A 57,671-nucleotide genomic window follows, 5' to 3' on the forward strand; every position below is an offset into this window, starting at 1 on the left:
CCCAGATGATATCACGTCCAGCATACCCTGCCTGACTTAGATAATACACTAATTCTTTTTCTTTTAATGTTAGATCGTCCCATCCAGGTACTTGATATCTCAATACTTCGATATCTCCAAACTGATCCACACTGTAATCAAACTTTTCTGTTGTAGTCACTTCGCTTGCTCCTTTTTCTGCCTCTTTCTTGTCTCCACATGATAATAACATAGCGGAAGCCAATACGATACAGGCCATTGTATTTAATTTCATATTGTAGTTTTTTACCGTCTTTTGACAAATATATAAAATATTGCACTGAACGACTCTACTAATTCTTATTCAAAATTAGGAATCTAAAAAATTATCTCTTACTTCTTTAGATAATCATCTACAAAATGAGTCTCTGAATTAGGATTTTCAAATTTATCTTGATTGTATTCTTTTGATTTATTTTTAGGAATGGTTAAAGACTTCCACTCTTCATTGCGTATCATCTTTCCGATAAATACGATCTGCCCTATATGGTAAGGGTAATGTGCTAACTGTCGATATAAAGCTTCTGCTACCGTATGGTCTTGGTTTCTGATTTTTACTACTGTATTAATGTTCTCTTCATTAATACTATCTATGGTACTGAAGAGAACATTCCATGCCTTGTCCCAATTCGTTATAAGTTCATGTCTGTCATAAATCCCATCTGTGAACTCATCATCTCTGTTTCTCCATGGCTTCTCTCCATCTTCTGTAAAAAAGTTAGTAAAACGAGAAAGCAGATTACCCGTAATATGACGCATTAACATCGCTATAGAGTTACTCTCTACATTGACCTTTTGATTTAATTCATCTTGGGATAGAACTAAAACTGTTTTATCTACGATCATTCTATAGTACTCGAATTGCTTGCGAATACCTGCTAATTCTTGTATAGTCATAATATAAATTGTATTGAGTTAGTATTTTTTGTTATAGTCAATATTTGACCATTTGCAATTTAAAGTTTATAGACCATACCATTCGTTTATGAGCAAAAAAAATAACCCGAAGGTTATTTTTTCTTTACTAAGGGATGATTTAACCCCTTAACATTATTGTTAATTACATCGTATGTCTTTAGATGTTTAAAAAGCTCTGTCAAGTTTCTAAAACCATAGTCTCTCGCATCAAAACTTGGATTAAGCTTACGAAGGTTACCTCCTACTGTAGCGATATAAGCTTCTACCTCTTCATCTACAGACATATCGAACGCTTTATCTATCAGTCTATACTCTTTCTTAGTCAATGATTTAGTATCGTCATCATCTGTGGCTTCTACTTTTTTAGCATTGCCATTCGCTTCTTTGACTGCTGTAGTTGCTTTAGGCATTAAGGTCTCACAATAAGTAAATATCTCACATGACTGAACGAAAGCATTCGGAGTCTTCTTCTCTCCTACTCCCATCACGAAAATACCTTCTTCTCTGATACGCTTAGCTAAACCAGTATAGTCACTGTCACTAGATACGATACAGAATCCATCTACCATCTTAGCATGCAGAATATCCATAGCATCTATGATGAGTGAACTATCGGTAGAGTTCTTTCCACTAGTATAATTAAACTTCTGTATAGGCGAAAATGACAAGTCATTCAGTAATTCCTTCCAGCTATTCATTTGCGGTGTTGTCCAATCTCCATAAATACGACGGACAGTCACCTTCCCATATTTAGAAACTTCTTCTAAAATCTTATCCAACAACTTAGCTTGAGCATTGTCCCCATCCACTAAGATTGCAATGTTGTTATTTTGTTTTTCCATCATATTTTCCTTTTCGAAAGCTCTAAAATACAAAAAATAGAACTACGTAAAGGGTATTGATGTCCAAAACATCTGTTAATAATTGATTTCTTTAATCAATTAATCTAAAAGTTCCTGTTACGAACTGACTTTCACGTTTCTGATCAGCTCCGTTATAAGACCAAAAAGCAGTTACTTCTCCTGTCTTCGTATTGATGATTTGACTAACTGTAAAGCCATCTTGTTCTATCCAGCTCAGAAAGTGTAAGTCCTCGCCAAGTGCTTTGTAGCTCATTTTCTCATCGCCTTCATTTACTGCTCCATTCTCACCTACTGTGCTCCAATGCAAGGTATCTGTACTCGTGTACTCAATAGTAGCTTTCATCTCTGGGAACTGTATTTCTGCTTTATGCCCAATTAAGGTACTAGTGTGGCTAGCACTAGTACTTTCTGCTATTTCTGATGAAGTAGATTCTTTCTCTGTCTTTGACTGACATGCTCCTACTGACAACGCTATTGCCAATGAAGCTATTATTATTTTGTTGTTCATTGTTCTATAATTTTAAAGCAAAATTAAATTGCTCTAAGATCAAAAACATTGAACTAGTTCAATAATTATTATTTTTTCTTACTGCGTATTTTACTCAAAAACTCTTGGGAAATACCTAGATAAGAAGCTATCTGAATATTAGTTAGACGCTGTACCAAGGACGGATAACGCTTACAAAAGTCTTCATACTCTGCAGTAGCATCCATCGACAACTTATTTACAATACGTCGCTGAAGAGCGATACACTCCTGCTGAGTCATTCTTCTATATATCTTTTCTAAGACAGGTATTTCATCATAGAGCGCTTCTTTGCGTTCTTTCTTTATGAGTAATACTTCGCTATCTTCTAAAGCTTGTATAAATATCTTCGATGGTTGTTCATAATTATAACTTTCTAGATCTGCTAACCACCAATCTTCTATAGAAAAATGTATGATGTGTTCTTCTCCTTTTTCGTCCAAACAGTATTCTTTAAAACATCCTTGTACTACAAAGGCTTCGAAGTCACATACAGCACCTGCTGTTAATAGATAGTCTTTCTTCTTTACATAAACAGTCTGAAAAGAAGAAAGTATTAATTCCTTCTCTTGTTGTGTTAATGTAACGCCTTTGCGTTCAAAATTATCTATTAATGAGGCTTTATTCATATTATTTATTTTTGAATCCATTTACCTTCTTTAGGCGCTTCGTAAGCTTTCATCTTTTCTAAAAGCTCTTCTACCTCATCAGCTACCACAATCATATCTTTATTAATCTCTTTTAAGAACCCCATAACTACCATCGTATCTATCATTTCTAATAGAGGATTATAGAATCCATCTATGTTTAATAAGGCTATAGGCTTTTTGTGTAATCCTAATTGAGCCCATGTTAGCATTTCAAAGAATTCTTCTAAGGTACCATATCCACCAGGCATTGTGATTACACCATCAGATAATTCGTCCATTTTAGCTTTGCGTTCATGCATAGTTTCAACCATAATTAACTCTGTTAATCCCTTATGGCCTAACTCTACATCTGCCAAAAAACTAGGTAATACACCGATAACTTCACCATTCCCCTTAAGAACACCATCAGCTACCGCTCCCATTAATCCCACTTTAGCGCCTCCGTATACAAGCCCGATATGATGTTTAGCTAATTGTTCTCCTAATGTAAAAGCTTGTTCATAATAAATATCCTTAGTACCTGAACTAGAACCACAAAACACTGTATATCTCATTTATAATAATTTTAAATAGTAAAATAAAAAACTGAATATCAATAAATTACAAATAAAAATAAAAATTTTATATAAAATCAAACATTTTTTGTTGTAACATTTTACTCAAAAGTATGACTATTATATAAACCTTAATCAATTATTAGAAATAAACTTAACGAAAGAACTATTATGAAATTCAAATTAAGTGTTATCCTTTTCCTTACCATGGTTTGCTCTATTTATGCGCAACAAAAAGGAAAAATCACAGGAGCGATTTTTGACAAATCAATTAATCAATCCGTTCCTTATGCAACTGTCTCTATTAAAGATGGAGAGACTATTGTAACAGGTGCTATGTCTGATGACAATGGAAAATTCGAATTAACTGTTCCTCAAAAAAAATATACTTTAGAAGTACAGTTTATCGGTTACCAAACATATACTAAAGAATTTGAGTTAACTGAGGCTACTTATAACTTTGGTACGATTAACTTAACTCCTGAAGCGACAACTTTAGAAGGAGTTAATATTATCGCTGAATCATCTACAATAGAACAAAAGATAGATAGAAAAGTAATCAATGTAGGTAAAGACTTAACTACTGCTGGTGCTACTGCTGGTGAGATTATGAATAATATTCCTTCTGTAAATGTAGATAAAGATGGTAAGATATCTCTAAGAGGAAATGAGAATGTACGTATCCTTATCGATGGGCGTCCTACTAATATGTCTTCTGAACAGGTATTAAAACAAATTCCTTCTACTTCTATTAAGAGCATTGAGTTAATCACTAACCCAAGTGCTAAGTATAATCCTGAAGGAATGTCAGGTATTATCAATATCGTGTTACACAAAAATACAATGGACGGCTTTAATGGTTCTGTAGACACAGGAGTTACATTTGCTCATACTGTTAAGAATACTAACTCTATCAATGCTAACTATAGACAAGGGAAGTTAAACTTCTTCGCTAATGGTAGCTACTCGTATGGAAAATATAAAAATGACGGAGATATGCTACGTACGGATATTATGTCTCCTACAGAGATTCGTATGAATAATAAGAACAAGAACTACTTCTATAAAGTAGGTATGGATTATTATATCAACGATAACAATACATTGTCATTCTATACTAACCAAAGTACAAATGATAGAACAACAGATATGGATAACGCGACTACATATCCTAAGAACTTATTCGAAGATATCTTCCAAAAAACTGTTTATGATGGAGATAATAGATATAGTGCGTATAACTTAGCTTATAAACATCTATTTGAGAAAAAAGGTCATACTTTAGATATCGAAGGAAACTTTAGTCGTAACAAATCTACGAATGACGGAGATTACAATACGATTATAGGTAAAAATCCTAACCAAGTTTATCAAGATAGAAACAATGATAAAAGTGATTTAACAACAATCAACATTGATTATGTGAATCCTTTAAACGATCATACTAAACTAGAAGTAGGAGCTGAAGCTAGAATCTCTAGAGCGGATAACAACTTTGATTCTAATAATCCTTTGATTCCTGAGAAGAATAAAAAGATTAACAATGAATACAACCAAGATATCTTCTCTGCTTATGTAACTTTTGGTCAAACTTATGGTAAGTTTAACTACCAAGTAGGAACAAGATTAGAAAGCTATAAAGTAGAATCTAAATTAGGAGGAACAACTACTTTTAAAGATGATTACGTTACCTTATATCCGTCTGTATACTTAGGGTATTCTATGACAGATAATGATATGTTCAACTTAAGTTATAGTAGACGTGTAGATAGACCTAGTATTTCTCAGACTAACCCTGTTAGACAATTCTCTACTCCATTAATGACAATGGTAGGTAATCCTGAATTAAAACCACAGTTTACGAACTCTGTAGAATTAAATTACACAAGAATGTTTAATAACAAAAGTAGTGTGACTGCTGGAGTGTACTATAGAAAGATCAATAAAGAAATCAACCACGTTATCTACGATGACCCAGACAATGATAATCCAAATGCTTTATTAATGACTTTTGATAACTATAAGTCTAATGATGCTTATGGATTTGAACTTTCTGCTAATATCAAATTAACTCCATGGTGGGATATGCAACCTGGTATTGATTTCTCTAGTATTAAACAGACTGGTTTTGTATCTCAGTTAAACAGTACGACAAATCAAATGGATTTTATCGAACGCGATATTACTGCTAGTGCATTCAATGCTCGTTTAAACAGTAACTTCAAAGCGACTAAAAACTTAAGATTTAACTTATTCGGATTCTATAGAGGTCCCGTAGATGGTATCACAATGGACTCTAAAGAGATGTATAAAATAGATGCTGGAGTTAGATACTCTTTACTTGAAAACAAATTAAGTATCAGTGCAAGATTCAATGATATCTTCAATACTATGAAGTTCAAATACAGTTCTCAGTACCCTTATGCTTCTAATGGACAATTTACATGGGAAAGTAGATCAGTTTACATCGGAGTAAACTATATGTTCGGAGGAGGAAAAGGACGTGCATTACAAAGAAAGAACAGAGATTCGAATACAAAAGAAAGTGGAGGTGCTGGAGGATTATTCTAAAAAGCTCCCCTACCAACCAATCAACAACAACTTTTTTCAATTATTGCTAAAAAAGCTGTTACCTTAAATGGTAACAGCTTTTTACTTTTAATATCTATCTGTGCTTCTCTAAGAACTGTAATACACTAAACATTGCTTTATTTCTAACTTCTTTTTTCGAGAGAAATAAGTCATGCATTCCATCCTCTATTACAGCTTTCTCTACACGATGTCCTATCTTACTACCTATCTTCTCAATATCTTTTACATTTAGGACAATATCCGATGTCATAGAAGTAGCAGTCCATTTTGAAGTACTTCCAGACTTATCGCTATACATTAGTAGAATAGGAAAGTCTTCATGCAATACTACCTCCTGAATTAACTCCTGTGTATGTTGCACTGCTAATATCCAACTATAGTATACAGCAAAAGGATTTATTGGTTTCCATTCCTTATTGTACTCCCATTCTCCTTCTTCATCTTTATGCAATGTCTTACCATATAACTCAGGCATCTGCTCTGCATTAGCAAAGATATCCTTACTAACTTTACTCCTAGCGACACTACCCATAAAAGGCTTTACATAGAAAGGCACATTAAAGTCAAAGAAAGGAGAATTTAATATTAGTCCTGATAACCTTTCTTTTAACAACCCAAACATAGCATAATACGTTGCTAATAGTCCCCCAATACTATGCCCTAATAAAAATAGTTGGGTATCTCTCTTTTCCTTTAGAATATACTCTATTCCATAATCGATATCAGGAAAGTACTCTCGCATCGACTTACAATAATTCGGATGCTGATGAGGCAATAACGAACGACCATACTTACGCAAATCTATTGCATAGAAGTTTACTCCATGCTCATTAAAATAATCCATCAAGTGTATCTGAAAGAAGTAATCACAAAATCCGTGTATATACAGAATAGTCTGCTTATACTCTTTCTTATTTCCTCTTGACTCTATTAATGTGGTGATTACCTTCCCTTCATAATCATTCTCAAAGGGATGTTGATGTGTTATATATTTATCAAATGTCAAATGTAAATTCATAGTATCCTTAGTTAAAGTTTACTTATCCTTCATTACTCACTTTATTTGATGTCTACACATGCTATAATAAAGGAGAGAACAAACGAATAAAACTGTTTTTAAGACGTTGTTTCCAAGATCTCTTATTCCACCTGTGTAACTCTAGTTTAATAGAATCTCTACAGTCTCTATCAAACATTGTTTTCATTTTACGTGCAAACGCTTCATCATAAACCACAACATTCACCTCGAAATTCAAATCAAAGCTACGATGATCTAAATTACATGTACCTATAGAACTCACTCCTGCATCTGTAACAAAGGTCTTCGCGTGGATAAATCCTTTCTTATATAAATAAATCTCTACACCAAACTCTAATAACTCTTGAAAATAAGACTCCGAAGCCCATTTCACGATATTAGAATCTGTAATTCCAGGCAGTATCATTCTAACGCGCTTACCACTTAATGCAGCCATTTTAATAGCTAGTTGTAATGATTCGTCAGGTATATAATATGGCGTAGTGATGCAGATCTCTTTTTCAGCAGTTTGTATCGCTTTTAAGACACTATATAGAATAGAAGGTACATCTGAGTCAGGTCCAGACGAAATAACCTGTAACGGCACTCCTATCTCATCATTATCATGAATAGGGAAATACTTCTCATCAAAGGCTAAGTCTTGCTTACTACAGAAATTCCAATCTGCCAAAAAGATATATTGTAACCCATAAGCTCCCGAACCTTTTATTCTAATATGCGTATCCCTCCAAAAATACTGATTAGAATCTTTCTTACGGTTATCGTAGCGATCAGAGATATTTATCCCTCCTGTATAAGCTATCGTTCCATCTATCACCACTATTTTGCGGTGATTTCGATAATTCATACGGTTAGCAAAAGCTAATAGAATAATCTTATTAAAGGGATAGGCTTCGACTCCATTCGCACGAAGATTGCGGACAATATTCTTTCGAATGCTTTTACACCCAAAGTCATCATAGATAAAACGTACCTTAACCCCCTCCTTTACTTTATTGATCAGGATACTTTCTATCTCCTTACCGATATCATTATTCTCATAAATATAATACTCGATATGAATCGTACTTTTAGCTGCTTTTAAGTCTTCTATTAGTCTTGGAAAGAACTCTTCTCCATTCTCTAATATTTCGGCTTTATTATCCACTAATAATGGACCTTCTCCCATAGTCGCACTAGACAACATCTTAATGAAAGAACGATTCCTTTGTACAATAGGGTTTCCTTGTTGTCTCTGATCTAGGTGAATGTCATTTAGACGTTTTGTTAATTTAGTGCTATACTCATCATTTACCTTAAGCTTCTTAGAATACATCTTTCTTCGTCGATAATTGATCCCAAAAGAAAAATAAAATAAAATACCAAAGATAGGCACAAAGAAAACTAACAACAGATAAGCTAATGTCTTCGAGATAGAGTCTGTATCATAGATAATGCGTACAGCCACAGCAATAGCTATAATAAAATATACTATCTCCAAATAGATAAACCAATCTGCTTGAACTCTCAAAAACATACTTCAGCGTATTTTTAATAATAACCTTTCTATATAAGTTAGATTTAGGTTATCTAAAAGTAAAAAATAAAAAGCAGTTAGAAGAGCATTTAGTACACAAAGTATTTGAAAACAAAAAAGTCTCCCTTTTAAGGGGAGACTTTTGAGCCGATGGAGGGACTCGAACCCACGACCTGCTGATTACAAATCAGCTGCTCTAGCCAGCTGAGCTACACCGGCAAAATGAATGCCTGCAATACAATATTAAAACATTTGAGCCGATGGAGGGACTCGAACCCACGACCTGCTGATTACAAATCAGCTGCTCTAGCCAGCTGAGCTACACCGGCAAAATGAATGCCTGCAATACAATATTAAAACATTTGAGCCGATGGAGGGACTCGAACCCACGACCTGCTGATTACAAATCAGCTGCTCTAGCCAGCTGAGCTACACCGGCGACTCAATGTATTGCAATATTTAATCTTCAAAAAATTATTGAGCCGATGGAGGGACTCGAACCCACGACCTGCTGATTACAAATCAGCTGCTCTAGCCAGCTGAGCTACACCGGCGACTCAATATTATTGTAATACTAATCTCTTTTAAAACTTTTGAGCCGATGGAGGGACTCGAACCCACGACCTGCTGATTACAAATCAGCTGCTCTAGCCAGCTGAGCTACACCGGCGACTCAAAGTATTACAATATCAATTTTTCAAAAAACATCTGAGCCGATGGAGGGACTCGAACCCACGACCTGCTGATTACAAATCAGCTGCTCTAGCCAGCTGAGCTACACCGGCGACTCATTTTGCGAGTGCAAAGATAGCATGGTTTTTCAATCTTGCAACACAAAATGTATCTTTTTTAAATCTTTTTTTCGATTACATTGCGTTGATTTTTTCAACTAATTGACCTGCAACATCTTCTAGTTTTTTATAAACTCCTTTAAAATGTGCTTTTTTATTCTCAACGTTTTTTGCATTCACTGCTCCGATTAATTCATCGAAAGAAACAAACGCTTCTTCAAGTAATGCATTAGTCTCTGCAGTTGGTCCTCCAGTTGTCATTTCTTGAATATAAATTGCTTGGATGATATCACCTAATACATAGTGAATATCTTTTTTTAGGTTTCTTACGCTTGCCATAATTTCCTTTATTTAGTATTAATTTTACGCAAATCTACAATATAAAAATGGGGTATACTACTCTTTTAAGAAACAAATATCTCTAAGATTGTAGCCTCACCACTTAAACTTATTTGTGTTACTGCTGCTGGTATTAGCACAGTTTGTCCACATCGTATAGAATACACTTCGTCACCTAATGTGATCTCTCCTTCTCCTTCTGTACACACATATAGATAGAATCTAGAAGCATCCTTCTCTTTGTGATAACTTCCTTTTAGAGGTATATAATTCACTGAGAAGAATGGACACGCTACTATTTCGTTAGATACATTCGCATCTTTAGTATAAGTCAACTCTACTTCTTTCTTATCATAGTTGATAGCATCTAGTGCCATATCGATATGGAGTTCTCTAGAATTACCCGAAGCATCTAGTCTATCCCAGTCATATACTCTATAAGTAATATCTGAAGTCTGCTGAATCTCAGCTAATAATACACCAGCCCCAATAGCATGGATAGTACCTGTCTCGATGAAGAATACATCTCCTTTCTTTACAGGTATCTCTTTTAATATAGAAGGCAATGTCTTAGCCTCTAAATGATGTAGATAGTCCTCTTGAGTCACTCCATCTTTAAAGTCTACTACTATTCTTGCATTTTCATCCGTTTGCATCACATACCACATCTCAGTCTTTCCAAAAGACCCATGGCGCTTCTGAGCTAAATCATCATTCGGATGTAACTGTATAGATAAATCTTCTTTTGCGTCTAGAAACTTAAACAAAAGAGGAAACTTCTTATCAAAACGGTTTATAATATAATCACCTAAGATTTCTTCAGGAAACTTCTGAATTAAATCATTTAAACTTAATCCTTCATATACCCCATTTGCGACAACGCTTACATCAGAAGATACACCAGAAATCTCCCAGCTCTCTCCTACCTCATTTGAATCAATATCTTTACCAAGTATTGATTTTAACTTCGTTCCTCCCCAAATTCTGTCTTTCAGAATCGGTTGAAATAGTATCGGATATTGTTTAAAACCCATATATTAATCACTTCTATTAAAAATAAGCTATTGCTTATTTATCTTTCCCAATCGCTATAAAAAACGAGGGTGCAAGTTACAACTTTTCCCATTAGCATACCCTATAATTAATAATCTCCTTTAAAAGAAACAAAGTTTCTAGCAGTTTCATACAATATCACTTCTAACTCTTTATCATCATTAATAAAAGGTCTTAATTTTTGCCATATCACTACTGCGATATTTTCTGCTGTAGGGATTAACTCTAAAAACTCTGGTACATCTAAATTCAAGTTTTTATGATCAAAGTTCTCTTCTATCTCCGATTTTATTAAATCGGATAGTTCTTTTAAATCCATCACAAATCCTGTCTCTGGATCTAGCTCTCCTGTTACCTGAACAATTAATTCATAATTATGTCCATGATAGTTAGGATTATTACATTTACCAAAAACAAGTTGGTTCTTCTCTTCTGACCATTCTTTTCTATGCAAGCGATGTGCTGCATTAAAATGAGCTTTTCTACTAACAGTTAATCTCATACTATTATTTCTTTTGAGCTTCTATAAAATGATAAAACTTAGAAAAAATGATTTTAAACCAAGCTGTATATATATTAGGATTAGCCTCCATATCTTCCTTTATCCCTTCTATAGACATCCATTTCCATGCCTCTACTTCTTCTAGGTTGATATTTGGTTCATCATCGTAATATCCAATCATCACATGATCAAACTCATGCTCTGTCAGACCATTGTCAAATGGGGCTTTATAGATAAAACTAAAAACATCTTTTAGGGGCACTTCGAACCCCATTTCTTCCATTAATCTACGTCTACCAGCCTCTATATTTGTTTCGCCTACACGTTGATGACTACAACAAGTATTAGTCCACAATAAAGGCGAGTGATACTTTTCTGAAGCACGTTGTTGTAACATTACTTCATTATTTTTATTCAAAATAAAAACAGAAAATGCACGATGTAACAAAGCTTTTTCATGAGCTTCTATCTTTTCCATTACTCCTACTTGTTCATCTTGTTCATTTACTAATACCACTAACTCTTCTTTCATACCTAATAATTTATATCAACCTCAAAAATACAAAAAAGATACGGTTAAACTAATCTCTTTATCAGATAGCATCGTTATAAACCTGTCTTTATTCTATAATACTCATTTATAAACGACTACATTCCTTCTTTTGTTATCTACTCCCTCGTTTTATCTTTCAATACTATTCGTACGCAGTGCTTTTCCTTCTAACCACTTCTACTGATTCTTCAACTATTTCTACTTATTTTTTGACTACTTTTGTACAAATGACAATTAGAAAATGGAAAGACAAATCAAACTTATTTGGGATTTTAAAGGGCCTGCTGGAGAAAAAACAGCCGAACATCACGTAATACATCTTAAAGAGTATGTCGCTATAGAACAACTACCTATCTCTATCATAGACTATACAGTACTAGCACCAGAGCATACTATCGCGTATATGGTAGTCAATGATGAGCAAATGAGACAACTAAGAGATATCCTAAAACCACATCGAGGAGAGCTATACGAATAGACCGCATCTGTGAATACATATATCAAGAGGTAACCTATGTAATAAGTTACCTCTTTCTTTTTTACAACTCAGTACATCTTTTAACTATTAAGAAAAAGGACACTATTTTTTTTAATATTCGAATCTATATTTCACTTTTATAAGTACTTTTTCATGTTCTGAAAGGTCTTTTTTTCTATTCTATCTCCTCAATAAGAGCAAAGATCTGTCTTATAAGAAAAAAAGATGTACTTTTTTTTAGCCCTTAAAACAACACAAAACACTAACAAACAACAAGTTAAACAAAAAATATCCTTTATAAACACAAACACCCTCTATAGCATATCCCCTTATAATACAGGTGTTATAAGCAATTCGCTCGACAATTCATGGACAATTACTCGAGATTGGTGGAGCTAGAGGTGACTTTGTCGAACAATCCTCCATTTACTCATCACCTATTCTCCTTCTATCTAAACTGTGTGATTACTAAATACCTACCTAAACAAAGTGTCTAATATCCACAAAAAAAGGTGCTCTATAAGAACACCTTTTATCTATATATCTTTTGTTAAGCTAAAGCGACCAAAGTTTCTTTTAGCACTACATAGTTTTTATAATAACTTTCTATAATCTTGATTTTTTTCTTTCCACTATTCACTTCTATATAGCCATCTTGGTTAGTCCACCGCATATATAATGTATCTATATGTATCTGCACATCTTCTGCAGCTATATCTATAACTCTCTCCTGTCCCAATACTTTCTTATAATATATCTTTTCTCCATCAATCGTTATTTTGTTGAGATAAGGATATATTTTAACTACATAGTAGACTAATATAGAAGCCGTCACTACTCCACTTGCTATAGCACTCTCGATATTACTCACCCCGATATCGCCTTTCTTTGCTTTTAATATTAAGATTATAAATAAAATATTTATCATTAAAAGCACCATAGTAACGATACTAATCTTGACTAACGAAGATCGTCTAAAACACGATTTAAATATTTTTTCCATATTTTTAAAAAGAGTATATAAAAAAACCCTCAGTAGTCACCTACTGAAGATTTTAATTGTTCTATTTCTACTATGAACTAGTTCGCTTCTTTACTAATAAACTGAATACGCATTAATCGCAACTCTTCAGTATCATAATCTCCGTCAAACTCAGTCATCGCAGCCTTAATATTATCTGTCTCTGATTCCATAAAGTAATCATAGATTTCTTCTTGCTGATCTTCGTCTAAGACATCATCTATCCAATATGATATATTCAACTTCGTACCAGAATATACGATCTGCTCCATCTCTTTTAGCAGACCATCCATATCTAATCCTTTAGCACTCGCTATATCCGATAAAGATAACTTTCTATCTACATTCTGAATAATATAAAGTTTTAATGCGGAATTAGCACCTGTAGATTTAACAACTAAATCATCAGGTCTGATGATATCATTATCTTCTACATACTTACTAATCACATCTACGAACTCCTTACCATATTTCTTAGCCTTACCTTCACTTACTCCTATAATATTAGACATCTCCTCTAGAGTAACTGGATACTTAAGCCCCATCTCCTCTAATGAAGGGTCTTGGAATACTACGAATGGAGGTACACCATATTTCTTCGCTACTTTCTTACGCAGATCTTTTAGGATACCGATCAGAGCCTCGTCTATCACTAGACTAGCTTTACTAGCGATCACATCCAAATCATTTTCAGCATCAGAATATTCGTGATCTTCAGTCATCATAAATGACTTAGGATTATCTATAAACTGTAGTCCAGCTTCCGTCAGTTTTAACACTCCATAAGCTTCAATATCTTTGCGCAATAAGTCTGCTACTAATACTTGTCTAATAAGAGCTATCCAGTACTTCTCATCGTGATCCTTACCACAACCGAAAAAGTCTAATGTATCTGTCTTATTTACTTTTAACAGTGCATTGATTTTCCCCAGTAGAGTGAATACTATTTCTTTCGTCTTATAAGATTGTTTCGTGTCTCTAATTACTTTCAATAATTGAACTACACTATCTTTAGCTTCTACTTTAGTCTTAGGATTACGGATATTATCATCCATATCAGCCCCTTCACCATTGACTTCGTCAAATTCTTCTCCGAAATAATGCAGGATAAATTTTCTTCTAGACATCGATGTTTCAGCATACGCTACTACTTCTTGTAATAATGCATACCCTATCTCTTGCTCAGCGACAGGCTTACCAGCCATAAACTTCTCAAGCTTCTCTATATCTTTATATGAGTAATAGGCTAGACAGTGTCCTTCACCTCCATCACGTCCAGCTCTACCCGTCTCTTGATAATAACTTTCTAATGATTTAGGAATATCATGGTGTATTACATAGCGTACATCTGGCTTATCTATCCCCATACCGAATGCGATAGTAGCTACTACTACATCTACATCCTCCATTAAGAACATATCTTGATGTTTAGCACGGGTCTTAGCATCTAGTCCTGCGTGATAAGGCACAGCACTGATCCCATTTACCTGAAGTACATTTGCGATTTCTTCTACTTTCTTTCTACTTAGACAGTAGATCACTCCTGATTTTCCTTGGTGTTGTTTAATAAAGCGAATGATATCCGTCTCTACATTTTTCGTTTTAGGACGTATCTCATAGAATAAGTTAGGTCTATTAAACGATGCTTTGAAGGTATTCGCATTTGGAATTTCTAAGTTTTTTAAGATATCCTCTTGTACTTTAGGAGTGGCTGTTGCAGTCAGTCCTATAATAGGTATATCACCAAGACTTCTAATAATGTTGCGCAGATTTCTATACTCTGGTCTAAAGTCATGTCCCCATTCAGAAATACAATGGGCCTCGTCAATAGCTACAAAAGATAATTTTTCCCCTTGTAAAAAGCTAACATACTCTTCCTTAGTTAAAGATTCAGGTGCTACGTATAGCAACTTTGTAATCCCACTTTTAATGTCTTCCTTTACCTGAGCTATCTCAGTCTTCGTAAGAGATGAATTAAGCACATGAGCCACACCATGCTCTGAAGATAAACTTCTAATAGCATCTACTTGATTCTTCATCAAAGCAATTAACGGTGAAACAACAATAGCAGTTCCCTCTAACACCAATGCAGGTAATTGATAACAAAGAGACTTCCCTCCTCCAGTCGGCATAATCACAAAAGTATTGTGTCCAGAAATAATACTTTTGACCACATCTTCCTGAAGACCTTTGAATTGAGAAAATCCAAAAAATCTCTTTAACTCTTTGTGCAAGTCAATTTCAGTTGATTTCATTATTTTTGTATGGTATTTTACATAAATTTGCAGTACCTAAAGGTACAAAATTTCTTTAGTTCAATCATAATATTTAACATTCGCTCATTTTGAATACATCAATTAACATATTAAACACCGCCAAGAATACTTTACTTTCTGAGAGTGAAAGCATTAAAAAACTAATCGATTATCTAACGGACGATTTTGAAAAAACTGTTAAAGCGATTTTCAACTGCAAGGGGCGAATAATTGTGACAGGAATAGGCAAAAGTTCACTAATTGGAGCGAAAATAGTAGCAACATTCAATTCTACTGGAACGCCATCTATCCATATGCATGCTGCAGAGGCAATGCATGGAGATCTAGGTCTAATCCAACCAGGAGACTGTATCATCTGTATCTCTAATAGTGGTAATAGCCCAGAAATAAAAGTATTAGCACCTATCCTTAAAAGACACAACAATACGCTTATTGCTATCACAGCTAATGAGAACTCGTTTTTAGCAAAAAGTGCTGACTATATCCTATTATCTAAAATAGACCATGAGGCAGAACAGAATAATCTAGCACCTATGAACAGTACTACTGCTCAGCTAGTTTTAGGAGATGCCTTAGCAGCTTGTCTTATAGAATTGAGAAACTTCACAGCAGAAGACTTCGCAATGTACCATCCAGGTGGAGCATTAGGTAAAAAATTGTTACTTTTGGTGCAAAACATACTAAAAAGCGAAAACAAACCTGCTGTATCTCCAGATTCTTCTATCCAAGAAGTAATCGTAGAAATATCAGAAAAACGCTTAGGAGTAACTGCGGTAGTAGATAATGAGCAAATCATAGGAATCATAACAGATGGAGACTTGCGCCGTATGCTACAAAAAAGTAGTAATCTAAACGATTATAAGGCAAAAGACATTATGTCTATCAACCCTAAATCAATAGAGAGTTCTGAACACGTATCTAAGGCACTGTCTATATTAGAGGACAACTCTATCACGCAATTACTAGTGACACAAAACAACAAATACGTAGGCGTAATCCACCTACATGATATATTAAAAGAAGGGATCGTATAAATATGGCAAACTCAGATAAATCAAAAAAGGAAATGTCTTTCCTAGACCACTTAGAAGAACTAAGATGGTTATTAGTTAGATCTTCAGCATTTATACTAGGAGGAGGGGCAGTCGCTTTTATTTTTAGTGATTTTATTTTTGACAAAATCATCTTCGCACCAAAAAGAAGTGATTTCGTTACCTATCAATTCTTTTGTAAAATAGCACAACGTTTTGATTTTGATAGAAGTTTTTGTTTACAAGACTTACCCTTCGAGATTCAGAACAGAACGATGGATGGACAGTTCTCTGTATTAATTTGGACTTGTATTTCTGCAGGTTTTATTATTGCAGTTCCTTTCATTCTTTGGGAAATATGGAAGTTCATCAGCCCGGCACTTTATACAAAAGAAAAGAAATACGCTAAACTATTTATCGTTGTATCTTCTTTATTATTCTTTATGGGAGTAGTATTTGGATACTACGTTATCACTCCGCTATCTATTAATTTCCTTGCGAACTTACAGGTAAGTGATATCGTTAAAAACCAGATAGATATCAACTCTTATATAGGTCTTGTAAAAACGACATCTATAGCATGTGGTTTAGTATTCGAATTACCGATTATTATTTACTTCCTATCTGTGTTAGACTTAGTTACACCACAGTTCTTAAAAGACTATAGAAAGTACGCTATCGTATTAATATTAATCATCGCAGCTGTAATAACTCCACCAGATGTAGTAAGCCAGATTATAGTATCTATTCCATTACTTATTCTATACGAAGTGAGTATTTATATCTCTCTCTTCGTACACAAAAAGAATAAGAAGATAGAAGCAAGTAAAACAAAACAAATTGACTAATCTCATATTTTAAAATCATGAAATTAAGAGCTGATAATTTAATTAAGATGTACAAAAAACGCAAAGTTGTTAAAGGTATATCAGTAGAGGTTAATCAAGGAGAGATCGTAGGACTACTAGGGCCAAATGGTGCTGGTAAAACTACATCATTCTATATGATCGTAGGATTAGTAAAACCTAACAGTGGAAATATATATTTAGATAATACGGATATAACAGACTTCCCGATGTATAAACGTGCACAACATGGTATCGGGTACTTAGCACAAGAGGCTTCTATCTTTAGAAAACTAAGTATAGAGGACAACATCCTAAGTGTACTACAACTAACGAAACTCTCTAAAAAAGAACAAGAGGCGAAAATGGAATCTCTAATAGAAGAGTTCAACTTAAACCATGTACGTACTAACCGAGGAGATGTACTATCTGGAGGAGAAAGAAGACGTACAGAAATCGCTAGAGCATTAGCTACTGATCCTAAGTTTATTCTTCTAGATGAACCCTTCGCGGGAGTTGACCCTGTGGCAGTAGAAGATATCCAAAAAATCGTTGCGAACTTAAAAAACAAAAACATTGGTATCCTTATTACAGATCACAACGTTCAAGAGACTCTTGCTATTACAGACAAAACGTATCTTATGTTTGAAGGAGGTATCTTAAAAGCAGGTGTTCCAGAAGAGCTAGCAGAAGACGAAATGGTACGAAAAGTGTACTTAGGTCAGAACTTCGAGCTACGTAAAAAGAAACTAACGTTCTAAATAAGAATCAAAAGCCACTTTTACATATTTAACAGTTATTATTTATAGTTCTTTTAATTTCTGAGATTATTGTGTTTTTTATAATTAGAAAAAAGGTGAATTATCCTAAAAACACTGTACTTTTTGCGAAAGCATCATTTTATCTCTACTCAGAAAAAACTATATTTGACACTTTAAATGGTAAAACTCTTTTTTTTGACTATTTAGAAACTATATATTTGCAAAAAAATAACAATGAAAAATATAATTGCGCTAAAACTATCTCTTTTCTTTTGCACCATGCTTTTGCTAGGGTCATGTGCATCTAGAGAGAGTGTTGTATACTACCAAAACGTTGAGGATGTATTACTAAAAGAGTCTAATGATAATAAATTTGAGACTCGTTTAAGAGCAGATGATTTGCTAATGATCATTGTATCTGCAGAAGATCCTGAAGCAGCTGCTCCGTTTAACTTAGCTAATACAATGACTACAAATCCTAACAATCCTGCTGGTAGTGGTACTATGACTCAACACTTATACTTAGTAGATAGTGATGGGAATATAGAATTTCCTGTATTAGGAACTATTAAAGTAGGTGGTAAAAGCAAAAAAGAAGCTGTAGAAATACTGTCAAAACAAATAAGCCAATATATCAATAACCCTATTGTCAACATGAGAATCATGAACTACAAAGTGACAGTACAAGGGGAGGTAAATAAGCCAGGTGTACACACTATCAATAGTGAGAGACTTACATTAGCTGAAGCAATAGCATTATCTGGTGACCTAACAGTATATGGAAAAAGAGACAATATATTACTGATAAGAGAAATAGATGGAAGAAGAGTTCCTATCCGTGTAGACATGACTAAAGCGGACTTTATGGTATCTCCATACTATTATTTAAATCAAAACGATATTGTATATGTAGAGCCTAACAAAACAAGAGTAAACTCTTCTGTAGTAGGACCTAACTTAAGTTTAGGATTATCTGCATTATCACTTTTAGTAACTGTAATAGCACTTGCTACAAAATAGAAAAATGGAAAACAAATTTGACAATCAAGAAAACTCTAATATAAACATACGAGAAGAACTAGAGAAATATTTAGTTCACTGGAGATGGTTTGTATTAAGTGTTTTTATTACTGTAGCTTTAGCTTTCGTTTATTTACGTTATAGCCAGAAGATATATTCTATCAATACTTCTATCATTGTAAAAGATGAAAAAAGAGGTGGTGGAATAGCGTCTGAAATGGCAGCATTCGCTGACTTAGGGATGTTCTCTGGTGGTAAAAGTAATGTAGAAAACGAGACACAAGTACTACAATCAAGAAGTCTTGCAGAAAGAACAGTTAGAAGATTACAATTAAATATAGCTTTAATCAATAACGATAGATTTGTAAAAAAGGATTTATATGGTAATAGTCCTGTTTCTATCAACTTTGTAGAGCGTGTTTTTGACTTTGATGATATCGAGTATTCATTTATTGTTAAAGATAGAACTGAATCGTCTTTCTTGTTATTAAATGATGAGGAAGAAGAATTAGGTACTTTTAAATATGATGAACCTATTTCTACTATATTAGGTAAACTTATCGTAACTAAGAATGCTCCTAAAAAAACAGGAACACTAGATGCTCTTAAAAAAGAAGGTGGTGAAGAAACTGTAAATGAAATACTAGTACAAGTAAAACCTGTCCAAAAAGTCGTTGATTATTACGTAAAAGAGGTAAAAATAGCTCCTACTGATAAGTTCTCTACTGTGCTTGAATTATCATTGTTAAACGCTACGCCAGCGAAAGCAAAAGATTATTTAAACACATTGATTACTTTGTACAATGATGGTGCTATAGCTGATAAACGTTTTATCTCAGAGAAAACTTCAGAGTTCATCGACTCTCGTCTAGTCCTGATTACTGATGAACTAGGTGATGTAGAAAAGAACGTAGAGGGATATAAAGCTAGAAATAGCATTACTGATATTCCTACAGAATTAAAAATTCACTTAGAGAATGCTAATGTTTATGAAAAACAAATCATTAGTAATGAAACCGAATTAAAAGTTATCTCTTCTCTAATAGAGTTCTTAAAAAGCAGCAAACCAAACGAATTACTTCCTGGTAATATAGTATCGACAGATGTTAGCTCTAACAGCTTAATTGATCAATATAATAAATTAGTATTAGAAAGAAATAAGTTAAGTACTAGTACAACTAAGCTTAACCCGGCTATCGTTAAATTAGACGATCAAATCAACTCTATGAAAGCTTCTGTATTAGAAAGCCTTCTAAGAGCCGAGAGCAATCTAAAAATTACACGTAGAGAGTTAGCGTCTAAAGAATCTGAATTAAAATCTAAACTATCTCTTGTACCAAAACAAGAAAGAGAGTTCAGAATCATCGATAGACAGCAAAAGGTAAAAGAGGCTATCTACTTATACTTATTCCAAAAAAGAGAGGAAACTGCAATCGCTTTAGCAGCAACAGAACAAAATGCTAAAATAATCGATGTAGCTAAGAGTAGTGATAAACCAGTAGCTCCTAAAAAAGCAATTATCTTATTAGCCGCTCTTATCATGGGAGGATTAATACCATTTGCTTTAATCTACTTACGTAGCTTATTAGATACTAAGGTTAAGACTAGATTAGACATTGAAGAAAATACTCAAGTTCCATTCTTAGGTGATATACCACACTCTAACGATAATTCCAAAATCGTTAATATTGCGAGTAGAACGAGTACTGCTGAAGCTCTTCGTATCGTTAGAACGAACCTTGAGTTTATGCTAAGTGATGTACAGGAAGGTAATGCTAAGATGATATTCTTAACTTCTACATTCCCTAAAGAAGGTAAAACATTTACATCTGTAAATATTGCAGCTACAATTGCATTATCAGGTAAACGAACTCTTCTTATCGGATTAGATATTCGTAACCCTAGATTAGATGATTATATCATGCTTCCTACTAAAGGCGTATCTGACTACTTATTAAGAAAAGAGGACGATATCAACCAGTATGTTGTAAAAATAGATGGTTACGAAAACATGTATGCTTTACCAGCAGGTACTATTCCACCTAACCCAGCAGAACTATTAATGGGAGATAGAATAGGAGATATGTTTGAGACTCTTAAAAAACAATATGACTATATCATCGTAGATACAGCTCCTGTTAGTTTAGTTACAGATACCTTGTTAATCGCGAAATATGCTGATACGTTCATCTACGTAGCGAGAGCAAACTACCTAGACAAACGTATGCTTAAATTACCTAATGACTTACACAAAGAAGGTAAACTTCCGAATATGTCAATTATCTTAAATGATACTGAGACAAACAAAGGATATGGTTATGGATACGGATATGGTTATGGATATGGCCAAGATCTAGAAGTAGACAAACGCCCTTGGTGGAAAAAACTAATAAATCTAAAATAAGAACAAAGGTCACTCTTTTATAGGGTGACCTTTTTCATTAATATGATAAAATATTATATCAAAATGTACTAAAACAGAAATATAAAAAGTCTGAATTATCAAATTCATAATTCAACTCTAAAAAGGGTATTAAGCCTAAACAATAACATACATATTTAGTATATTTGCTATATAAATTTCAAGTTTTAAACAAAATATATTTAACGATAATATTGTTTTCATTTAAAGTAAATAAAAAATGACACAAAAATCTAAAATCCTTTACACGTTTACAGACGAGGCTCCAATGTTAGCTACGTATTCGTTCTTACCTATTGTACAAGCATTTGCTAAAACAGCAAGTATAGATGTTGAAACAAGAGATATATCTTTAGCAGGACGTATTCTTGCAACTTTCCCTGAGTTCTTAAAAGAAGAGCAAAGAATCGGTGATGCATTAGCAGAATTAGGAGAATTAGCAAAGACTCCAGAAGCTAATATCATTAAACTTCCAAACATCTCTGCTTCTATTCCTCAGTTAAATGCTGCTATTAAAGAATTGCAAGCTCATGGTTATGCTGTGCCTAACTATACTGCAGATGCTAAAACTGAAGAAGAAAAAGAGATTAAAGCTAGATATGCTAAAATCTTAGGTTCTGCTGTAAACCCTGTGTTACGTGAAGGAAATTCAGATCGTAGAGCTCCTAAAGCAGTTAAAAACTATGCTAAAAAACACCCACACTCAATGGGAGCATGGTCAGCTGATTCTAAAACAAGAGTAGCTTCTATGTCTGAAGGTGATTTTTATGGTAGTGAAAAATCAGTAACTATAGCTGATAACTGTAAATATAAAATCGAATTTGTAGGTACTGATGGTGCTATTAAATTATTAAAAGATTACGCTCCTTTATTAAAAGGTGAAATCATTGACTCATCTGTACTAAACGTAAATAAATTAAAAGCGTTCGTTTCTGAATGTAAAGAAGAAGCTAAGGCAAAAGGTATCTTATTCTCTACTCACTTAAAAGCGACAATGATGAAGGTTTCTGACCCTATCATCTTCGGTGCTGTAGTAGAAGTTTACTTCAAAGAAGTATATGCTAAATATGCTACTTTATTTGCAGAATTAGGTATTATCCCAAATAATGGATTAGGTGATTTATACGCTAAATTAGCTGGACATGCTCAAGAAGCTGAAGTAAAAGCTGCTATTGATGCTGCTATTGCTAATGGTCCTGCTATCGCAATGGTGAACTCTGATAAAGGTATCACTAACTTACACGTTCCTTCTGACGTTATCGTAGATGCTTCTATGCCAGCTATGATCCGTACTTCAGGACAAATGTGGAATGCTGAAGGAAAATCACAAGATACTTTAGCTATCATTCCAGACCGTTGTTACGCTGGTGTATACCAAACTGTAATCGAAGACTGTAAAGCTAATGGTGCTTATAACCCTACTACTATGGGATCTGTTCCTAACGTAGGTCTTATGGCTCAAAAAGCGGAAGAATATGGTTCTCATGACAAAACATTCCAAGCTGACACAAATGGAGTAATCCGCGTATCTGATGATAAAGGAAATATCTTCTTCGAACAAAATGTAGAAGCTGGAGATATATTCAGAATGTGTCAAACTAAAGACGCTCCTATCCAAGACTGGGTTAAACTAGCTGTTAACCGTTCTCGTTTATCTGATACTCCTGCTATCTTCTGGTTAGATGAAAACAGAGCTCACGATAGAGAAATCATCGCTAAAGTAAATACATACTTAAAAGATCACGATACTACTGGATTAGATATCAGAATCTTAAACCCAGTAGAAGCTACTAAAGTATCTGTAGAAAGAATCCGTCAAGGTCTAGATACAATCTCTGTAACAGGAAATGTATTACGTGATTACTTAACAGATTTATTCCCAATCTTAGAAGTAGGTACTTCAGCTAAGATGTTATCTATCGTTCCATTAATGAATGGTGGTGGATTATTCGAAACTGGAGCAGGAGGTTCTGCACCTAAACATATCGAACAATTCATTGAAGAAGGATATTTACGTTGGGATTCTTTAGGAGAGTTCTTAGCATTAGGTGCTTCATTCGAACACTTAAGCCAAACTCAAAACAACCCTAAAGCAATGGTATTAGCTGAGACATTAGACGAAGCTACTGCTAAGTTCTTAGACAATGATAAATCACCTGCTCGTAGAGTTGGATCTATTGATAATCGTGGTTCTCACTTCTACTTAGCAATGTATTGGGCTGAAGCATTAGCTAACCAATCTAAAGATGCTGAATTACAAGCTAAATTTGCTCCTATCGCAAAAGCAATGACTGAAGGTGAGGCTAAAATCAACGAAGAGTTAATCGCTTCTCAAGGTAAAGCTCAAAACATCGGTGGTTATTACCAATCAAATGTAGCTGACACAGCTAAGGCTATGCGTCCAAGTGCTACTTTAAACCAAATTATTGACACTATCTAATATAGCATCGATATACTAAAAAAGGTCATCAGTTAACTGATGACCTTTTTTTATACTCTCTTTTATTGATCTAATAAAATTTGATACTTACGCCCAATAGGCACTTCATCGCCATTCATTAAAATGACTTTACTCATAAATCGCTCTTTTATACACTCTTTATTAATAATAAAAGAACGATGTACCTGAACAAAGTTATCTCCTATTAATTCTGTTTTAAACCCTACTAGCGACCCATATACAAAGTAACTCTTACGCCTACTTTTAGTAAATATCTTGATATAATTACCTGCACTTTCAACATACATGATATCTGACATTTCTATAAAATAATCAAAGCCATCTTCTTTTATTAATACTTTTTGAAGTTCGCTCTTGCGATTATTTTCTTTTCTATCCTTACAGAATACCTTTGCTTTTTCAACTGCTTTAAGGAACTTACTAAAAGCTATTGGTTTTAATAAATAGTCGACTGCATCATTCTGATAAGATTCTAATGCAAAGTCTGAATACGCTGTTGTCACAATCGTAGTGGGTTTAATAGGTAACATTTCTAGCAACTCTAAACCTGATACTAAAGGCATATTAATATCCAAGAATAATATATCTACTTCATTACTCTGTAAAAAAGTTAGAGCTTCTTTTCCACTATAAGCATGCCCTATACATTCTAAATCATCGCATTGCTTAATATGACTTAAAAGCACCTGATGTGCAGGTTTCTCATCATCTACTATTAAACACTGGTAGGTAATTCCCATAATTCTAAAGTGGTTTTATAATAATTTTTTGATTTATTCTTTGTAAATTTATATCTCAAATGAGAGACTTCTAATCTTCTTTCTAGATTTAAAAGCCCAACTCCTGTTCCTTTTTGCAACATTTCGTCAGGCAAACAACTGTTTTCTAATTCGAACAGCAAATGATTATCTCTAGCATATCCTCTTAATTTTATAAAAGGAAATTCAGTTTGTAAAGCAAATTTTATCGCATTTTCAACCAAACTAAAATACAAAAGTGGAGGCACTTGAAACTTCTCAATATCCCCTTCATATTTTATATCTACGACTAAATCGTTTGTCCTAAACTTATAGTAATTAAAATATTCTTTTAAAAATTCTATTTCTTGATCTAAAGAAACAAACTCTCTTTTAGTTGCTTCTAATTGATATCTTAATAAATGTGATAATTGCAAAATTCGCTCAGGCGTTTCTTCTGGATTAGTTAGAGCCTCGCCATATAAGTTATTCATTGCGTTTAAAAGAAAATGTGGGTTTAACTGCATCTTGAGGAAGTCCAATTCAGCTACAGTATTTACTAAACGCTTTTCACGAACTGTAATATCATTGAATACCCATAAGTGAATAAAATAAGTACCCGATCCTAAAAACATTAAAAATATAGTATTTAGAATTTCACTCAACCAAGAATCAAATCCATCTATAAGCATATTTAATAACCCAGTACCAATTAGAACTACAATCCAATATATAGTAAATAATGGTAAGAAAATATTGTACCGTTTGGTAATCATATATCTCTTAATCAGCAAAATATTACTAATTAAAATACAACCGTATACAATAAAGAAGGAAGGCACTAACTCCTCCCAAATCTCAGTTAATGAACGATCACTTTTATCTACAGAAGCGACGAATGTAAATACACTAAGAAGTAGAATGATAACTGACACATTCCTCAACCAAAAGTTAGAATAAAATTTCCATAGTGACTTCATACAAACAAATGTAAAGAATCATTAATAATAACATTATCCTTTCATTACTATTTATTTGAAAGCCATTAAAATAATAGCTACTTCATCAGCGTTTAATTAAACAAATAGCAATAATTACTTACCTATTTTTGCATTGAAACATAATAAGATAAACGAATGATTAATCACAAAAAGTTTACCAATTATTTATTGGGACTGAGTTTCTACGTATCTACAATTCCTTTTCATGTACAGCATACGATGGCGAATGTCATAAATGAACAAGTACAAACAATATTAAAAGGAAAGGTACTAGATAAAAACTCTCCCTTAATAGGAGCTACTGTCTATATAAAAGAATTAGATCAAGCTACCACCACTAATGAGTTAGGAGAGTTTAGTATCTCTATTCCATCAGGACAGTATAACATTCTAGTATCATACTTAGGTTACACTAATCATCATGCTAATATAGACACAACTAAAGATAATACATTAAAAATCATCCTAAAATCTGATACTGCTCAATTAGACGAAGTAGTCATAATAAAAAACTCTACAAAAGCAGATATTAGAACACCAGAGATGAGTGTCAATAAATTATCTATAGAGGAAGTTAAGAAAATGCCTGTTGTACTAGGCGAAACAGATGTTTTAAAGTCTATCTTACAACTCCCTGGTGTAACAAATGCTGGTGAAGGAGCGTCAGGATTTAATGTGCGAGGCGGAAGTGCAGGACAGAACTTAGTACTTTTAGATGATGCAAATGTTTTTAGCTCTTCTCACCTATTTGGTTTCTTCTCAGTGTTTAATTCAGACGCACTTCAAGACATCAAGTTATACAAAGGAGGAATACCAGCTAGATTTGGAGGACGAGCTTCTTCTGTATTAGAAGTATTCCAAAAAAATGGTAATACTGAGGAGTTTCATGGCACAGGAGGTATAGGAGTTATCTCTAGTAGATTAATGGCAGAAGGCCCTATGCAGAAAGGAAAATCTTCCTTCTTAGTAGCAGGAAGAGCCTCGTATGCACATTTATTCCTAAAGTTAACAGACAATAAGAACTCTGCTTATTTTTATGATTTAAACACTAAATTAAACTTTGATTTAAACGAAAACAATAAACTAACCTTATCTGGTTATTTCGGACGAGATGTATTTAGTTTTAGTCAGTTATTAAAGAACACCTTTGGAAACTCAATTTTAAATCTTCAATGGCATCATTTATTCTCAGATAATCTAAGTAGTAAACTTACCACTTCATACAGTGACTATGTATATGGTCTAGATATGGAAATAACTGGCTTTAAATGGGATTCTGATATTAAAAGTTACTCATTAAAGTATGATCTAACTCATGACATCCATAGTAATCTTCAATTAAAATATGGAGTAAGTGGTCTTTACTATGATTTTTCTCCAGGAGTAATTAAGCCAACAAAACCAGACTCATCTATTATTTATAAGAAGATAGATTCTAAATACGCTTTTGAAGGAGGTGTTTATTTAGAAGCAGAACAGAGTATTGGTCAACATTTCAATTTAAACTATGGGGCTAGGTTTTCTACATTTACTAATCTAGGAAAAGAAAATATCAATCTATATCAAAACAATCAACCTGTAAGATATGACTCTGAACTAGGTTTATACAAGATGGCAGATATCATAGGGACTGAATCTTATAATAGAGGTAAGAGTATTCAAAACTACAATAATTTTGAACCACGTTTCGGCATTGCTTATATTATTAATGATGATCAATCTATTAAAGCTAGTTATAATAGAATGGCTCAGTATCTTCATTTAATGTCTAATACGGCAGCACCAACTCCATTAGATATCTGGACACCAAGTAGTAAATATATCAAGCCAGAACTCGTTGATCAAGTTGCATTAGGATACTTCAGAAACTTTAAAGAAGGAAAATATAGTTTAGAAACAGAGGTTTACTATAAAAAAGGAGATAACAGAGTAGATTATATAGATGGTGCACAACTGATAGGTAATGATGCTTTAGAACGCGTAATACTTAGTGGTGAATCTAGAGCATACGGACTAGAGCTATTGGTGCGTAAGAATCTAGGTAGACTTACAGGATGGGTATCCTACACCTTAGCAAAATCAGAGCAGAGAACACCTGGTAGAACACCAGATGAGCCAGGAGTAAATAATGGTCAATGGTATAGAACTGCTTATGATAAAACACATGACTTTTCTGTTACGGCTATGTACCAATTAAACAAGAAGTGGGATCTTAGCGCTAGCTTTACCTTACAATCAGGACGACCAACATCTTACCCAGAAGGAAGATATGACTATTTAGGTCAGAGTGTTCCTAATTTTGGGAAAAGAGGTGCTTACAGCCTACCTGCTTATCATCACTTAGACGTATCAGCAACTTATACCCCTACAAAAAACACAAGTAGAAAGTGGCAAAGTGAATGGGTATTCGGCATATATAATCTTTATGGAAGAGCCAATGCCGCTTCTATATCATTCCGTGAACACAAAGATCACAGAGGACAGAATGAAGCTGTTAAAATGTCTATTTTCGGAATGGTTCCAAGTGTAACCTATAACTTTAAATTCTAATCAAATGAATATTCTCAAATATATAAGTATACTCTCTATTCTATTATACCTTACTTCTTGTGAGCATGTAATAGATATAGACTTACCAACAGCACCTCCAAGATTAGTTGTTGAAGGTAATCTCGATTTTGATGCAGAGAACAAACAAGATACCCTAAGTATCAATCTATCTTTGACTACAGATTTTTATAATCCACAAGCACCTAAAGTCCATAATGCAACAGTATGGGTAGAAGACGAAAAAGGAACTAAACATCAGTTCAAAGAACTCAATAAGACTGGAAGATATATCTCTACTTCTATTAAAAAAGACTTTGTGAAAAATAAATATAAATTACACATAGAGTATGATAATGATATTTATGAAGCAACCGAAAGGTTAGTTGAAACTCCTAAAATAGAAAGGTTAGAACAAAGAAGAGAAAAGTTCTTTAATGATTACTATTATACGATTAGAATTTACTTTCAAGATACAGATAAAGGTGATAATAAATTAAATTATTATTACACTAATTTACTTTGGGAAAATAAAAGACCTGCCTTAAGTGTTCGTTCTAACGAGTTCTCTAAAGGTAAACTAATAGAAGACATATCAACAGACAAAGATTATGAACCTGGTGACAAGATACAAATAGATCTACATCAAATCTCTAGAAACTATTATGATTATATGTGGCTTATAACTGATGCTTTAAACAATGGAGGAGGTCCTTTTCAGACACCTATTTCTAAAATAAAGGGGAATGTCAAAAACCTTACTACACCTGATAAAGAAGCACTAGGATACTTTAGAGTAACTGAGAAGCAAACTATATATCACACTATTTTTGAACAACCTAAACCGTAAATAAAAAAGCCATCATGTGATGGCTTTTTCTATTTTGATAATAACTCTTTAGCATGAACTAAAGCAGAATCACTAATATCTTTCCCTGATAACATCTGTGCTATCTCTTTCACTCTACTCTCATAATCTAATAATGTCAATTGTGAAGTAGTCGTTTCGTCATCAGATGTTTTGTACACTTTATAATGTTGCTTCCCTTTTGCTGCTATCTGAGGTAAATGCGTAATAGCAAACACCTGCATATGAGTACTCATATCTTTCATAATCACTCCCATCTTATCAGCTACTTCTCCAGAAACCCCAGTATCTATCTCATCAAAGATAATAGTAGGCAAATTAGAATACCTAGCTAATATTGCTTTTATCGCTAACATAATTCTAGACAATTCTCCTCCTGAAGCAACTTTCTTTAGCACACCGAAATCCATTCCTTTATTAGCAGAAAACAACAGTTGTAACTCATCTTTCCCATTAGCTAAAAAATTCTTGGATACAGTGAAGTCAAACTTGAAGTTGGCATTAGGTATTCCTACTAATGACAATATCTCTAATAGTTGTTTGACTAAAACAGGAACAGCCTTTATTCTCGATTCTGAGAGCTTATCTCCTACTTCGTGTAAAACAACACTTAACTTATCAATTTCTCTTTCTAATGAGCTTATTTTATCGTCTATTCCACTAGCTAGATCTACTTTCTCTTCCAGTTCACTTCTAATAGCTAATAATTCTTCTACAGTAGCTACTTGATGTTTTCTCTGTAGATTATATAGTAATTGTAAGCGATCATTAATTAAATCTAATTGTTCAGGATCTGCAGACACATTATCTAATTGGCGTTCTATCTCATCAGACAGATCTTTCAGCTCTATTTCTACACTACTAATACGAGTATATAACTCTTCATAATCTTTAGAAATGGTACTCGTTTTCTGTAATAATTGCTTTACCTCCTTCAATCTATAAACCGCCCCTACTTCATCGTCTGCCAAAAGATTAATTGATTGTCCAAAGCTTTCTCTTACAAACTCAACATTATTCAGTTTTTCGTACTCTTGCTCTAATTCTTGTTGATCTAATCCATCAAGGTTACCTTGAATCAACTCTTCTAAAAGAAAAGCATTATAATCTTGTTCTTTGATTAAATCAGCCTGTTGTTGTTGTAAACTTCTTAATTGTGTTTGGGCTTTCTTGTATAATACTAAATGTCCTTTATACTCCTCTAAAATATTGCTATTACTTGCAACTGCATCAACAATTTGCATTTGGTAATTTTCATCAGACAATTCCATTGTTTGATGTTGGGAATGTATATCTATTAAGTGTTCTGTTAATTGTTGCAAATCAGATAAATTAACAGGGCTATCATTTACAAAGGCTCTAGATTTACCAGAAGGAGAAATCTCCCTTCTTATAATCGTCACATCTTCATATTCTAATTCTAACTCATTGAATAAATCCTTCAATCCATATTTACCAATACTAAAATGACCTTCTATAACACACTTCACTTCTTTATCCTTTAGAGAAGATAAATCAGCACGTTTTCCTTGTAACAAACCTAATGCACCTAACACAATAGACTTACCAGCTCCTGTTTCACCTGTAATAATAGAAAAGCCATCAGAAAAATCTATTTCTAATGTATCAATAAGTGCAAAGTTTTTGATTGTTAATGATATAAGCATATAACTTAATTTTAGAACTAAAGACTATTCCATTTTAATCCATTTAATGGAGCTAATTTATTCAATAATTCCACTACACGTTTCTTATTTTTATCTGTCACTCCACCATAAACACCTATCAACTCATCTGTTTTAGAATCAAAGAAAACACGTGTCAGAAAAGAATTTGGTCGAGTAGAATTAAAACCTTCTAAAGTTATTAAAGCTTGCAGAATACCATCTCTTCCATCCGCTACATTATCACTCATACGATCTAATCCTAAACGGTGATATTTATATAAAGCATCTTTATAAGCCTCTCCAACTCCCGAAGCTAAATCACTAATAAAAGAATATCTTGTATTACTACCATCCCCTTGCTTCCATCCTCTATAATTTCCTTGTTGAGCAATAGAAGCTATACCATTTGCTGTTTGCAAATAAGTACTCCCTCCACCTTTACTAAACGTTTCTGCGTCCAATCCTATAATTAGATTCGCATAAAATCCTATCAAAGAAGTCAAATTAGAGTCGTATGAATTAGGATTGTAATAAAGAGGTTCAAACTCAATATAATTAAAAACAATATCCTTATCGTTGAACAATAATACTTGTGTAGAATATCCAGATCCATAAACAGGTCTAGATGATTTGACCTGAAGGGTTCCAGATACTGTATTATTACCGTAAGTAGTTACATTCAAAAAAAACATACAATCTATCCTCTCCACTGGAGAAAACTTCTTAGATGTCCAACTGGTATTGTTTATAAAATCTTTAAGTGATTTCTCTAGAGACTTAAAGTAAGCTTGATTACTATTTCCTACTTGGCTATGGTTAACCGTTACTATTGCATTAAGCTCCTGAGCATAACTGTTTAGAACTATAAAAAGCGAACCAAAAAGCCAAATAAGTTTATTCATAATGTTTAATTATCTTATATATAATATCCTGAGCTACTTCTTCTTTAGATTTTAATTCCTTAGGTTCTATATTAAAATCTTTATCTATAAAGGTAACCTTATTCGTTGGTTTTCCAAAACCTGCTCCTTCATCTTTTAAAGAATTTAAAACAATTAAATCTAAATTCTTCTTCTTGATTTTAGCTTTTGCGTGTTCTATCTCATTTTGAGTTTCTAGTGCAAAACCTATCAGAAACTGTTCTTTCTTTATAGCACCTAGTGAAGCTAATATATCAGGATTCTTATCCATTTCTATTATAAACTCTTCACTGTTCTTTTTAATCTTTTCAGTAGCTACTTCTTTAGGTCGATAATCTGCTACTGCAGCAGCAGCAACCACAGCGTCTACATCAGCATAATACTGATGACATGCCTCATACATCTCCATAGCAGACATAACTGAGATAACCTTTACTCGTTCATGCGCTATTTTCTGATTGCTAGGACCTGACACTAATACTACATCAGCACCTTGCTTAGCAGCCTCTAGAGCAATATCATACCCCATTTTTCCAGAAGAATGATTACCTATAAAACGCACAGGATCTATAGGTTCGTATGTAGGCCCCGCAGTTATTAATAATTTTCTTCCTTTTAGGGGCAAATTATTTAACAACACATCTTTTACAGCCTGCAAGATTGTCTCAGGTTCAGCCATACGACCTTTTCCCACTAAACCACTTGCTAGTTCACCTTCTTCAGCAGGAATAATAAGATTACCATAACTTTCTAACAAAGCTAAATTACGGTCTGTAGTAGGGTGCACATACATATCTAAGTCCATCGCAGGTGCTACCATAACAGGGCACTTAGCAGATAGATAGATTGCCATTAAGAGATTGTCGCAATATCCATTAGCCATCTTCGCTAATGTATTGGCAGTCGCAGGAGCTATGACCATTAAGTCAGCCCAAAGTGCTAAATCAACATGATTATTCCATGTCCCTCCTTCACCAGCATCATTGAAGAAATTTGTATATGCTGGATTCTTTGATAAAGTAGATAAAGTATAAGGAGTTACAAATTGATGAGAAGCAGGTGTCATGATCACTTGGACCTCGGCACCTGCTTTTATAAGTAAACGTACTAAGTGTGCCGTCTTATACGCGGCAATTCCACCAGTTACACCTAGTATTATTTTTTTACCGCCTAAACTTGACATCACTAAGTATTATTTATGTTCTATTGTTCTTTGTATGAAACTTTACCTTCTAACCACTCTTCTACAGCTAATGCTTGAGCTTTAGGTAATTTTTCATAAAATTTAGATACTTCTATTTGTTCTTTATTTTCAAATACTTCATCTAAACTATCATTGTAAGTAGCGAACTCTTCCAACTTGTCAACCAACTCATTCTTGATTTCTGTGTTGATTTGGTTTGCTCTCTTAGCAATTATAGTAATAGCCTCATAAATATTTCCTGTAGGCTCTTCAATCTTACTTTTGTTATAAGTAATTGTGTTTACTGGAGCATTTGTTTTCTTTAAATCCATCTCTTTCGCTTAAGTTATTTTGAAAATTTTGCTAATTCTTCTTGTATATTTTCAAGCATACCATCTGCTTGCTTTTTGTATTTTGTTTCTGCATTAAAACGAACTAATACGTCGTACATTGACTTTGCTGTATTCAGACGTTCTTCCATTTTATAATGCACACTGTTCATTGCTAATTTATAAGCTGAATCAAACTTATAGAACAAGGCATCTTCCTTATATTTCGTACCTGGATAATCATAGATAAAGTTATCTAATGCTACGATAGCAGCATTGTAATTTCTAGTCCAATCTCCAATCGTATTTAACTGCTTTGCATTCTCATAAGTCTTTCTCTCGATCTTCTCATTCATCTCTTGCATAATTGAATTAGCTTCAAATACAAAATTAGAACCAGGATATTGATCAATAAACTTTTGTAATTTATCTATTACATCATAAGTCACTCTTTGATCTAAAGAGTACACAGGTGATAATGCGACACCAGACTTAATCTCTTTTAAAAGAGCTTCTTCACGCTTATCACTTCTTGGATATGTAGCCGCAAAGTTTTTAAAACGAAACCCTGATAATTCATAGTCTTTTGTCAAATAAGTCGCCTCAGCGAAGTTAAAAAACATATCTTCTGCTTTAGGATTCGCTCTATAAACAGTCTCTAATTGTTCATAAAGACGAATAGCATTTCTATATTTTCCCTTCTCAAAAAACTGATTTGCTACCTCCTTTTTATATTCGTAATCTTCTGACTTCAAAGCCTTTTGCATCGGACCGCAGCTCGCTATTGAAAGCACAAGAATAGATAAACCTATATATTTTTTCATAAATGTTTTTCGTTGTTTTTGACAAAAGCAATTCCAAGATAGTCCTGTAAAAGCAAATGCAAATTTAAATTAATAATTGCATTATACAAAAAGCTTTTTATATTAAAAAGAAAAGATGTCTAAAATGACATCTTTTCATATAAATCATTATTCCTTAAACGATTAAACCACTGGGTTATTATTAGCTTGTTGGTTAAAATTTTTAATATCATTATCAAATAAATATAAACCTCCTTTATCATCTCCAATAAGGTTTATCTTATCAAGAATTGTACGTGCTGTAGCTTCTTCTTCTATTTGTTCTGACACATACCACTGTAAGAAATTATGAGTTGCATAATCTCTCTCTTCTAAAGCTATATGTACTAATTCATTAATGCTTTTTGAAACAAACACCTCATGATCAAACAATTGCTTAAACAACGCTTTAAATGATGTGTGATCCAACTCTGGCTTTGTCACAGCAGGGATAACAGCTTGTCCTCCTCTTTGGTTTACATATTTAACTAATTTAAGCATATGTTGACGTTCTTCATCTGATTGTGCGAACATAAAAGTAGCAATCCCTTCGAATCCTTGAATCTCTGCCCAAGAAGCCATCTCTAAATAAATCTGAGAAGAATCCCCCTCTATTTTAATCTGCTCATTAAGTGCTTTTTCTAATTTTTCTGATAACATAACTTTCTTTTTTTAATTCAGTATTTTAATTTCTTTTTCGATTCTTGAAGCTAAGTCTGTATCTACATTAACCAATGGCAAACGAAGCGTATTTTGCATCACTCCTTCTAACTTTAATATCTCTTTGATTCCAGCAGGGTTTCCTTGTTCAAAGATCATATCGATAATAGGCATTAATTCATATTGTAATTTAAATGCCTCTTTGATATCTCCTTTTAATCCTAGGCGAATCATATCTGTAAACTTTTGAGGAACACCTTGTCCTATTACTGAAATAACTCCAGCTCCTCCTGCTAACACCAAAGGCAATGCGATCGCATCATCTCCTGATATTACTAAAAAGTCTTTGCGAGTACTTTGACGGATTAACTCCATCCCTTGTACCATACTTCCCGCTGCCTCTTTTATACCAATGATATTCTTAAACTCATTCGCTAAACGAACTACAGTCCCTACTGCCATATTACTTCCTGTTCTACCAGGTACATTGTATAAAATAATAGGTAATGGACTATTCTCAGCAATCATTTTGAAGTGCTGATAAATTCCTTCTTGTGTAGGTTTATTATAATAAGGTGATACTGATAATATAGCATCAAACCCTTCTAAGTTCTCCTGTGTTAATTCATCTAATACAGCATGTGTATTATTTCCTCCTACTCCTAATACTAATGGCAATCTTTTCTTATTAGCCTTTATTACGGTACGTTTGACTAACTGTTTTTCTTCCTTACTAAGAGTTGCTGATTCCCCAGTAGTTCCTAATACTACAAGGTATTCTACTCCTCTTGCTATTGTAAATTCTACCAAATTCTGTAATGCTTCTACATCTACAGAAAAATCGCTGTTAAATGGCGTTACTAATGCCACTCCCGTACCAATAAGTGATTGCATAGTTCTTCTAATTATTAATTTTTAAAAACGTTAATATATTTAAATAAATTGTCTACAAAATTCTCTACATCTAATCGCTCTAAAGCTAAACTAAAATGATTCAATTGTGTATTTTCTGAGGAAACTCCCACTTTAAAAATAGCATTAGACTTTGATGTCACCCATAATAAAGGCAAAGCCTGATTTGTATAATAACTAATCAACAAATCACATTTCTTTTCAATAAACTCAAGGACTTCTTTATTCTCTATACCTCCTGTTAATGTGAACTCACTCATCCCAAACAGGTGCTCCTCATTATTCTTCTTGCTATCTTTTGCATAAACCAAGAAATGTATTTTTGTACTAGGTATTCCTTTTCTTTCTAAACTTTTAATTAAATCTGGAATAACCTTAGCTTCTGCTTTATCTACTACAATACCGATTTCTTTAAAATCATATTTAAAATCGACCGGTACTGCTTTTAATGTTGACTTTTCTACTACTTTTTGAAGTGATCTTTTCTTTAAAGTATTAAACCACATATAAGTTACTGTTTTTGTAAAGATAAACAAATAGCTAATTAGGTAATACTACATTTAACATCGAATTATTGAATTAACGCAATAAACTCCGCTTCTGTTAATATTTTAATACCTAGTTTATTTGCTTTTTCTAGCTTAGATGGTCCCATTTTATCTCCTGCCACGACATAATTAGTCTTAGAGGTAATAGAACTTCCTACTTTTCCTCCATGATCTTCGATAGCTTGTTTAATCTCATCGCGAGACATTTGTTCAAACACCCCAGATACCACTAATGTCTGTCCTAGAAGAACATCTGACACTACCGTAGACTCCTTTTCTTCTAACACAAATTGCACACCATATCCCTTTAGTCTAGCAATTATTTCTTTATTAATATCACTACTAAAGAAGTCTATTACACTTTGTGCTATTCTTTCTCCAATTTCATCTACTGTTATCAACTCCATTAACGGAGCTTCTGCCAGAGCATCTATTGTCTTATAATGATTTGCTAACTTTTTAGCCACAGTCTCTCCTACATAACGGATCCCTAATGCGTATAATACACGTTCAAAAGGAACCTGTTTAGAAGCTTCTATACCTTTTATCAGATTATCTGCAGACTTCTCTCCCATGCGTTCTAAACCTAGAACATCTTCTTTCTTTAACTCGTATAAGTCAGCGTAATTCTCTACTAATTCATTTTTGTACAACAGTACTACAGTTTCTTCTCCCAGCCCCTCTATATCCATCGCCTTACGAGAGATAAAGTGCTGTATCCTACCCGCTATTTGAGGTGGACATCCATACACATTTGAACAATAGTGTTGTGCCTCCCCGACATTTCTCTTTAACTTAGTGCCACATTCAGGGCATTCCTTAATGTATACTGTACGTTCAGAGTCAGCTGGTCTAGCCTCTAAATTCACACCTACTATTTTCGGGATAATCTCTCCTCCTTTTTCCACATATACAGAGTCATTTACACGAATATCTAACTTCGCTATCTGATCTGCATTGTGTAAAGAAGCACGTTTTACTATCGTTCCTGCCAACTGTACAGGTTCCAAGTTTGCTACAGGAGTTATGGCTCCCGTTCTACCTACTTGATATGATATAGAGTTTAATACAGTCTCTGCTTGTTCAGCTTTAAACTTATATGCTATAGCCCATCTCGGTGCTTTAGAAGTATATCCTAATTCATCTTGATAATGCAATGAATTGACCTTAACCACCACTCCATCTGTCTCATAAGGTAGCTCATGTCTATGAATATCCCAATAATTTATAAACTCTAATACTTCATCAATATTCTTAGCTAACTTAGAGATAGTAGGAACTTTAAATCCCCATGCTCTAGCTTTGTCTAAACTTTCATATTGTGTTGTTACCCCTAGATCACTTCCTACTATATTATAAAGTAGACAATCTAAAGGACGTTTTGCAACCTCGGCACTATCTTGTAATTTCAAACTACCAGAAGCTGTATTTCTTGGATTAGAATAAGGCGTCTCTCCGATTTCTATCAAATCTTGATTCATCTTTTCAAACCCTGCCAATGGCAATACTATCTCTCCACGAATATCAAAACTCTGAGGATAATCTCCGTTTAATCGAATAGGAACTGATCTAATTGTTCTAATATTATTAGTCACATCATCCCCTTGTACTCCATCACCTCGTGTCACTGCTCTTACCAGCACTCCATCTTCATACGTAATCGTAATAGATGCACCATCATACTTTAATTCACATGTAAACTCTACTGGCACATCACCTAATACTTTCTGTACACGTTGTTCCCAGTCTAATAAATCTTCCTTAGAATAAGAGTTATCTAAAGAATACATTCTATAACGGTGTACTATAGTATCAAAGTTCTTAGTCACCGTACCTCCTACTCTTTGTGTTGGAGAATTTATATCAAAATATTCTGGGTGAGCTAATTCTAACTTCTCTAATTCTTTTAATTTCTGATCAAAATCGAAATCTGAAATCGTTGGATTATCCAACACATAATAATTATAATTATGTTCATTTAATTCTTTGCGAAGTAAATCTAATTGTGCTTTAATATCCATTTTTTAAAACGATTACAGTTTCAACATTTCTTTAAATTGACCATATAAATGACCATCACTCAGAATAGCTCCTTGTTGGATTAGACTAAAGATCTCTTCATTGCGATTCTCTCCAAAGCTTTTTCCTCCATGTCTCACTTCCACATCTTCTGTAAACACTGCATCTGATAACCATTGCAGTCCTTCTTTACTTAAAAGATCTATATCAGATTGTTTACTCTTAATTACGATAGTCTTGATTTCTTTATCGTCGAAACCGAACAAAAATATATGGCTCTTAGAATAATGTTCTAAGTATTTAGCATTCGTCAGTACCCCTTCCCAAATTAAATCTGAGAAAATATCTAACTCTTGTTCTGCTACTTCTGGCTTTTCTTCTTTTATCTTATCCCATTCATTCTTATCTATCTGCTGTGCAGCTAAGAAGTTAATAAACTCTGGGTGTAATTCTTCAAACTGCTCTTTCGTAAGCCTACTGTATTTCATAATATAAATTGCATTTGAAACAAAGATAATACCTTCATTTCAATTCGTATAATGTGATAAATTAATTCTGTACTATCTCTGCTAAAGACTTCTTCATAGACACTGCATACTTTAACGGCACATAATCTGCCTCCACAATATCCATTTCATAAAATGACAACGTTCTTACATCAAAAATGAATGTACCCACCGTCACTATTCTATCTTCATAATTCTCATAAATAGTGAATTGATAGTAATTTCCTCTTTTATTAGAACCATCATTCTTTGCATTCGGAGACACATCTACTCTCACCACTACTCCCGTACCTCCATTAGCTATTACAGCCTTATTGAAGTCTTCACCCAAATAGTCTTTAGCCGCAGTAGTCTTTAACGCAGCTAATACTGTCTCAAGCCCATCTTTACTCACAGATATCTTATTCGACTCATCCATTAGCGTAACAGCTTTCTTATTGTCGATCTTAAATATCTTTTCAGTACTCTTTAGAATAGCAGGTTCTTGCTCGTATAAGTTCTGCCATGGTGTAGTTGTATCTTCTTCTTCTACCTTATTTTCATTAGTACTTTCATCTGTCACCACTGTTTCTTTCACCTCTCCTTCTGCACCAGAAGTATCTTTGTCATCCTTACAAGCAAATAAAGACACCCCAATAACAACTATACCTAAAACTCTCACTAATCTATTCATAACTACCTTTTGTTTTTAAACACTACTAAATCGACTACTTACTTCCTATAAATGAAGTATTAAGCTATTTTTCACAGCTTAGTTTTATACACTTCCAAGATACAAAAAAACACTAGTAATCAACCAACCTCCCTTACATAATTTAGCTAAATTATATAGCAAAAAAAAGGCCTTCCAAATGGAAGGCCTTTTCTATATATAATCTTTTAAGACTATTCTTGCTCAGCGATTACTTCGTAATCAACTTCAACGATTACATCACGGTGTAAACGAACGTTAGCAGTATATTTACCTAAACGTTTGATAACTCCTGAAGTGATGTATTTTCTGTCAACTTCTTGACCATTTTTAGCGAAAACCTCAGCGATATCTGCATTAGTTACAGATCCGAATAATTTTTCACCACCAGCTTTAACAGCAATCTTGATTTCTAAAGCTTTTAACGCCTCAGCGATAACTTTAGCATCAGCTACTAATTTAGCTTCTTTGTGCGCTCTTTGTTTTAAGTTCTCAGCTAATACTTTTTTAGCAGATGGAGTAGCTAATACAGCCATCCCTTGAGGGATTAAATAGTTACGTCCGTATCCTGGTTTAACAGTTACTACGTCATCTTTAAATCCTAACTTTTGAACGTCTTGTTTTAAGATAATTTCCATTGTTGATGTCCTTTTTATAAGAAGTTAGGTTTCACGAATGAAAACCAACAACTTTATGATTTGTTATTATTTTAATAAATCAGCTACGTATGGCATTAAAGCTAAGTGACGTGCTCTTTTGATCGCTACAGATACTTTTCTTTGGTATTTTAAAGAAGTTCCTGTTAAACGACGTGGTAAAATTTTACCTTGCTCGTTAACGAATTTTAATAAGAAATCAGCATCTTTATAGTCGATGTATTTGATTCCTGATTTTTTGAAACGACAATACTTTTTAGTTTTGTTTGTTTCAATGTTTAAAGGCGTTAAATATCTGATATCTCCGTCTTTTTTTCCTTTTGCAGATTGCTCTATACTTGACATAACAATTAAGCTTTTTTAGATTTTAATTTCTCTCTTCTTCTCTCAGCCCAAGATACAGCGTGTTTGTCTAAAGCTACAGTTAAGAAACGCATAACTCTTTCGTCACGTCTGAATTCAGTCTCTAAGTTGATGATGATATCAGCAGGTGCTGTGAATTGGAATAAGTGATAAAAACCACTTTTCTTGTGTTGGATTTCATAAGCTAATTTTTTTAAGCCCCAGTCCTCTTTAGCTACCATCTCAGCTCCTCTAGAAGTAAGAAATTCTTCGAATTTCACTACTGTTTCCTTTATCTGAGTTTCAGATAAAACGGGATTCAAGATGAAAACAGTTTCATAATGATTCATAAATACTAAATTTTATTTGTTACAAAATTGGGTGCAAAAATACAACTTTATACATACTATCCAAAACTAATTTCTTATTTTTTAAAAAACGGATAATAAAACATTCTCTTTGTTTCTTTATTCATTTTATATAAAGCATAAACACTAACCCCATAATTAGCAAATGACAAACAAAGAAAAAACATTAAAACATAGTTGATTCCTGCTACATGATTAATTTTCCCTATTGTCCAGATAATAATGATAAAAGCCGACAACAACGCATAAACTATTTGATTATAAATAATATGCTTCCCTTCTTTCTTAAACTCCTCTCTATTATTGCTAATACAAACTATAAAAGGACCTAAAACATTTCCCAAAGGAATAATAAGCCCTACTAATATTGACAAATAATACTTTCTACTTACAATTAGTTCTATCTTCTCAACAGAAATAATATCTTTAATATCTTGCCCTAAAGCACCACATAACAATTGTAAAGTCGTTCCTCGTGGTTCACTATCTCCTTTTTCGATTCGTTGAATTGTCCTAATACTAATACCTGACCTTTCACTTAACTCTTCTTGAGAAAACCCCTTTATCACTCTTAGTTCTTTCAATTTTTGACTTAATACATTCATAGCTTTCTTTATTATATTTTAAACAATTCAAAACTACATCAGATGTATAATATTCCTTATGACATAACTATGACATATCTAAGACACTTCAGTAAATCTAAGCTTTTTCACTCCCTCTTATTTATCTTTCTATTTTCTTGTCTAATAATGCCTCTGCTCTCTGATACATTCCTTCTATAGATAATACATCTAGATCAGGGTGATTTCTCAACCACTTCGCATTTAACTCTACGATATCCTCTTCTAGATTATAGAAATCATCATTCTTCAACAGATCTCTTGTAGGATTCGTACCAAAGTAATCCGACTCACAGAATGCCTCTAATACAGTTTCGTCAATATTATTTAAAACTTCAAGTTGCTTCTTTAAAAGAGCTAAGTTTTGTGTAGCTCCTATTTTCTCTAGCCCATCAGCTATAATAGCAAAAAACTCATAATCAGCCTGAGTATTCCAAACAATCTGAGAGAAGTTTCCATTCTTATATTGAGCTAAATAATAATCAAGATAATAACTTAGGATTGCATCTGGGTGAACTGTCTCTTCCATTAATCCTCCTTCTTCTCTTACCAAGTTAATAAACGTGATATTTGAATAAACGATATCATAAGCCTCTTGACTATTAAATGAATCTTGTGATACTACAATTTTTAATTCCATACTATTATTTCTTTTTTATAACACTTCTTTTACCTTCTAAAAAAATCGCTAATAGAAATCTACATTAGCGACTACTTTCACAGAGCGATACTGTCCTATCGCTTCAAAACTTTTCAATATTTTTCGAACATTCTCTTTTGTCTTTATCAGAGGTACATTCTGAGGAATTTTAATTAAAATCACTCGTATATATTGATTGCGTATCCTATTAATCGCAGGCTCTTCTGGTCCTAAAACAGGTACACCTAGTTGCTCCTTCAGGTTGTTATACAACCAAAATGAAGCCTCTTTTAACTTCTCGAACTCTTTATGTCTTAGTGTCAGCTTAACTAATCTATAGAAAGGAGGATACTTAAAGTTATATCGCTCATACATCTGCTCTTTATACATTCCCATATAATCATAATGAGTCACTTGCTGTATGATATTGTGATACGGATTAAATGTCTGAATAATCACTTTACCCTTTTTATCCTTTCTCCCTGCCCTACCTGCTACCTGTGTCATCATCTGATATGCCCGCTCATGCGCTCTAAAGTCAGGATGATACAAACTGTTGTCCGCATTCATTATTCCGACCAAATTCACATTGTCAAAATCAAATCCCTTCGCCAACATCTGCGTTCCTACTAGAATATCGATTTGTCTCGCTTGAAAGGACTCTACTAATTTCTCAAAGCCATACTTTCCTCTAGTTGTATCTTGATCCATACGCGCAATACGCTTATTCGGAAACAACTCTTTTAATTCTTCCTCTACTTGCTCTGTACCAAATCCTTTTGTATTCAGATCCACACTGTGACATCTAAAACACTGTTTGGGCATCGGTAGCGTAAAACCACAATAGTGACACCTCAACTCATTTTTATACTTGTGATATGTCAAACTCACATCACAATGAGGACATTCTGGTACAGCTCCACAAGTCATACACTCTACGACAGGAGAGAAACCTCTTCGGTTCTGAAACAGAATAACCTGTTCTTCTAACGACAACGCCATATTTATCTCATCGATCAACTGATCTGAGAAATGCCCTGTCATCTGTTTTCGTTTATATTTATCTTTTACATCTACTAAAACAATCTCTGGCAAGACTACATTGGTATAGCGCTTCTTTAATTCCACTAAACCATACTTGCCTTGTGTAGCATTGTAATACGTTTCTAAGCTCGGTGTTGCAGATCCTAAGACTACTTTAGCATTGTGCTGTTTTGCCAATACGATAGCTGCATCCCTTCCGTGATATCGAGGAGCTGGATCGTGTTGCTTATAGTTTCCTTCTTGTTCTTCATCTACTACTATCAACTGTAAATCCTGAAAAGGCAAGAAGACAGATAACCTTGTACCGATAACCACTTTTGCTTTTTCAGACTTATTCAATACCTGATCCCAGACCTCTAATCGTTCATTGTGAGAATACTTTGAGTTATACACTGCTACTTCGTTTCCAAAATAGCTAGTCAACCTCATCACTAATTGTGTTGTAAGCCCTATCTCTGGCAATAGAAATAATACCTGTCCTTCATTTGCCAAGTATTTCTCTATAAGTTTGATATATACTTCTGTTTTACCAGACGCAGTTACACCGTGTAGTAAGACGACATCCTTCGTTTCTAATGACTGCCCGATCTCCCAAAGAGCTTTACTCTGCTCATCACTTAACTCGATAATATCTTGTACTGCATCCCCGAAGATCACACGATCTTGGTTTAAATAGTAATCTTCAAATATGCCTTTATTAATAAGTGCCTTAACTACTGCAGATGTAGATTCTGATTCTTCTACTAACTGTTTGACTGTAATCGGCTTTTTGTGCACAGCCTGCAATTGAAAATATTTTAAGATCATCTCTCTTTGCTTTTCAGCACGAGAGACTACTTCCATCAAATCTGCCAAACCATTCTCAGCCAAGTATTGCTCCGCTAGTTTGACATATCTAATCTGTTTCGGCTTATACTTCTCCACCATCTCTTCTTGTAAGAATATCATCTTCTTTTCTAGAAGAGAGTTAATCACAGGGAAGACCTTCTTTCGGTTCAGTACTGCTATAATCTCTTCTACTTTAAGAATAGACTGTACTTGAAGTGCCTCATATATTAAATATTCTGCATCATCTAATTCTTCTGCTTTAATAGTACTATCCGGATTATACTGTATAAGTGTCTCACTTTCTAAAAGTAACTGTGATGGCATAGCACTCTTATACACATCCCCTATCGTACACATATAGTAGTCTGCTATCCACTTCCATAAGCTGATCTGTTTCTCAGTGACAACAGGAGTCAGATCTATAATCTCATTGATTTCTTTTGCCTCATAATACTGAGGTACTCTATTGTGTTTTTCGATTACCACAGCCGTATATACTTTAGAACGACCAAAAGGAACAGCTACGCGCATCCCTACTTGGATAAACTCGTATTCTGCCTCACTTACAGCATAAGTAAACGTAGGGTCTAAAGCTAATGGAACAATAACCTCAACAAAGTAATTCATACTAATAGTACTATTTTTTAGAAATCAATAATTACAAAGATAATCGCTTTATTTTTATCTCATCCCATCAGTACTATATTCGCTCTTATTTATCGCAAGGTTATATATTCTGTAATATATAACATCTCATTACTTCTAGTAGATGCACGCGATACACCTCTACTCGCGTTGTTGAAGGTTTCTAATCTGTGATGTATAACACCTAAATACCACATAAAAAAAGCATCACTTTTTTCACTCCCTAAAAACGACACAAAACACTACTAATCAATAACATAAATCAAAAACAAACATTTCTATCCTAATTGCCCAACAGCTCCTAACAGCAGTGTATATAAGCAGTTATAGCATTTCCTTCAACACTTCTTCAACAATACCCCAAGATTGCTCTACTAGAAGGCTTGTTTGTTGAAGCAATGTTGAAGAAGTATTGTAGGGGTGTTGAAGAAATAGAACCTATGAATAAGGATTTGCTTGATAACTATTAGGTAGCCATAATTACAGGCTTCACTCCCTCTTCTCTCTCCGATTATATACCACACAAGACTTCTACCCAAAAGAAAAGGTCATTAGCGCGTGCTAATGACCTTTATATCTTTTAAAATTATTTTAGATAATCTGTCTCAGTATTATAAAACAACGGTTATAAATACTTCACTTATCTTTAATCTGCTTTTTTCCATGTCTGTGTTCTTCCTATCAACGATAATCCGATATATCCACGCACATCCAGCTTATCCTTACCATTTAGTTTTACAGTACATTTATACTGTTTACCACTCTCTGGGTCAGTGATTTTACCACCTGTATATTCACTTCCTTTTTTCTGTAAGTCTTTAATGATAACAAGTCCTTCGATAGGTTTTCCTTTCTCATCTCCTTCACAGTTATCACATTTTGGGTTAGGTTTAGATGGGTTTAAAAGTTTCTTTACCTGTCCGTAATATTTACCGTCTTTCTCGTAAATTTCAACAATAGACTTCTCTTTTCCTGTACTATCATCTATCGTCTTCCACTTACCTACTATACTTTGTGCATGTGCTGATAAAGACACAGCTAACACCAACACAATTGTCGTTAAAAAATTTCTCATAGTTCAGCGTTTAATTTTAAGGTTATAACCCAAATATAGCTATTTTTTTGACTTTAATTTATTTATAGCTAAATTTAATTCAAAACCTAACAATAGAATCATACAGTTAATCCACAAATAGAACATCACTACTAATAACGTCCCAATAGAGCCATATAACTCATTATATCGGGCAAATCTCAATACATATACCCCAAATAGATAAGAGGTAAGTATGTAAAGAATAGTGGTAAATACAGACCCTATAGAGATGAAGGATACTTGCTTAGTCTGCTTAGCTCCGAACTTGTATAATATAGAAGTAGTCATCAGTACTACTAACAATAAGAATATACTTCTAGACCACTGTATCAACATAGAATCTAGGTTAAACTTATACATCACAACCTCTAGTGTCACAAAGAATGCAACAGAGAAAATGACTAGTATCGCTAGACATACAGATAAGACTAATGCGACAAGATACTGTCTAATCAGATTGCGAGAAACAATAATGTGATACGAAGACTCAAATCCTCCTATGATCGCAAAGACTCCATTAGTCATTAAAAATATAGATAGCAGGAATCCGGATGATAGTAACGAGCGATAACTGTTATTCATAATATCGCTCAGAATAGACTCTATCGCACCAAAGGTATTCGGAGGGACAGAACTCTCGATAAACTGCATAAAGTCTACCTGAAAATTGTCTATCGGGATATAGGGAATCAAGTTCAGTATAAAAAGTGCAAACGGAAATAACGCCATAAAGAAACTGAAGGCGATAGATCCTGCCCTATAGGAGAATGCTCCTTTTATAATCCCTAAGACATATAATTCTATTAAATCATAAAGAGAATACCCTTCTAACACCTTAAAACGAATACATTTTAAAGTCCGGACTATTGTACGTATGACAGGTATTCTGTCTAATCTTTCTTCTATTTCCTGCGACATTTAATCTCTTTTCTTTTTATCATGCTATTTTTTAGGATGTGCTATATTCCCCTTAGTCGTATCATAACCTTTATGATCACGCTTAAAGAAAAAGCTCACTACCATAATCAAAAATAAGGCTACTACTATTACTATTCCAATGGTCTTATAGGTATTGACTAGATGTTCTGAATCAAACATCTCTATTCCCCAAAAACCTAAAATAACATATAAGGCTGTTATTAATACTAAGATACAAACTATAAAACCGATAATATACTTCATACGCTATAGTTTTGATAATATTTCTTTCTTTTTTTGATCGTAATCTTCTTGTGTAATGATTCCTTCTTGTAATAATAAATTTAATTTCTTTAAAACTTGAAGTCCATCATCTCCAGACTGCTCCAACACTTGATTAGAAGCGATACCCAGCTGCTTACCTAACTCTAGTCCTGCTCCCATCTGCACTCCTGCCCCTGCTAGTCCACCTTCATTACGAGCAGCATCTCTCAGAGCTTTCAACTTCTCTAACTCTGCATACGTCATTCCTGCTGCTTCTGCTGCTTTTACATCAGAAGTTATATTAGACACAGTGGCAATACGCTGTTGGGTCTTGGTATCGAATACTGTTCCTAGTACTTTAAAGTCTGTCAATGCAAGTCCTAAAGCAGCAAACTCTTCATTTAGTTTATTCTTGATTTCGGTAGAGATTACTTCTAGCTGCGCATCTATCTCCGTATAGCCAAATGAGGCTCCTGATAGATAAGTAGTGATAGCCTGAGGAATGCGTTGAATAAGGATATCTTTTAAGTCCATCGCTGTATATACATTCGCATTGCTAATAACCTCTCTATAAAGAAAGTTAATATCCTGTATCTTAAACGAGAATGTCCCATTCACTCCTAGTTCTATCGGAATATCATAATGCTTATCTACATACTTAATCGCACTAGGAGTACCCCAAGACTGATTAATAATCTGAGATTGTCTAAAGAAGAACACTTTTAACTTATGCTCACTTTCAAAATTCTGACGAATATTAATCAATGTCGTAATAAAAGGATGATTAGCTGTACTCAGACTAAAGGTTCCTTCTTCTAGGAGTATATCTTGTACTTTTCCATCGTATACTAATACGCATCCTTGACTCGGTGCTACGATTAACTTAGATGCATTCTTGATCTCATCTGTTGGCGACGGAAATTGATACCATACGACATCTTGTGGTTGATCCTTCCATTCTATAACAGAAGCTAGCTGTTTCTTAAAAATATTGAATAATCCCATAGTTATATCTCTTTTCCTACTGTCTTTAGTTCATAAAGGTCTGAAGTCATCTTGATCTCTCCATCCTTATTTATTATAGCAATATTAGTACTGTCTAACCTTACTAATATATAATCTCCTTCTACATCAATACTACGGATCTCTTTCCAGTCCGTTTTCTTAGTCCATAACACACTACCATCTACCCCACTTATCTTCTGCAGTGTTATAGTCTCGTTCTCCAATACAGACATCTTGATAGCAATGATAACAGACTCTGCGTCTCCTACTAGTACACGTGCTCCATCTACATAAGTATGATTAGGAGTGAGGTCTTTAATAGAAACTATCTTCGCTTTAGATTTAGTATACGGCATCACTAAAACTTTCTTATAAGGAGACTTCTCTGTGAATATACCTGATCTACCGTAATCTTTGCTCCAGTTAAAACTTACATTGTATTGTGGAAAACCTTTTTGAGTCCAATGTTCGTATTGTATCAACTGTATTTCTTCTTCTGGAAAATCAAAACCTATACGCGTAAATTTATAGGATGTAGTCTTAACTGGATCCGTTAATTTCTTATCGTATATATTAGAGATTTTATCTATAGGTAATACAACACCTATATCTGCAAATAAGGCATATTGTTTTCCTTTATTATTCGTAACTGTCAGACATTGATCAAAAGTTCTAGATTCTATCGCTGCTACTCCTCCTGCAAACTCAGGATACTTAACAAAGAAAGATTCTGTCACATTCTCAAAAACTTTCTGAGAAGGGTTATACAAGAATAAATAGTAACTATTCACAATAAGGAATAGCTCGTCATTAGCTCCTCTATAATAATCTAATTTACTGCTATGTGTACCTGCTCCTTTTATAGATAGGTCTACTTCTAGAAGTGTTCTACTGATTTCTTCTCCTGTAGTCGCGTCTAGTAAGATGGTGTACACCTCATTTTCCTTACCTTTCTCAGCAAAGATGTCATTAAACCATCCTGTAAAAACAATGGTGTTCTTCCCTTTTGGGTCGATCATTAAGGCTGTTTCTGAATAACTAGCATTGACATATCTCACATCTCGCTTAGGAGGTGGGGTGGTGTTATACTCTGTAGTAGTAACAGGAGGTGGTGTAGAATCTGCAAATATGAATCTACTGATCTGGTAAGCGAAATAGATAAAGATAACAGCAGAGAAGCCTATAATAGCTTTTTTAGCAATCTGCACTCCTTGTTCATTATTCAGTTTACCCGTATTATAATTATGGTTAATAGTAATATCGTCATTATCTAGAAAGAACTGTGTATTACAGCTTCTACAGATATAGTGGTCTTTCTTAGTCTCATCAACCTGATTACTCCCACACTGAGGACATACTATTTTCTTTATTGTTTTTGCCATGCTTCTCTTTTACTACAATACTGCTTTAAGGCTTAAGTCCATATTGTACACTGAGTGTGTTAATGCTCCTGAGGAAACATAGTTAACTCCACATAATGCATACTCTCTAACTGTACTTTCATCGATATTACCTGAAGACTCTGTTTGGCATTGATCACCTATCAATGCAACAGCCTCACGTGTCATCGCATAGTCAAAATTGTCTAACAAGATACGGTGAACATTATCACAAGCTAAGATTTGCTTCACCTCATCGATGCTTCTAGCTTCTACGATGATCTTTAGCTCTTTATTATTGTCTTTTAAATATTGGTTTGTCTTTTCAATCGCTTCTTTGATACCTCCAGCGAAGTCAATATGATTATCTTTCAACATAATCATATCATAAAGAGCAAAACGGTGGTTCTCTCCTCCAGCTATCTTTACTGCCCACTTCTCTATCGCACGTATACCTGGTGTAGTCTTACGTGTATCTAATATCTTAGTACCCGTACCTTCTAATAAGTTTACGAATACACGAGTCTTCGTAGCGATAGCACTCATGCGTTGCATGGCATTAAGCATTAGTCGCTCAGCCTTTAGAATAGACTGAGAAGACCCCGATATATATAAGACTATATCTCCTACTTCTACTTTAGCTCCATCCTGAATGCACACTTCTACTTCTAGAGTAGGGTCTACATAGTTCAATACTTGTTGGGCAAACTCTACTCCTGCTATATACCCTGCTTCTTTTACTAGTAATTTTGCCTTACCTGTAGCTGTAGAAGGAATACAAGCTAATGAGCTATGGTCTCCATCTCCTACATCTTCACGTATAGCGTTCTTAATAATTATATCTAATTCTGCTTGAAATTGTGCTTCTGAAATCATATTTAAAAAAAATTTGCGATGCTAAAATAAGAAATGTTTTAGCAAATCTTATTATAGAACATCGCAAACTATGAGTTATAATGACAAGCTTATCCTATCACTACACCTAACATTTTATAGAATTCTCTAAGGATATCAGGGTGTCCAGGCCATGCAGGAGAAGTAACTAAATTACCGTCTACCACAGCTTTATCTACTCCTACTTCTTTATAATGACCACCCGCTAAAGTGATATCTGGTCCTACTGCTGGATAAGCAGTCAGTGTTCTTCCATTTAATACACCTGCTGGAGTTAATACCTGAATACCGTGACAGATAGCCGCTACTGGTAAATTCTTTTCAAAGAAGTACTTCACAAAGTCAATTACCTTACTATTTAGACGGATATATTCTGAAGAACGCCCTCCACAGATATACAGTCCATTATAATCTGCTACATTCACTTCATCAAATGACTTATTGATTACAAAATTATGTCCTCTTAGTTCTGCATAAGTTTGATACCCTACAAAGTCGTGTACAGCAGTTGCAATCACTTCATTCTTCTTCTTTCCAGGACATACCACATCTACTTGTACTCCAATTGATAATAGCGCTTGATAAGGAACCATTACTTCATAATCTTCTACGAAGTCACCTGCTAACATTAAAACTGATTTTGCCATATTGTTTTTATTTAAGTTAATACCCTTCTAAGGTAAACAATTATGAGTAGCCCAAAAACTGAAACTTAAAAAATAACCATAAAATAACATCTGCTCCGAATAGTTTTTAGTAACTTTAAAAATCTAATTAATCCTATTTATTTTGACTATGAAAACAAAAATCGCATTACTAGCCGCTACATTCTTTACACTAATCAGCTGTAACCAAAAAGTAGCACCAACACAAGATGTCAAAGTCTTAGATCTGTATACAATAGAAGTACCTGGTACATTTGCCCCTATGCAAGAATTGTATCCTGATGCTGATATTCAATATGGAAATACGTTTAAACAGATGTACTTAGTCACTACACATCAAGACAAAAATAAGACGGCAAACTTCGAAGAATATGTTAAACAATCTCTTGCTAGCTATAACAAAAGAGAGAACTATGAGATAATAGTACAAGAGGATGTCCGAATAAATGGAATCCCAGGAAAGAAATATGAAATAATGATGTCTCAAGATAAAGATATGATGTATATGGTACAAGTAATATTAGATGGTAAAAAAGCTAACTATCAATACATTACATGGACAACAGGACAGAATAAAGAAGCACAAAAAGACAATTTCTTAAACACTTTAGCTTCTTTTAAAGAACAGTAATACTTTTAACAAAGTTTAAACATTAAAAAGTGAGCAATAATGTTATTTATCGTACCTTTATAGTACTCAAAATGAGCGCTTAAAAGCGCTTAACAAATAAATAATATTATATAAAATAATTATGAAAAAATTAAACTTAGCTCTAGCTGTTTTAGCAACAAGTACTATGTTATTCTCATGCGGTGAGAAAAAAGCAGATACAACAACTACTCCAACTGAAACGCCTGCTGAAACAACAGCAGCACCAGAAGAAGTAACAGGTGTACAAATCACGTTAAATGCAGATGATCAAATGAAATTTGACCAAACTGAAATTCGTGTTCCTGTAGGAGAGAAAGTTACATTGACTTTAAAACATACTGGTAAAATGGATAAAGCAATTATGGGGCATAACTGGGTATTATTAAAACCAGGTACAGACATGACTGCTTTTGCTACTGAAGCTGCTCAAGCAACAGAAACTGACTATATTCATCCAAGTGGTTTAGAAAATGTAGTAGCACATACTAAAACTTTAGGAGGTGGACAATCTGATACTATTGAATTCACAATTACTGAAGCAGGTACTTATGACTTCTTATGTACATTCCCTGCTCACTTCGCTTTAATGCAAGGTAAATTAATTGCTGAATAGTAATATATTTTTAATGCAAATCTTTAAATGGGGTGTTTAATTAAAACATCCCATTTTTTATTACTCTATTCTAAAGTAGTTTGTACTCTACTCTTGTAAAAGAAAACATTGTCATTTAATTTCATCAATAAACCCAAATAAAAAGCACAAAAAATGTTAAATATGACACTTTTAAAGCTTTTTAGCTCAAAATTAGTAGTCATTTTTTTCTGACTGATTGTTTATTCTTATTTAAGCATGTATATTTGTATCAACAAATTAGCATATAAAATGAAAAAAATTGTATTATCGTTAGCTGTAATCGCTACGTTAACTCTTGCATCTTGTGGAAACAAAAATGCAGATAAAGCAACAACTACAACAGAACAAGAAGTAGCTGTAGAACAAGGAGACAAATATTCAGTAAACTTGACTGAGAGTAATGTAACTTGGAAAGTAGGTCACAAAGGAGGAGTTAACCCTCGTTATGGTACTTTAACTTTAAAAGCTGGTGATATCGCTATCGATGCAAATGGGTTAAACGCAGGTTCTTATACTATCGATATGAACTCTATCAAAGTTGATCGTGCTTCTGTAAGTGCTGATGAAGATATCGCTAAATTAGAAGGTCACTTAAAAAGTGCTGACTTCTTTAACGTAGAAGCTAATTCGACTGTTGATTTCAAAATCACTAATGTAGAAGATTTCGACGCTGCTAAACACACTAGTAAAATAGAAGGAGCTAATAAAGTAGTAAGTGGAAACTTAACTATCTTAGGAAAAACTGTAAACATCACTTTCCCTGCTAAGGTAACTGTAGAGAATGGTAAAGCTGTTATGGATGCTGCATTCGTAGCTGACCGTACAGAATGGGGATTAGTATTCGGTACTACTGATAAAGATTCAGGTGCTGCTCTTAACCCTGCTGACTGGGCTATTAGTCAAGATATGGAAATAGGAATTCATTTAGTAGCTGATAAAGTAGCTGAATAATTTCATTCACAATATATCCTGTAAGGGCTACTCTAACGAGTAGCTCTTATTTTTTTTACCCACTTTCTAAAAGAGGAACAAGAATAAAGCCGTAACTTTGAGTTTTGCGAATAGAAAATAGATACAATGAAGCATTTTGACATTATAATTATAGGAGGTGGCCCTATAGGTATAGCCTGTGGACTAGAAGCTAAGAAGAACGGACTTTCTTATCTAATCATAGAGAAAGGATGTCTAGTTAATTCTTTATATCACTATCCTGTCAATATGCAGTTCTTCTCCTCTTCAGAACTATTAGAGCTAGACAAGATTCCCTTTATTAGTAAAGAGAACAAGCCTCGTAGAAGTGAGGCGTTAGAATACTACCGTAGAGTAGTAACAACAAATGAGCTAACAATAAACTTATTCGAAACTGTCTTAGAAGCGACTAAAAACTCAGAAGGTTTATTCGACGTTAAAACTTCTAAAGATAACTATACAGCTAAGGACATTATCGTAGCGACTGGTTTTTATGATATTCCTAATCCATTAAACATTCCAGGAGAGCAATTGCCTAAAGTTTCTCATTACTACACAGATCCTCATTATTATGCAGGTATGGATGTAGTGGTAGTTGGAGCTAGTAATTCTTCTGTAGATGCAGCCTTAGAATGCTATCGCAAAGGAGCAAATGTCACTATGGTTGTAAGAGATAAAGAAATTAGTTCTCATGTAAAATATTGGGTAAAACCGGATATTGAAAATAGAATTAAAGAAGGAAGTATCACTGCCCTATTTAACAGTAACATCAAAGAAATAACTGATAATACAGTTATAATCAACACAAATAACGAAGAACTAACAATAAAAAACGACTTTGTCCTTGCACTTACAGGATATCGTCCTAACTTTGCCTTTTTAAAACAATTAGGAGTTACAATATCTAATGATGCTAATCAGACTCCTACTTACAATACAGAAACTATGGAAACAAATGTGACGAACTTATATTTAGCAGGTGTAGTATGCGGTGGTTTAAACACGCACACTTGGTTTATTGAGAACTCTAGAATTCACGCTGTTACCATTCTTACCCACATCATCTCTAAGTATCGATATCGTCGATTTTAGGGCTTGCACTCCTTACACACCCCTTTAGCTACTACGTCTATATCATCTAGCTGAAAACCAGCTGGTACTTCTATTTTAGGGATAGACACTTGTGTTAAACAGATTGTCTTTTTACAATTATTACACACGAAATGTAGATGAGTATCGTGATGATTCTTTTCATCACACCCCTGAGCACATAGCGCATAATGAGTAATATTATTAGTCGTAATACTATGAAGCAATCCTTTGCTCTCAAAAGTCTTTACGGTTCTATATAATGTCACTCGATCAGATTGTTCAAAGCTTGCCTCTATATCAGCAAGTGATACTGCACCTTTTTGTTGCTTCAAGAATTTTAGAACCAATAAACGCATTGCAGTAGGATTAATCTTTTTAGCTTTTAATTCTTGCTCTAAATTTAGGGTACTCATAGTCTCTCATTTTGTGTATAAACAAAGATAAACAATGTTTGTTTATCAACTCGTTTTTACGTAATCAGATTCCATTTAACAACTCTTTAGCTTAAAAACAATCAAAATATTTTAATATAAATAAACATATTTGAGTGTTGTAGTAAATAATAAAAACATATATTTATTTTTTTTACAACAATCAAACTAAAAACACAAACTCAAAGTGAATAGTAAACTTATAGGTAGTTCCCTTATTATAGCGGGTACAGCAATCGGAGGTGGAATGTTAGCCATGCCGATTATTTCGTCTGGAGTAGGATTTACAGGCATTACGATAGTAATGATCTTGATATGGTTAACGATGTGTTATACCGCTATTCTATTAGTAGAGACATATAAAGATAATAATCCTGAAGATGGGTTGAGCACGATGACTTATAAATACTTAGGTAAGGCAGGCTCTATCGTCACTGGAATAAGTATGCTAACCCTGATGTACGCTCTAGTAAGTGCTTATATCGCAGGAGGAAGTGATATCCTAAGACTGAACTTAAGTAATTGGTTAGAGACTGATATCAGTCCACAAGTGACTGCTTTTATCTTTACAATTTTATTTGGAGGTATAGTTGGTTTAGGTGCTCGAGTGGTAGATATCGCTACGAGATGGATATTTATTATCAAACTAATCTTTCTATTGATTGTTATCATTGTGATGTTTGGCTATGTCAGAATAGACAATCTCTTACAGATGCCTATAGAGAGTAAACTATTCTTCTCCTCTATTCCTGTTATTTTTACTTCATTTGGTTTTCATATTGTGGTACCAAGTATGGTAAAGTACTTAGATGGAGATATTAAGCTACTTAAAAAAGCGTTTATCTACGGTAGTCTATTACCTCTAATTGTGTATATCATCTGGCAACTATCTATCTTAGGAAGTATAGACTCTAATACTTTCTTTACAATCATAAAAGAAACACAAGGTCTAGAAGCTGTTATCATAGCTGTAAATGGTGTATCTGAGTCTAAGTGGATGAATATTCCTTTAAACATTTTCTTTGCTGCAGCTATCCTTACTTCTTTCTTAGGAGTGGCATTAGCCCTATTTGACTATGTAAAGGATTTAAGTAAAAAGAAAGCTTTTGGAAAAAACAGTGTAATTATTTACCTAATTACTTTTATACCTCCATTATTATTCGCACTTTACTATCCTAAAGGTTTTGTGATAGCACTAAGCTATGCAGCTATCTCTGTAGTGATAACCTCTTTGTTTATTCCTGTACTGATGTACATCAAAGTCAAAAAAGAAAGACAAGAGACCATATCTTTTTTACAAAAGATAGCTTTTAGCTTGATTTTTGCTTTTGGAACAAGCATCTTAGTAATACAAGTTTTAATGACAGCGGGAGTACTCCCTATTTTAGACTAATGAAACAAAAAATAAATTCGAAGAATTAAATAAATTTAAACAAATAGAAATGCAAAAAATTATCGGAAGTATCCTTATTGTCGCAGGAACGACAATCGGAGCAGGAATGTTAGCAATGCCCATTATATCAGCAAGTGTAGGCTTTACCTTTATGGCCTTTATCTTGTTCTGTATCTGGTTTGCTATGTATTATACTGCTATACTTCTGGTGGATGTCTATAAATACAACCCTCCTACAGATGGATTAAATACTTTAACAGTAAAATATCTAGGTAACTCTGGGGCTGTTGCTACAGCGCTAAGTATGCTGATACTAATGTATGCCTTAGTAAGTGCTTATATCACAGGAGGAGGTGAAATATTCAGAACTAACTTAGAGAAGTGGCTACAAGTAGAAATATCATCTCATACTTCTGCTTTTCTATTTACAGCATTATTTGGAAGTATCATCGCATTCGGCACACGTGTTGTTGACTTTAGTAATAAAATTGTATTTACAACGAAGCTAATCTTCTTGTGTATTGTAATGGCGTTATTATTACCTAAAGTAGAAATGATCCACTTACAACATTTACCTTCTTCTAGTATTCCTGTATTAGCCACTATTCCTGTAATCTTTACTAGCTTTGGGTTCTATGTAGTTATTCCAACATTGGTAAAATACTTAGACGGAAATATTAAACAATTAAAACTCGTATTTTTAATCGGAAGTATCACTCCTCTTCTATTATACTTAGTATGGGAACTTACATTCTTAGGAAACTTAGATAGCAATACCTTTACTGCTATACTACAAGAGAACTCTAAAATGGAAGGCTTATTAAAAGCAGTAAAACAAGTACACAATTCAAAAATGATTGGTATTTCTTTTACACTATTTGCTTCTGCAGCATTACTTACTTCTTTCTGGGGAGTAGCCATGGCTTTAAAAGATTATATCCAAGACTTAGGAAAGAACAAACCGCTAATCAAGAATAATATGTCGGCAATGCTATTGACCTTTATTCCTCCATTAGTATTTGCTATCTTTTATCCTGATGGATTCGTAATAGCACTAGGATATGCTTCTATCCCATTAGTAGTTCTTGCTTTAATCATGCCGATGTTAATGTTACAAAAAGCACAAAAGCAAGCAGGAGTTAAACAACCCTTTTTACAGAAACTCGCTTTCGTATTTTTATGGGGACTTTCTCTTTTGATTTTTATACTTCAAGGCCTTATGGTTGCTGAAGTTATACCAGCTTACTAAACAAGAAACAACCTTTATACAATATTAGCCGACTTAACCTAGATTAAGAAATTTCTAGATTAAGTCGGCTTTCTATTTTTAAACCACTACTCCTCAGTACCTTTGTCCTAATAAAATAACACCGTATGAAAAATATAGTTTTGATAGGAGCGTCTGGATATGTAGGTAGTGCTATATTAAACGAATTGATACATCGTCAATACAACGTTACAGCAATCGCTAGAA

Annotated in this window: 58 protein-coding genes and 6 tRNA genes (2 of these 64 only partly in view); 17 read left to right on the forward strand and 47 right to left on the reverse strand. The window is 33.8% G+C overall.

All coding sequences use genetic code 11. The features are described 5' to 3' along the window. The 6 genes from E0Z07_RS01315 to E0Z07_RS01340 all read right to left on the reverse strand — a co-directional run. Positions 1-253: the start of a dipeptidyl-peptidase 3 family protein gene (locus E0Z07_RS01315; RefSeq protein WP_006261942.1), read on the reverse strand. Its footprint begins 1,784 nt before the window's first position; only the first 253 of its 2,037 coding nucleotides appear in the window; it begins with the start codon at positions 251-253; its stop codon lies beyond the left edge, outside the window. A gap of 98 nt (positions 254-351) precedes the next feature. Next, positions 352-915 (reverse strand): DUF1572 family protein, encoded by a 564-nt coding sequence (locus tag E0Z07_RS01320; RefSeq protein ID WP_006261943.1) that lies wholly within the window; start codon positions 913-915, stop codon positions 352-354. Between the two features lie 113 nt (positions 916-1,028). Then, on the reverse strand, positions 1,029-1,781 hold the full coding sequence (locus E0Z07_RS01325) for an NYN domain-containing protein (protein WP_006261944.1): 753 nt from the start codon (positions 1,779-1,781) through the stop codon (positions 1,029-1,031). An 88-nt stretch (positions 1,782-1,869) separates the two neighbouring features. Next, positions 1,870-2,307 carry a MoaF-related domain-containing protein gene (locus E0Z07_RS01330; protein ID WP_006261945.1) on the reverse strand — a complete coding sequence of 146 codons (438 nt, stop codon included), beginning with the start codon at positions 2,305-2,307 and terminating at the stop codon, positions 1,870-1,872. A 68-nt stretch (positions 2,308-2,375) separates the two neighbouring features. After that, the gene (locus tag E0Z07_RS01335; RefSeq protein WP_006261946.1) at positions 2,376-2,954 is read right to left on the reverse strand and encodes a Crp/Fnr family transcriptional regulator; all 579 of its coding nucleotides are present in this window, start codon (positions 2,952-2,954) and stop codon (positions 2,376-2,378) included. A 5-nt stretch (positions 2,955-2,959) separates the two neighbouring features. Beyond that, positions 2,960-3,529, reverse strand: coding sequence for an LOG family protein (locus E0Z07_RS01340; protein WP_006261947.1), 570 nt, complete (start codon positions 3,527-3,529; stop codon positions 2,960-2,962). Between the two features lie 171 nt (positions 3,530-3,700). Here E0Z07_RS01340 and E0Z07_RS01345 point away from each other — a divergent pair, with 171 nt between their 5' ends. After that, a complete protein-coding gene (locus E0Z07_RS01345) occupies positions 3,701-6,100 on the forward strand; it encodes an outer membrane beta-barrel family protein (protein WP_006261948.1) in 2,400 nt (799 codons plus the stop codon). 94 nt (positions 6,101-6,194) lie between these two features. On the opposite strand, the gene E0Z07_RS01350 is transcribed toward E0Z07_RS01345, so the two are convergent. The 12 genes from E0Z07_RS01350 to idi form a co-directional block, all read right to left on the reverse strand. Next, a complete protein-coding gene (locus E0Z07_RS01350; RefSeq protein ID WP_006261949.1) occupies positions 6,195-7,139 on the reverse strand; it encodes an alpha/beta hydrolase in 945 nt (314 codons plus the stop codon). Between the two features lie 61 nt (positions 7,140-7,200). Then, positions 7,201-8,676: a cardiolipin synthase gene (gene cls / locus E0Z07_RS01355; RefSeq protein WP_006261950.1), complete on the reverse strand. Its 1,476-nt coding sequence runs from the start codon at positions 8,674-8,676 to the stop codon at positions 7,201-7,203. Between the two features lie 145 nt (positions 8,677-8,821). Next, positions 8,822-8,895: transfer RNA gene (locus E0Z07_RS01360), tRNA-Thr, on the reverse strand. A gap of 36 nt (positions 8,896-8,931) precedes the next feature. After that, positions 8,932-9,005 (reverse strand) — tRNA-Thr (locus E0Z07_RS01365). Positions 9,006-9,041: 36 nt separating this feature from the next. Next, positions 9,042-9,115: transfer RNA gene (locus tag E0Z07_RS01370), tRNA-Thr, on the reverse strand. 41 nt (positions 9,116-9,156) lie between these two features. Continuing rightward, positions 9,157-9,230: transfer RNA gene (locus tag E0Z07_RS01375), tRNA-Thr, on the reverse strand. 42 nt (positions 9,231-9,272) lie between these two features. Then, positions 9,273-9,346, reverse strand: a tRNA-Thr gene (locus tag E0Z07_RS01380). Between the two features lie 41 nt (positions 9,347-9,387). Further along, positions 9,388-9,461 (reverse strand) — tRNA-Thr (locus tag E0Z07_RS01385). Positions 9,462-9,542: 81 nt separating this feature from the next. Further along, a complete protein-coding gene (locus tag E0Z07_RS01390; RefSeq protein ID WP_006260203.1) occupies positions 9,543-9,806 on the reverse strand; it encodes a hypothetical protein in 264 nt (87 codons plus the stop codon). 65 nt (positions 9,807-9,871) lie between these two features. After that, positions 9,872-10,840, reverse strand: a complete 969-nt coding sequence (locus E0Z07_RS01395; protein WP_006260204.1) for a type I phosphomannose isomerase catalytic subunit — start codon at positions 10,838-10,840, stop codon at positions 9,872-9,874. A gap of 107 nt (positions 10,841-10,947) precedes the next feature. Further along, positions 10,948-11,361, reverse strand: coding sequence for a 6-pyruvoyl trahydropterin synthase family protein (locus E0Z07_RS01400; protein ID WP_006264406.1), 414 nt, complete (start codon positions 11,359-11,361; stop codon positions 10,948-10,950). 4 nt (positions 11,362-11,365) lie between these two features. Further along, positions 11,366-11,893, reverse strand: a complete 528-nt coding sequence (idi, locus tag E0Z07_RS01405) for an isopentenyl-diphosphate Delta-isomerase (RefSeq protein WP_006264407.1) — start codon at positions 11,891-11,893, stop codon at positions 11,366-11,368. A gap of 262 nt (positions 11,894-12,155) precedes the next feature. Here idi and E0Z07_RS01410 point away from each other — a divergent pair, with 262 nt between their 5' ends. Continuing rightward, positions 12,156-12,392 (forward strand): hypothetical protein, encoded by a 237-nt coding sequence (locus tag E0Z07_RS01410; protein ID WP_006261952.1) that lies wholly within the window; start codon positions 12,156-12,158, stop codon positions 12,390-12,392. 550 nt (positions 12,393-12,942) lie between these two features. Here the strand turns inward: E0Z07_RS01410 and E0Z07_RS01415 are convergent. Next, a complete protein-coding gene (locus E0Z07_RS01415; protein WP_006261953.1) occupies positions 12,943-13,395 on the reverse strand; it encodes a hypothetical protein in 453 nt (150 codons plus the stop codon). 77 nt (positions 13,396-13,472) lie between these two features. After that, complete coding sequence (locus tag E0Z07_RS01420) at positions 13,473-15,668, reverse strand: ATP-dependent DNA helicase RecQ (RefSeq protein ID WP_006260209.1); 2,196 nt, start codon at positions 15,666-15,668, stop codon at positions 13,473-13,475. 89 nt (positions 15,669-15,757) lie between these two features. Here E0Z07_RS01420 and E0Z07_RS01425 point away from each other — a divergent pair, with 89 nt between their 5' ends. The 6 genes from E0Z07_RS01425 to E0Z07_RS01450 all read left to right on the forward strand — a co-directional run bounded on the left by E0Z07_RS01425 (position 15,758) and on the right by E0Z07_RS01450 (position 24,208). Further along, a complete protein-coding gene (locus tag E0Z07_RS01425) occupies positions 15,758-16,723 on the forward strand; it encodes a KpsF/GutQ family sugar-phosphate isomerase (RefSeq protein ID WP_006260210.1) in 966 nt (321 codons plus the stop codon). 32 nt (positions 16,724-16,755) lie between these two features. After that, positions 16,756-17,568 (forward strand): twin-arginine translocase subunit TatC, encoded by an 813-nt coding sequence (tatC, locus tag E0Z07_RS01430; RefSeq protein WP_131541067.1) that lies wholly within the window; start codon positions 16,756-16,758, stop codon positions 17,566-17,568. A 17-nt stretch (positions 17,569-17,585) separates the two neighbouring features. Further along, complete coding sequence (gene lptB, locus E0Z07_RS01435) at positions 17,586-18,326, forward strand: LPS export ABC transporter ATP-binding protein (protein WP_006260212.1); 741 nt, start codon at positions 17,586-17,588, stop codon at positions 18,324-18,326. Positions 18,327-18,560: 234 nt separating this feature from the next. Next, positions 18,561-19,346: a polysaccharide biosynthesis/export family protein gene (locus E0Z07_RS01440; protein ID WP_006260213.1), complete on the forward strand. Its 786-nt coding sequence runs from the start codon at positions 18,561-18,563 to the stop codon at positions 19,344-19,346. 4 nt (positions 19,347-19,350) lie between these two features. After that, positions 19,351-21,750 carry a GumC family protein gene (locus tag E0Z07_RS01445; RefSeq protein ID WP_006267056.1) on the forward strand — a complete coding sequence of 800 codons (2,400 nt, stop codon included), beginning with the start codon at positions 19,351-19,353 and terminating at the stop codon, positions 21,748-21,750. A 238-nt stretch (positions 21,751-21,988) separates the two neighbouring features. After that, a complete protein-coding gene (locus E0Z07_RS01450; protein WP_016650485.1) occupies positions 21,989-24,208 on the forward strand; it encodes an NADP-dependent isocitrate dehydrogenase in 2,220 nt (739 codons plus the stop codon). 62 nt (positions 24,209-24,270) lie between these two features. On the opposite strand, the gene E0Z07_RS01455 is transcribed toward E0Z07_RS01450, so the two are convergent. Next, positions 24,271-24,969, reverse strand: coding sequence for a LytR/AlgR family response regulator transcription factor (locus E0Z07_RS01455; protein ID WP_016650484.1), 699 nt, complete (start codon positions 24,967-24,969; stop codon positions 24,271-24,273). After that, entirely contained in the window at positions 24,945-25,946 is a 1,002-nt protein-coding gene (locus tag E0Z07_RS01460) for a sensor histidine kinase (protein WP_016650483.1), read from the reverse strand. The genes E0Z07_RS01455 and E0Z07_RS01460 overlap by 25 nt, the downstream gene beginning before the upstream one ends. Positions 25,947-26,102: 156 nt before the next feature. On the opposite strand from E0Z07_RS01460, the gene E0Z07_RS01465 reads away from it, so the two are divergent. Both E0Z07_RS01465 and E0Z07_RS01470 read left to right on the forward strand, forming a co-directional pair. After that, positions 26,103-28,517: a TonB-dependent receptor gene (locus tag E0Z07_RS01465; RefSeq protein ID WP_016650482.1), complete on the forward strand. Its 2,415-nt coding sequence runs from the start codon at positions 26,103-26,105 to the stop codon at positions 28,515-28,517. A gap of 4 nt (positions 28,518-28,521) precedes the next feature. Further along, positions 28,522-29,364 (forward strand): DUF4249 domain-containing protein, encoded by an 843-nt coding sequence (locus E0Z07_RS01470; RefSeq protein ID WP_006260219.1) that lies wholly within the window; start codon positions 28,522-28,524, stop codon positions 29,362-29,364. A 29-nt stretch (positions 29,365-29,393) separates the two neighbouring features. Here E0Z07_RS01470 and recN read toward each other — a convergent pair whose 3' ends face one another. The 24 genes from recN to E0Z07_RS01590 all read right to left on the reverse strand — a co-directional run bounded on the left by recN (position 29,394) and on the right by E0Z07_RS01590 (position 51,008). Beyond that, positions 29,394-31,049, reverse strand: a complete 1,656-nt coding sequence (gene recN, locus E0Z07_RS01475; protein ID WP_006261962.1) for a DNA repair protein RecN — start codon at positions 31,047-31,049, stop codon at positions 29,394-29,396. Between the two features lie 17 nt (positions 31,050-31,066). Further along, complete coding sequence (gene porD, locus E0Z07_RS01480; protein ID WP_016650481.1) at positions 31,067-31,951, reverse strand: type IX secretion system protein PorD; 885 nt, start codon at positions 31,949-31,951, stop codon at positions 31,067-31,069. Continuing rightward, complete coding sequence (coaBC, locus tag E0Z07_RS01485; RefSeq protein ID WP_006261964.1) at positions 31,944-33,152, reverse strand: bifunctional phosphopantothenoylcysteine decarboxylase/phosphopantothenate--cysteine ligase CoaBC; 1,209 nt, start codon at positions 33,150-33,152, stop codon at positions 31,944-31,946. Before coaBC ends, porD begins: the two co-directional genes overlap by 8 nt. Positions 33,153-33,172: 20 nt before the next feature. After that, the gene (locus E0Z07_RS01490; protein WP_006260223.1) at positions 33,173-33,484 is read right to left on the reverse strand and encodes a DNA-directed RNA polymerase subunit omega; all 312 of its coding nucleotides are present in this window, start codon (positions 33,482-33,484) and stop codon (positions 33,173-33,175) included. 14 nt (positions 33,485-33,498) lie between these two features. After that, on the reverse strand, positions 33,499-34,305 hold the full coding sequence (locus E0Z07_RS01495) for an outer membrane protein assembly factor BamD (protein WP_006261965.1): 807 nt from the start codon (positions 34,303-34,305) through the stop codon (positions 33,499-33,501). A 162-nt stretch (positions 34,306-34,467) separates the two neighbouring features. After that, positions 34,468-34,983 (reverse strand): ferritin, encoded by a 516-nt coding sequence (locus E0Z07_RS01500; protein ID WP_006261966.1) that lies wholly within the window; start codon positions 34,981-34,983, stop codon positions 34,468-34,470. 12 nt (positions 34,984-34,995) lie between these two features. Next, a complete protein-coding gene (gene dapA, locus E0Z07_RS01505) occupies positions 34,996-35,877 on the reverse strand; it encodes a 4-hydroxy-tetrahydrodipicolinate synthase (RefSeq protein WP_006261967.1) in 882 nt (293 codons plus the stop codon). 14 nt (positions 35,878-35,891) lie between these two features. Then, a complete protein-coding gene (locus tag E0Z07_RS01510) occupies positions 35,892-36,401 on the reverse strand; it encodes a DUF6913 domain-containing protein (protein WP_006260228.1) in 510 nt (169 codons plus the stop codon). A gap of 65 nt (positions 36,402-36,466) precedes the next feature. Continuing rightward, the gene (ligA, locus tag E0Z07_RS01515) at positions 36,467-38,464 is read right to left on the reverse strand and encodes an NAD-dependent DNA ligase LigA (RefSeq protein WP_006261968.1); all 1,998 of its coding nucleotides are present in this window, start codon (positions 38,462-38,464) and stop codon (positions 36,467-36,469) included. Positions 38,465-38,476: 12 nt separating this feature from the next. Further along, positions 38,477-38,950: a DUF6495 family protein gene (locus E0Z07_RS01520; RefSeq protein ID WP_006260230.1), complete on the reverse strand. Its 474-nt coding sequence runs from the start codon at positions 38,948-38,950 to the stop codon at positions 38,477-38,479. A 61-nt stretch (positions 38,951-39,011) separates the two neighbouring features. Beyond that, on the reverse strand, positions 39,012-39,641 hold the full coding sequence (locus E0Z07_RS01525) for a hypothetical protein (RefSeq protein WP_006261969.1): 630 nt from the start codon (positions 39,639-39,641) through the stop codon (positions 39,012-39,014). A 212-nt stretch (positions 39,642-39,853) separates the two neighbouring features. Continuing rightward, positions 39,854-40,297: a 50S ribosomal protein L9 gene (gene rplI / locus E0Z07_RS01530; RefSeq protein WP_006260232.1), complete on the reverse strand. Its 444-nt coding sequence runs from the start codon at positions 40,295-40,297 to the stop codon at positions 39,854-39,856. A gap of 66 nt (positions 40,298-40,363) precedes the next feature. Further along, positions 40,364-40,660, reverse strand: a complete 297-nt coding sequence (rpsR, locus tag E0Z07_RS01535) for a 30S ribosomal protein S18 (RefSeq protein WP_006260233.1) — start codon at positions 40,658-40,660, stop codon at positions 40,364-40,366. A gap of 5 nt (positions 40,661-40,665) precedes the next feature. Then, a complete protein-coding gene (rpsF, locus tag E0Z07_RS01540; RefSeq protein ID WP_006260234.1) occupies positions 40,666-41,007 on the reverse strand; it encodes a 30S ribosomal protein S6 in 342 nt (113 codons plus the stop codon). A gap of 74 nt (positions 41,008-41,081) precedes the next feature. Then, complete coding sequence (locus E0Z07_RS01545) at positions 41,082-41,630, reverse strand: helix-turn-helix domain-containing protein (RefSeq protein WP_006260235.1); 549 nt, start codon at positions 41,628-41,630, stop codon at positions 41,082-41,084. A 121-nt stretch (positions 41,631-41,751) separates the two neighbouring features. Further along, entirely contained in the window at positions 41,752-42,288 is a 537-nt protein-coding gene (locus E0Z07_RS01550) for a DMP19 family protein (RefSeq protein ID WP_006260236.1), read from the reverse strand. A gap of 48 nt (positions 42,289-42,336) precedes the next feature. Then, on the reverse strand, positions 42,337-44,787 hold the full coding sequence (gene priA, locus E0Z07_RS01555; protein WP_006260237.1) for a replication restart helicase PriA: 2,451 nt from the start codon (positions 44,785-44,787) through the stop codon (positions 42,337-42,339). A gap of 664 nt (positions 44,788-45,451) precedes the next feature. Then, a complete protein-coding gene (locus tag E0Z07_RS01560) occupies positions 45,452-45,880 on the reverse strand; it encodes a DUF2147 domain-containing protein (RefSeq protein WP_006267052.1) in 429 nt (142 codons plus the stop codon). Between the two features lie 39 nt (positions 45,881-45,919). Beyond that, positions 45,920-46,819: a YihY/virulence factor BrkB family protein gene (locus tag E0Z07_RS01565; RefSeq protein ID WP_006260239.1), complete on the reverse strand. Its 900-nt coding sequence runs from the start codon at positions 46,817-46,819 to the stop codon at positions 45,920-45,922. Between the two features lie 24 nt (positions 46,820-46,843). After that, positions 46,844-47,083, reverse strand: a complete 240-nt coding sequence (locus E0Z07_RS01570) for a hypothetical protein (protein WP_006267051.1) — start codon at positions 47,081-47,083, stop codon at positions 46,844-46,846. Positions 47,084-47,086: 3 nt separating this feature from the next. Beyond that, on the reverse strand, positions 47,087-48,088 hold the full coding sequence (locus E0Z07_RS01575; protein ID WP_006260241.1) for an SPFH domain-containing protein: 1,002 nt from the start codon (positions 48,086-48,088) through the stop codon (positions 47,087-47,089). Between the two features lie 2 nt (positions 48,089-48,090). Beyond that, positions 48,091-49,470, reverse strand: a complete 1,380-nt coding sequence (locus E0Z07_RS01580; protein ID WP_131540162.1) for a TFIIB-type zinc finger domain-containing protein — start codon at positions 49,468-49,470, stop codon at positions 48,091-48,093. Positions 49,471-49,482: 12 nt separating this feature from the next. Next, the gene (gene nadC / locus E0Z07_RS01585; protein WP_006260245.1) at positions 49,483-50,343 is read right to left on the reverse strand and encodes a carboxylating nicotinate-nucleotide diphosphorylase; all 861 of its coding nucleotides are present in this window, start codon (positions 50,341-50,343) and stop codon (positions 49,483-49,485) included. Between the two features lie 89 nt (positions 50,344-50,432). Further along, positions 50,433-51,008, reverse strand: a complete 576-nt coding sequence (locus tag E0Z07_RS01590) for a DJ-1/PfpI family protein (RefSeq protein WP_006260246.1) — start codon at positions 51,006-51,008, stop codon at positions 50,433-50,435. A 148-nt stretch (positions 51,009-51,156) separates the two neighbouring features. On the opposite strand from E0Z07_RS01590, the gene E0Z07_RS01595 reads away from it, so the two are divergent. The 4 genes from E0Z07_RS01595 (at position 51,157) to E0Z07_RS01610 (ending at position 54,373) form a co-directional block, all read left to right on the forward strand. Continuing rightward, on the forward strand, positions 51,157-51,657 hold the full coding sequence (locus E0Z07_RS01595; protein WP_131540163.1) for a hypothetical protein: 501 nt from the start codon (positions 51,157-51,159) through the stop codon (positions 51,655-51,657). Between the two features lie 121 nt (positions 51,658-51,778). Continuing rightward, positions 51,779-52,291, forward strand: coding sequence for an azurin (gene azu, locus E0Z07_RS01600; RefSeq protein WP_006261976.1), 513 nt, complete (start codon positions 51,779-51,781; stop codon positions 52,289-52,291). A gap of 270 nt (positions 52,292-52,561) precedes the next feature. After that, on the forward strand, positions 52,562-53,263 hold the full coding sequence (locus E0Z07_RS01605) for a YceI family protein (RefSeq protein WP_131540164.1): 702 nt from the start codon (positions 52,562-52,564) through the stop codon (positions 53,261-53,263). 126 nt (positions 53,264-53,389) lie between these two features. After that, positions 53,390-54,373 carry a YpdA family putative bacillithiol disulfide reductase gene (locus E0Z07_RS01610; RefSeq protein WP_131540165.1) on the forward strand — a complete coding sequence of 328 codons (984 nt, stop codon included), beginning with the start codon at positions 53,390-53,392 and terminating at the stop codon, positions 54,371-54,373. On the opposite strand, the gene E0Z07_RS01615 is transcribed toward E0Z07_RS01610, so the two are convergent. Continuing rightward, positions 54,370-54,786: a Fur family transcriptional regulator gene (locus tag E0Z07_RS01615; RefSeq protein ID WP_006260252.1), complete on the reverse strand. Its 417-nt coding sequence runs from the start codon at positions 54,784-54,786 to the stop codon at positions 54,370-54,372. The two genes, E0Z07_RS01610 and E0Z07_RS01615, sit on opposite strands and share 4 nt — an antisense overlap. 205 nt (positions 54,787-54,991) lie before the next feature. Between E0Z07_RS01615 and E0Z07_RS01620 the strand changes: the two genes are divergently transcribed. The 3 genes from E0Z07_RS01620 to E0Z07_RS01630 all read left to right on the forward strand — a co-directional run. Further along, positions 54,992-56,197 (forward strand): aromatic amino acid transport family protein, encoded by a 1,206-nt coding sequence (locus E0Z07_RS01620; protein ID WP_006260253.1) that lies wholly within the window; start codon positions 54,992-54,994, stop codon positions 56,195-56,197. A gap of 49 nt (positions 56,198-56,246) precedes the next feature. After that, positions 56,247-57,446, forward strand: coding sequence for an aromatic amino acid transport family protein (locus tag E0Z07_RS01625; protein ID WP_006260254.1), 1,200 nt, complete (start codon positions 56,247-56,249; stop codon positions 57,444-57,446). Between the two features lie 125 nt (positions 57,447-57,571). Next, positions 57,572-57,671, forward strand: the 5' portion of a protein-coding gene (locus E0Z07_RS01630) for an NAD(P)-dependent oxidoreductase (RefSeq protein ID WP_006264421.1). Its footprint extends 557 nt past the window's final position; the window shows 100 of its 657 coding nt (coding positions 1-100); the start codon lies at positions 57,572-57,574; the stop codon falls past the right edge of the window.

The organism is Myroides odoratimimus, assembly GCF_004337635.1.
Taxonomy (GTDB): domain Bacteria; phylum Bacteroidota; class Bacteroidia; order Flavobacteriales; family Flavobacteriaceae; genus Flavobacterium; species Flavobacterium odoratimimum.

Coding starts and splice junctions, on each gene's coding strand:
- E0Z07_RS01335 (WP_006261946.1), bottom strand. CDS start 2,954: ATGAATAAAGCCTCATTAATAGATAATTTTGAACGCAAAGGCGTTACA.
- E0Z07_RS01545 (WP_006260235.1), bottom strand. CDS start 41,630: ATGAATGTATTAAGTCAAAAATTGAAAGAACTAAGAGTGATAAAGGGG.
- E0Z07_RS01415 (WP_006261953.1), bottom strand. CDS start 13,395: ATGGAAAAAATATTTAAATCGTGTTTTAGACGATCTTCGTTAGTCAAG.
- E0Z07_RS01420 (WP_006260209.1), bottom strand. CDS start 15,668: ATGAAATCAACTGAAATTGACTTGCACAAAGAGTTAAAGAGATTTTTT.
- E0Z07_RS01595 (WP_131540163.1), top strand. CDS start 51,157: ATGAAAACAAAAATCGCATTACTAGCCGCTACATTCTTTACACTAATC.
- E0Z07_RS01500 (WP_006261966.1), bottom strand. CDS start 34,983: ATGTTATCAGAAAAATTAGAAAAAGCACTTAATGAGCAGATTAAAATA.
- nadC (WP_006260245.1), bottom strand. CDS start 50,343: ATGATTTCAGAAGCACAATTTCAAGCAGAATTAGATATAATTATTAAG.
- lptB (WP_006260212.1), top strand. CDS start 17,586: ATGAAATTAAGAGCTGATAATTTAATTAAGATGTACAAAAAACGCAAA.
- E0Z07_RS01615 (WP_006260252.1), bottom strand. CDS start 54,786: ATGAGTACCCTAAATTTAGAGCAAGAATTAAAAGCTAAAAAGATTAAT.
- E0Z07_RS01320 (WP_006261943.1), bottom strand. CDS start 915: ATGACTATACAAGAATTAGCAGGTATTCGCAAGCAATTCGAGTACTAT.
- E0Z07_RS01625 (WP_006260254.1), top strand. CDS start 56,247: ATGCAAAAAATTATCGGAAGTATCCTTATTGTCGCAGGAACGACAATC.
- priA (WP_006260237.1), bottom strand. CDS start 44,787: ATGAATTACTTTGTTGAGGTTATTGTTCCATTAGCTTTAGACCCTACG.
- E0Z07_RS01340 (WP_006261947.1), bottom strand. CDS start 3,529: ATGAGATATACAGTGTTTTGTGGTTCTAGTTCAGGTACTAAGGATATT.
- E0Z07_RS01440 (WP_006260213.1), top strand. CDS start 18,561: ATGAAAAATATAATTGCGCTAAAACTATCTCTTTTCTTTTGCACCATG.
- E0Z07_RS01525 (WP_006261969.1), bottom strand. CDS start 39,641: ATGAATAGATTAGTGAGAGTTTTAGGTATAGTTGTTATTGGGGTGTCT.
- cls (WP_006261950.1), bottom strand. CDS start 8,676: ATGTTTTTGAGAGTTCAAGCAGATTGGTTTATCTATTTGGAGATAGTA.
- E0Z07_RS01605 (WP_131540164.1), top strand. CDS start 52,562: ATGAAAAAAATTGTATTATCGTTAGCTGTAATCGCTACGTTAACTCTT.
- E0Z07_RS01575 (WP_006260241.1), bottom strand. CDS start 48,088: ATGGGATTATTCAATATTTTTAAGAAACAGCTAGCTTCTGTTATAGAA.
- recN (WP_006261962.1), bottom strand. CDS start 31,049: ATGCTTATATCATTAACAATCAAAAACTTTGCACTTATTGATACATTA.
- E0Z07_RS01570 (WP_006267051.1), bottom strand. CDS start 47,083: ATGAAGTATATTATCGGTTTTATAGTTTGTATCTTAGTATTAATAACA.
- E0Z07_RS01450 (WP_016650485.1), top strand. CDS start 21,989: ATGACACAAAAATCTAAAATCCTTTACACGTTTACAGACGAGGCTCCA.
- E0Z07_RS01510 (WP_006260228.1), bottom strand. CDS start 36,401: ATGTGGTTTAATACTTTAAAGAAAAGATCACTTCAAAAAGTAGTAGAA.
- E0Z07_RS01560 (WP_006267052.1), bottom strand. CDS start 45,880: ATGAGAAATTTTTTAACGACAATTGTGTTGGTGTTAGCTGTGTCTTTA.
- E0Z07_RS01445 (WP_006267056.1), top strand. CDS start 19,351: ATGGAAAACAAATTTGACAATCAAGAAAACTCTAATATAAACATACGA.
- E0Z07_RS01470 (WP_006260219.1), top strand. CDS start 28,522: ATGAATATTCTCAAATATATAAGTATACTCTCTATTCTATTATACCTT.
- E0Z07_RS01455 (WP_016650484.1), bottom strand. CDS start 24,969: ATGGGAATTACCTACCAGTGTTTAATAGTAGATGATGAGAAACCTGCA.
- tatC (WP_131541067.1), top strand. CDS start 16,756: ATGTCTTTCCTAGACCACTTAGAAGAACTAAGATGGTTATTAGTTAGA.
- E0Z07_RS01550 (WP_006260236.1), bottom strand. CDS start 42,288: ATGGAATTAAAAATTGTAGTATCACAAGATTCATTTAATAGTCAAGAG.
- ligA (WP_006261968.1), bottom strand. CDS start 38,464: ATGGATATTAAAGCACAATTAGATTTACTTCGCAAAGAATTAAATGAA.
- E0Z07_RS01580 (WP_131540162.1), bottom strand. CDS start 49,470: ATGGCAAAAACAATAAAGAAAATAGTATGTCCTCAGTGTGGGAGTAAT.
- E0Z07_RS01325 (WP_006261944.1), bottom strand. CDS start 1,781: ATGATGGAAAAACAAAATAACAACATTGCAATCTTAGTGGATGGGGAC.
- rpsF (WP_006260234.1), bottom strand. CDS start 41,007: ATGAATCATTATGAAACTGTTTTCATCTTGAATCCCGTTTTATCTGAA.
- porD (WP_016650481.1), bottom strand. CDS start 31,951: ATGAATAAACTTATTTGGCTTTTTGGTTCGCTTTTTATAGTTCTAAAC.
- E0Z07_RS01495 (WP_006261965.1), bottom strand. CDS start 34,305: ATGAAAAAATATATAGGTTTATCTATTCTTGTGCTTTCAATAGCGAGC.
- E0Z07_RS01610 (WP_131540165.1), top strand. CDS start 53,390: ATGAAGCATTTTGACATTATAATTATAGGAGGTGGCCCTATAGGTATA.
- E0Z07_RS01400 (WP_006264406.1), bottom strand. CDS start 11,361: ATGAGATTAACTGTTAGTAGAAAAGCTCATTTTAATGCAGCACATCGC.
- dapA (WP_006261967.1), bottom strand. CDS start 35,877: ATGCAATCACTTATTGGTACGGGAGTGGCATTAGTAACGCCATTTAAC.
- E0Z07_RS01345 (WP_006261948.1), top strand. CDS start 3,701: ATGAAATTCAAATTAAGTGTTATCCTTTTCCTTACCATGGTTTGCTCT.
- E0Z07_RS01460 (WP_016650483.1), bottom strand. CDS start 25,946: ATGAAGTCACTATGGAAATTTTATTCTAACTTTTGGTTGAGGAATGTG.
- E0Z07_RS01590 (WP_006260246.1), bottom strand. CDS start 51,008: ATGGCAAAATCAGTTTTAATGTTAGCAGGTGACTTCGTAGAAGATTAT.
- E0Z07_RS01565 (WP_006260239.1), bottom strand. CDS start 46,819: ATGTCGCAGGAAATAGAAGAAAGATTAGACAGAATACCTGTCATACGT.
- E0Z07_RS01350 (WP_006261949.1), bottom strand. CDS start 7,139: ATGAATTTACATTTGACATTTGATAAATATATAACACATCAACATCCC.
- rplI (WP_006260232.1), bottom strand. CDS start 40,297: ATGGAAATTATCTTAAAACAAGACGTTCAAAAGTTAGGATTTAAAGAT.
- idi (WP_006264407.1), bottom strand. CDS start 11,893: ATGAAAGAAGAGTTAGTGGTATTAGTAAATGAACAAGATGAACAAGTA.
- E0Z07_RS01520 (WP_006260230.1), bottom strand. CDS start 38,950: ATGAAATACAGTAGGCTTACGAAAGAGCAGTTTGAAGAATTACACCCA.
- E0Z07_RS01330 (WP_006261945.1), bottom strand. CDS start 2,307: ATGAACAACAAAATAATAATAGCTTCATTGGCAATAGCGTTGTCAGTA.
- E0Z07_RS01390 (WP_006260203.1), bottom strand. CDS start 9,806: ATGGCAAGCGTAAGAAACCTAAAAAAAGATATTCACTATGTATTAGGT.
- E0Z07_RS01410 (WP_006261952.1), top strand. CDS start 12,156: ATGGAAAGACAAATCAAACTTATTTGGGATTTTAAAGGGCCTGCTGGA.
- coaBC (WP_006261964.1), bottom strand. CDS start 33,152: ATGTCAAGTTTAGGCGGTAAAAAAATAATACTAGGTGTAACTGGTGGA.
- rpsR (WP_006260233.1), bottom strand. CDS start 40,660: ATGTCAAGTATAGAGCAATCTGCAAAAGGAAAAAAAGACGGAGATATC.
- E0Z07_RS01465 (WP_016650482.1), top strand. CDS start 26,103: ATGATTAATCACAAAAAGTTTACCAATTATTTATTGGGACTGAGTTTC.
- azu (WP_006261976.1), top strand. CDS start 51,779: ATGAAAAAATTAAACTTAGCTCTAGCTGTTTTAGCAACAAGTACTATG.
- E0Z07_RS01395 (WP_006260204.1), bottom strand. CDS start 10,840: ATGGGTTTTAAACAATATCCGATACTATTTCAACCGATTCTGAAAGAC.
- E0Z07_RS01490 (WP_006260223.1), bottom strand. CDS start 33,484: ATGGATTTAAAGAAAACAAATGCTCCAGTAAACACAATTACTTATAAC.